The organism is Glycocaulis sp., from assembly GCF_050485565.1.
Classification (GTDB): domain Bacteria; phylum Pseudomonadota; class Alphaproteobacteria; order Caulobacterales; family Maricaulaceae; genus Glycocaulis.
This window is the reverse complement of sequence record NZ_JBJHBQ010000002.1, coordinates 223142-278653: the sequence shown is the minus strand read 5'-3', so window position 1 is coordinate 278653 and position 55512 is coordinate 223142. Positions and strand designations below refer to the sequence as shown.

Below are 55512 nucleotides of genomic sequence, written 5' to 3'. Positions count from 1 at the left end.
AGGCGGCGTTGCAGAACAAAAAACTGGATCCCCCGTCGGGGCGGGGGACCCCGGTGGAGCGGACAGAGCTTCAACTGGCGGGCTTGTTGATACGGCAAGCCAAACACACCGGGTTCCCGGGCTTGCCTGTCCCCGTGAAAACGGGGAACCCGGGATCCATTTTCCAACGTTTCATGGCTTCCCATGTCCCTGGTGAGAAGGCTAACCCCGCTCGATCAGGCACGCATCGCCGTAGGAGAAGAAGCGGTAGCCCTGCTCAATCGCGTGCGAATAGGCGCTGCGCATAACCTCCAGCCCCGCCAGCGCGCTGACCAGCATGAAGAGCGTGGATCTGGGCAGGTGGAAATTGGTCAGCAGCGCATCCGTCACGCGGAAACGATAGCCCGGCGTGATGAAGATGGCCGTTTCGGCGCTGCCCGCCCTCACCCGGCCTTCATTGTCGGCTGCACTTTCCAGCGTACGCAGCGCCGTGGTGCCCACCGGGATAATGCGCCGGCCCTGATCTCGCGCCGCGTTGATGGCCGTCGCGGCCTCCTCGCTGATCTCATACCATTCGGCATGCATAAGATGCTCGGACACGTTTTCGGTCTTCACCGGCAGGAAGGTACCTGCGCCGACATGAAGGGTCAGCTGGGTGGTTGTCACGCCCCTCGCCTCCAGCGCCGCGAACAGCCGGTCGGTGAAGTGTAATCCGGCGGTCGGCGCAGCGACCGAGCCCTTACGGGTGGGGTCTGAGAATAGTGTCTGATAGTCCTCCCGGTCAGCAGCATCGGCATCGCGCTTGGAGGCAATGTAGGGCGGCAGAGGCGGGTTACCGGCACCCTCAAGCGCTGCATCAAGGTCCGGCCCTGACGCATTGAATTGCAGGGTGATATCGCCGCCGTCGGCCTTGGCGGTGAGGATACCAGACAGGCTCTGCCCAAAGTGAATCTCGTCACCCTCGCGCACGCGTTTGGCGGGCCGGGCGAAGGCGCGCCATGTGTCGTCGCTCACGCGCGTATGCAGGTTCAGCTCGATGCGAGCCGGCCCGCCGCCGCCAACCGCACGCGCCGGACGCTCTCCGGTCAGGGCTGCCGGGATGACGCTGGTATTGTTCAGCACCAGAAGATCGCCGGGCTGCAACAGCGCTGGCAGGTCCAGCATGGTGTGATCGGCCAGCGCCCCGCCCTGTCCCACATGTAACAGGCGCGACGCATCCCTCGGCCGCGCGGGCCTTAGCGCAATGCGGTCCTCTGGCAGGTGGAAATCAAAATCGGAGAGCTTCATGGGGTGGCCGTGTCTTTTCCTCCCCCGTTTACGGGGGAGGTGTCAGCGCAGCTGACGGAGGGGGGTGTATTTGTGCAATCCCCCCCTCGCCCCTTTCAGGGGCACTCCCCCCGTAAACGGGGGGAGAAACCGCCATTACTACTGAACCGTCGCCTTGATGATCTTGCCCGGATTGCGGGGCGGTTCGCCCTTGGGCAGGGCGTCGACAAACTCCATGCCCTCGATCACCTCGCCCCAGACCGTGTAGCTGTTGTCCAGATACGGCACGGCGTCCAGGCAGATGAAGAACTGGCTGTCGGCGGAATTGGGATCATTGGTGCGCGCCATCGACATGGTGCCGCGCACATGCGGCTCTGAATTGAACTCGGCCGGGATCTTGGTGCCAGACCCGCCCGTTCCGGTGCCATTCGGGCAACCGCCCTGGGCGACAAAGCCGTCAATCACGCGGTGGAAGGTTACGCCATCATAAAAGCCGCTCTGCGCCAGTTCGGTAATGCGCGCGACATGCTTGGGGGCGAGATCGGGGCGAAAGCGGATTTTCACATCACCCCCGCTATCGAGGGTGAAGATAAGGGTATCGGCCAAGGGATTTACTCCGTGATGCGGACAGGTCGGCTAGGGTTAAAGCGCGGACGCGCGCCAATTACCAGTCTGGATGATCGTAAGGGATGTAACCCTTCCACGCCCAGGGCAACCCGGTCTCGCCCAGTAGCGCATTGGCCAGATAGAGGAAGGTTGAATCCGCGCGCGCGCTATTGGACAGGATGAGCAGGCAGCGCGCCGCCTCGATCAGGCACAGCGCGTAATTATTGGTGCCGTCCTCATTGCCTTCCTTGAAGATGGCGCGGCCATACGGCGTGTCATAAATCCCCCAGCCGAGACCATAGGAGAGGCCAATATCGGCGTTCTCATCGGTGTCTTGGGGCAAATGGGAGGGAAACTGGCGGCTTGAGGTGATGGCGATTTGCGGCGCGGTCAGTTCGGCAAATGCCGCATCGCTGAGGCCCTCGCGCCGGGTCAGCCCGGCCAGAAAGGCGGCATAGTCATCCAGCGTGGTATCCATGGAACCCGCGACGACAACCCGGGTGCGCGGACGATACGCCACATACTCCCCATCACGCGTATAGCCATGGGCGAGATTGTCAGCGAAATCCTCGCGCCAGCTCATGGCCGTGCGCGTCATGCCAAACCGGTCAAATACCCGCGCCTGCATCTCCTCGCCGATATCCAGCCCCAGCCCCTCCTCCAGCGCGAGCTGAAGGATTTGCAGCCCCTCGCCGGAATAGACATAGCGCTCGCCCGGCTCGAAGAAGAAGACCAGACGCTGGTCATCCAGGAACCAGCGCCAGTTGGGCAGGCCGGACGTGTGCGACAGCAATATGCGCGGCGTCAGCAGCCGCCAGCGCTCATCGCCTTCAAGATCGCCATAGCGTTCGTATTCGGGCAAGGGCCGGGGCAGGATGCCGGAAATCGGCGCATCCAGATCGATCAGCCCCTCATCGGCAAGCTGGACTACCATATAGCCAAAGGCCGCCTTGGTCAGCGACGCGCCATGCATCACCGTGTCGGTCTGCAGCGGCAATTCATTGGCCACATCGCGCCAGCCAAAGGCTTCGGCAAACACGACATTCCCGTCAGCAATCAGGGCCAGCGCCAGTCCTTCGGCCCCGGCTGCACCTCTGTGATGCTCGATCGCGTCGCGAATATCCTGCGCGCTCAGCACCGCCCCGTCCGGGCGGGTAAAGGCGGAATCGCTGCGCGCATCCGCGCAGCCGGAGAGGGTGGCGGCGGCGAGCATCAGGCCCGCAAGCTTGGCGAAGCGCACGGGGATTTACTCCGTTATACGGACAGGAATTTCGATGTCGCAGACATCGGGCAGGCGGTCATTATTCGCGGCCTGCAGGGCTTGCAGATAGAGCGCAAAATCAGGTGTGTTGGTGTCAAACACCTCGATTGACAGCCGGTCGCCTGCCGGCAGTTCGCTGGCCATGCGCATGGACATGATGAAGTCAGGGCGGAAACCCATCGTTTCGCCCATCGTGCCGACGCGGATGGCGTCCACCGCGTCCTGACCGGCCCGGACACGTCCCCAGACCGTATAGACTGCTTCGAGATGCGCCGGATGGCCGGTGGTGATGTAGAACTGGCTGCGTGCGGAATTGGGATCATTGGTGCGCGCCATCGCCGCCGCGCCGCGGCAGTGCAGCAGCCAGGATTCCACCTGGCCATCGGCGCGGATAGCCGCCTGGGCAAACGGGATGGTCGAGGCGGGGATGCCGTTCCAGAAGCCGGCCCGCGCGCGGGTGCTGGACTCGCGCGGATTGATCGCCCGGTCCTGCAACTCGCTGATAGTTATATTGGTATCAAGGCCGCGGCTAATCATGAATTCTGCCTGCAGCGTGGGCCTGTCGGCCGCCAGCGCCGGATTGTCAGACGCGCCGCCGCCCTGCGCCATGAAATCACGGATCACACGGTGCCAGACCTTGCCATCGTAAAATCCCTCGCCCACCAGATCGCGGATGCGGGCCACGTGATTGGGCGCAAATTCCGGCGTCAGCTCCACCCAGATATCGCCGTGCCGCGTGGAGATGACCAGCAGCCTGTCGGGATCAACGCTGCGCCATGCGGCCTCTGGCGCATCGGCGATGATCTGGCGGGCTGCATCGGGGCCGGACGGAATGCCGTCGCGCGCATACCGGCTGCCATCAGCCTCCTGCGTGGCGGCCGTGTCAGCGGTGCGGGTATCAGTGGACGCATCCGCGCAGGCAGCCGCAGCGAGGGCAAAGGCGCTGACGCTCGCCGTCAGCAGGGCAGAAGCATATCGGATCATTTGGCAAATCTCTCCAGCACACGGGTCTTGATGGCAGGCGGCACGAAGGCGGTGATGTCCCCGCCCAGACGGGCAATTTCCTTGACGAGCCGCGAGGCAATCGCCTGATGGCGCGGATCGGCCATAAGAAACACCGTCTCGATGTCAGGATTGAGGCGCTGGTTCATGCCGACCATCTGGAACTCGTATTCAAAGTCGGAGACGGCGCGAAGGCCCCGGATGATCGAGCCGGCGCCCACCTCTTCGGCAAAATGCATCAGCAGGCCGGAGAACGGGCGCACCTCAATCACGGTTTCGCCGGTATATTCGCGCGTCAGGTCCAGCGCCATTTCCACCCGCTCATCAAGCGAGAAGAGCGGGCGCTTGTCCTCATTGCGGGCAATGCCGATAACCAGCTTGTCGTAGAGCTTCACCGCGCGGCGCACGATATCGATATGCCCGTTCGTCAGCGGATCGAACGTGCCAGGATACAGGGCGACGCGCTCTTTCATCAGCTTTCTCCAGAGGGCCCGGCTTCCGGCGCTGTATCAGCTTCGCCGCCGTCAGCCTCTTCCTCGCCCTCGGCTTCCTCATTCTTGGCGATGCGCGCAACGGACACCACCTTTTCGTCATTGGCAAGACGGATCAGGCGCACGCCCTTGGTGGCGCGGCTGGCAATACGCACCGTGTCGACGGGGAAGCGGATGAGCTGGCCGCCATCGGTGACGGCCATCACGGTATCGCCTTCCTCGATCAGGAAACAGGCCGCCAGCGGTTCGGGGAAGCGCTTGTCCTTGGTCCACACGCCCTGCCCGCCCCGGCTCTGCGGATAGTATTCATAGGAGATGACGCGCTTGCCCATGCCGGACTCCACGACATTGAGGAGTATCTCCTCATGGGCGCGAAGCTCCATATAGCGCACCTCGGACAGGGTGATTTCCTCGCCCTCTTCCTCGTCGCCAGTGTCGATATCGGCTTCAGCCGCATCCAGCTCCTCATCGCCCTCATTGCGCATTTCGGCGCGGCGGCGTTTGAGATAGGCACGCACTTCGGCCCGGCTAATCTCGACATGATTGAGGATCGCCATGGAGATGGCCGTATCGCCCGTCTCCATGCGTATGCCGCGCACACCGGTGGAATTACGGCTGGCAAACACGCGCACATCGGTGACGGGGAAGCGGATCGCCTTACCCTTGGCGGTCGCGAGCAGCACGTCCTGCCCCTCATGGCACAGGCGCACATCGAGGATCTGGCCGTCAGCCTCCTCCAGCTTCATGGCGATCTTGCCGTTGCGGTTCACCTGCACGAAGTCCGACAGCTTGTTACGCCGCACGCCGCCCGATGTGGTGGCAAACATCACATCAAACCGGCTCCATTCGGCTTCGTCCTCCGGCAGCGCCATGATGGAGGTGACGCGCGCGCCCTCGCCAAGCGTCGGCAGGAGGTTGGTCAGATACTTGCCCTTGGTGTTAGGCGCGCCCTGCGGCAGGCGCCAAGTCTTGGTCTTGTAGACCATCCCGTCGGAGGTGAAGAAGAGGAGCGGCGCATGGGTGGAGGCGACAAACAGCGTGGAGACGAAATCCTCGTCCTTCATCGCCATGCCGGCCCGGCCCCGCCCGCCCCGGTTCTGCGCCCGGTAGAGCGAGAGCGGGGTGCGCTTCACATAGCCGCCATGAGTGAGGGTGACGACCATCTCCTCGCGGGGGATCAGGTCTTCATCCTCGATCTCGAAATCGCCCTCGACCAGCGCGGAGCGGCGCGGCACGCCAAAGCGCTCCTTGGCATCGAGGAGCTCCGCCTTGACGATCTCGCGGATACGCACCGGGCTTTTGAGGATATCCAGCAGGTCAGCAATCTCGACCGCCAGCTTCTCCGCCTCGCCGGAAATTTCGTCGCGGCCCAGCGCCGTCAGGCGGTTCAGGCGCAGTTCCAGAATGGCGCGCGCCTGCTCATCGGTCAGATGGATGGTCTGGTTGTCCAGAATGATCGAGCGCGGATCGGCCACCAGCGCCACCAGCGGGGCGATGTCAGCCGCCGGCCAGGCGCGCTCTTTAAGCTGCTCGCGGGCCGTTGCCGGATCGGGCGCTGCGCGGATCAGGCGGATCACCTCATCAATATTGGCCACCGCAATGCCCAGCCCGATCAGGATATGGGCGCGGTCGCGCGCCTTTTTCAGATCGAACTTGGCCCGCCGGGCCGTCACTTCCTTGCGGAAGGCGATGAAGGTTTCGAGGTAGGTTTTCAGCCCTGCCAGCTGCGGCTTGCCGCCAATCAGCGCCAGCATGTTGACCCCGAACGAGGTCTGCAGCGGGCTCCAGCGGTAAAGCTGGTTCAGGATCACTTCGGCATTGGCATCGCGTTTCAGCTCGACCACCACGCGCATGCCCGAACGGTCGGATTCGTCGCGCAGGTCTGAAATGCCCTCAATGCGCTTTTCACGCACCAGCTCGGCGATCTTCTCGATCATCGAAGCCTTGTTCACCTGATAGGGAATCTCGTGGATCAGGATGGCCTGACGGTCTTTACGGATTTCCTCGATCGACGTCTTGCCGCGCACCAGAACCGAGCCGCGCCCGGTCAAGAGGCCATTGCGCGCGCCGGTACGCCCGATGATCTCGCCGCCAGTGGGAAAGTCCGGTGCCGGTACGAACTCGATCAGATCGAGATCGGTCAGCTCCGGGTCTTCCAGGAGGGCCACGGTGGCGTCCACCACCTCACCCAGATTGTGCGGCGGGATATTGGTGGCCATGCCGACGGCGATACCGCCCGCGCCGTTGACCAGCAGGTTGGGGAAGCGCGCAGGCAGGACGATCGGCTCTTTTTCCGACGCGTCGTAGTTTTCCCGGTAATCGACCGTTTCCTTGTCGATATCGGCCAGCAGCGCCTCGGCGGGCTTGTCCATGCGCACTTCGGTGTAACGCATGGCGGCAGGCGGATCGCCATCGACAGAGCCGAAATTGCCCTGACCATCGAGGAGCTTCAGCCCCATCGAGAAGTCCTGCGCCATGCGCGCCAGCGCGTCATAGACGGCCTGGTCGCCGTGCGGGTGGTATTTACCGATCACGTCACCGACGACGCGGGCTGATTTGCGGTATTGCTTGTCGTGGGTATAGCCCTGCTCGTGCATCGACCAGAGAATGCGCCGGTGAACGGGCTTCAGCCCGTCGCGCGCATCGGGGATGGCGCGGCTCACGATCACGCTCATCGCGTAATCGAGATAGGAGCGGCGCATCTCGTCCTCGATGGAGACCATGGGTCCGCCATCGGGCCGGGGCGGCTGGCCGCCCGCTGCGCCGCCATTCATGCCGTTCCCGCCAGCGCCGGATTCGTCAATATCGATATCGTCCGGGCCGGGCTCGTTCGGTGTGTCGCTCAAGCGTATCTGTCCTGTAGTCAGGCGGGCACGGAAGGTGCCCCGCAAGGAATGGGTGCCAACAGCCGGAATCACGTGTCAGCAAAGCTGGAAAAGGGTTTACCAAGCCCCAGCCACAGGGGCAAACGATGAGGTGTTGTTGAGGGGGGTATACCTGTCATCACCTGCTTCATGCGGGTGACCCATGCCTCTTTAGCTTCGCAACGCATCCGCGTTGCGATATTCCGCGAAAAGTCGCGGGCGTGCGTCCGCGCTTTTCAGGCCGCTTTGCGGCCTGTAAGCCCCCGCCCCGACGGGGGACCCATGGACTGTCTCGAGAGCTGGACAGATGGATCCCGGGTTCCCCGTTTTCACGGGGACAGGCAAGCCCGGGAAGCCGGTTGAGAGACTGTGCGCCTAAAGGGCAACGTGCACCCGGAATGACGATAGCGTGACCGGTGCCGGGTCCTTCTGGCCCCTTCCCATCCCCGATGCTAGCCTGCTGAAAACGCAAAGGGAGGCTGACGCCATGAAACTCACACGCAGGGCTGCAACGCTTGGACTGGCCGCCGGAACGGGCCTGATGGCATCGGGCGCGGGCTTCGCGCGCCGCGATGACGACACCCGCTGGAGCAGCGCGCCGGACCTGCCCTTCCCAGTGCAGGAGATTTATCCCGCTTTGCTGGACGGCACGCTCTATGTGATAGGCGGCTTTGCCACCGGCATTTCGGAGCGTCCGCTGGACATTTCAGACCGAGTGCTGGCGCTTACCCCCGGCGTCGATGACAGCTGGCGCGATCTGCCGCGCCTGCCTGCGCCCAATCACCACCCGCAATGCGTCGGCCTTGACGGCACGCTTTACGCCATGGGCGGCTTCACCACGGAGAATGACGGTGTGTGGTCAATGATCAGCCGCGTCTACACGCTGCGTCCGGGCGTTGATGAGGAATGGCAGCGCGGACCGGACCTGCCGGGGCCGTGGGCGGAGAATGTGGCCGTGGCGCTGAACGGACGCATCCATGTCATCACCGGGCGGCGGCCCTCCGGCTCGCAGAATTCCACCTGGGCCCACCAGTCTGACGTCAACGCCCATCTCGTGCTGGATCCGGAAACCGGCGAATGGACCACGCTTCCCGCTGCCCCGACCGCGCGCAATTCTGCCGCCGCCGCCGTGATGAACGGGCTGATCCACGTGGTTGGCGGACGCACCACGACAGGCGGCAATACGCCTGCCCATGAGGTGTATGATCCGGCCAGCAATAGCTGGACTTCTGCCGCGCCCCTGCCCCAGCCCTCACGCGGCCCGCGCGGCTCTGGCGGGCTGGCCGCCGCCAGCGTCGGTGACACGCTCTACGTGTTTGGCGGGGAATGGTTTGAGGATGATGGCGGCGTCTATGAAGAGGTGTGGGCCTGGCGCGCGGACACTGACAGCTGGGAAGCGGTCACCCGCATGCCCACCCCGCGCCACGGGCTCGGCGCGCACGCGCTGGACGGCGCGATCTACACCATTGGCGGTGCCGCCCAGCGCGGCGCGGTCGATACCAGCGCCGCAGTGGAGGTGTTCAGGCCCTAGGACGCCGCTGGCGGGGGTTCGGAGGATGCGGGCGCCGGGGCCGGCGCGCTGGCACGTTGCGAGAAGGAATCGCGCAGCTGGCGCGCATTCTCGATATTCTTCTGCCGCGCCCGGCTGCCGATCAGGAAGCAATCGATCAGAATCCAGAAGCCAAAACCGCCCAGCGTGATGAGCTTCAGCACGCCCGCCACGATGTCGCCGACCAGAAAGCGGTCAATCCCCAGCCCGCCCAGCCAGATATTGAAACCGAAGAGAAGGACGGGGTTTTTCGCCCCGGACTGAAACGCGGTGATGAAGCTGGGCCGGCTGGCTTCGGGCAAAGACCCGACAATGGTCAGGAGTTCGGCAGTATAGCTCTGATTGTTCATATTATCCCCGCTCAACCGTTGAAGACGACACCATGAAGCGCGTGCGGGCCGCATGTAAACCCGCCTCCGGCGCGTTGCCGGGCCGCTACTAGCGCGTCCAGCCGCTGACCTCACCCAAGGCCGCCTCGACGATTCCAGCGCGCAGGCGCACCTGGCTGGCCGGATCGGGCATGTCGATATTGAGCGCGAACAGCCAGGACTCGCCCTCAAACTCCAGCCAGCCCACATACCAGCCAATGTCCGGCTCGCCGCCAAAGCGCCAGCCGGTCTTGCCGCGCAAGGTCCACCCGTCACCGGAGCCCTGCTCCATCATGGCGATGACGGTGTCCATGGTGCCTGTATCAAACGGCAGGGTGCGGGCCTGCAGACGGGCGAGAAAGCCCACCTGCTCACGCGCGTTGATCGCCAGCGGCCCGTCCAGCCAGAAGCGATCCACAAGGCCCGCCTCGCCGATATCGCCATTGCCATAGTCCAGCGCGGCAATCTGCCTGCTCATGGCCTCATGGCCGAGCTGGCGCGTCCAGTGCTGATAGGCCCAGACGGTCGAGCGCTGGAAGGCATCGGCGAAAGTCTGGTCCTGGTTCCAGACGGCGAAGGCGTGCTGCGTCCCGTCCCAGACAAGCGCGTCATCCACGCCAGAGACAGCGCCCGATTGCAGCAGGATCAGGCTGTTGGGAATCTTGAACGTGGAGGCGGGAATGAAGCGCGCATCGGCCCGGTCCGCGCCGCCCGTCCATTCTCGGCCGTCCGACACACGCTGGATGAGGATCGTACCGGTTACGCCAGCCTCATCCAGCAGATGGTCCAGCTCCTGCGCCTGCGCCGGAGCCAGCAGCATCAACATGGCGGCCAGCAGGCCAAGATGTCTCTTCACGCAAGCCTCCAGCGCCCCCACCCCGGATGGGGTAAATGTTCTAGAACGGGATGTCGTCGTCCAGCGTGTCGGAGGCGAAGCTTTCGCGCGGGCGGTCATTGCCGCCGCTGGAGGAACGATCATCGGAGCGGCCATAATTGCCGCCGCCGCCCTCGCCCTTGCTGTCCAGCATGGTCAGCTCGCCACGGTATTTCTGCAGAACGATTTCGGTGGAGTAACGGTCCTGCCCGTTCTGGTCCTGCCATTTGCGGGTCTGCAGCGAGCCTTCAATGTAAACCTTGGCCCCCTTCTTGAGATAATTCTCCGCCACCTTGGCGAGGTTCTCGTTGAAGATGACGACGTTGTGCCATTCGGTTTTCTCGCGGCGTTCGCCCGACTGACGGTCGCGCCAGGTCTCCGACGTCGCGACGGGAAATTTCGCCATCCGGTCGCCGGACGGCATCGCCTTCACTTCCGGGTCCGCGCCCAGATTGCCGATAATGATGACCTTGTTGACACTGCCTGCCATATCCGAACCCCGTGCTTGCGCTTTTCTTTAAAATGTTCACATATTGTTCCGCCCGTCAACGGGCGAGTCGCCAAGTGAATTTTCGAGCGCATATCACTCCATCACTGCCGGGGTGTCCATGCGCCCGGTGAACGCAATCGCACCGCGAGGTGTAATGGCGACGCACGCGAGGTAGCGCGGGGCTGCCTTGCGGCCTATTTAACCTCCGGCCAGTGCGCCCGCTGGCCCTTTGCAGATTTATGGATTTTCCGCCCTCATGGCCGACCCTTTGAAACACATTTCGGTGCGCGGCGCGCGCGAGCATAATCTCAAGGACGTGTCGGTCGATCTGCCGCGCGACGAGCTGATCGTGTTCACCGGCCTGTCCGGGTCGGGCAAGTCCTCGCTGGCGTTCGACACCATCTATGCCGAGGGTCAACGCCGCTATGTGGAGAGCCTTTCCGCTTACGCCCGCCAGTTTCTGGAGCTGATGAGCAAGCCGGATGTGGACTCCATTGAAGGGCTCTCGCCAGCGATCTCCATCGAGCAGAAAACGACCTCGAAAAACCCGCGCTCCACGGTCGGCACGGTCACCGAGATCTATGACTATATGCGCCTGCTCTGGGCGCGGGTCGGCATCCCCTATTCGCCTGCCACGGGCCTGCCCATCACCTCGCAGACCGTCTCCCAGATGGTCGACCGGCTGATGGCTCTGGAGGACGGCACGCGGCTTTACCTGCTGGCGCCTATCGTGCGCGGCCGCAAGGGTGAGTACCGCAAGGAATTTGCCGAGCTGATGAAGCAGGGCTTCCAGCGGGTGAAGGTGGACGGCACCTATTACACGCTCGAAGAAGCCCCTGAGCTCGACAAGAAGTTCAAGCACGATATCGACGTGGTGGTGGACCGGGTGGCAATCCGCGAGGGGCTGGAGCAGCGCCTTGCCGACAGTCTGGAAACCGCCCTGCGCCTGGCCGATGGCCTGGCCATGGCCGAATTTGCTGATGCGCCTGCCGAGGGGAAGGACGCGCCCCAGCGCCTCATCTTCTCCGAAAAATTCGCCTGCCCGGAGACCGGCTTCACGATTGAGGAGATCGAGCCGCGCCTCTTCTCCTTCAACAATCCGTTCGGGGCGTGTCCGGCCTGTGATGGCCTCGGCGTCAGCCTGAAATTTGACGAGGCGATGATCGTCCCGGACCGGGAAAAGAGCCTGTATGAGGGCGCGGTTGCGCCGTGGAGCCGTGGCACCTCCAAGCTCTACCAGCAGACCCTGCAGGCGCTGGCCGACCATTATGGTGCCAACATGCACAAGCCCTGGCGCACCCTGCCGGAGAAATTCCAGCGCACCGTGCTCTACGGCACCGCCGACAAGATCAAGTTCACCTACGAGGATGGCCTGCGCCAATTCTCCACCACCAAGACGTTTGAAGGGGTGATCCCCAACCTCGAACGGCGCTGGCGCGAGACGGACTCGGCCTGGGTGCGCGAGGAGCTGGGCCGCTTCCAGTCCAACCAGCCGTGCGAAACCTGCCACGGCAAGCGGCTGAAGCCCGAAGCGCTGGCGGTGAAAATCGGCGGCTATGACATCTCGCAGGCCGGTGAACACTCCATCCGCGAGGCGCTGGAGTGGTTTTCCAATATCGAAGAGCGCCTGACCGACAAGGAACAGGAGATCGCCCGGCGTATCCTGAAAGAGATACGCGACCGTCTGCGATTCCTGGTCGATGTGGGGCTGGACTATCTCACGCTCAGCCGTGCCTCCGGCACGCTGTCTGGCGGGGAGAGCCAGCGCATCCGCCTCGCCAGCCAGATCGGGTCGGGCCTGACCGGCGTGCTCTACGTGCTGGATGAACCGTCCATCGGCCTGCACCAGCGCGACAATACGCGCCTGCTGGAGAGCCTGCGGGGTCTGCGCGATCTCGGCAATACCGTGATCGTGGTGGAGCATGACGAGGAAGCCATCGAGACGGCCGATTATGTGGTCGATCTCGGCCCCGCTGCCGGTGTGCATGGCGGCGAGGTGGTGGCACAGGGCAAGCCGGAAGATATCCGCGCCAATCCGAAAAGCCTGACCGGGCAATATCTCTCCGGCGCGCGCATGATCGAGGTGCCGGAGAAGCGGCGCAAGATCGATAAGAAACGCGTGCTGAAAGTGACAGGCGCGAGCGGCAATAACCTCAAAGACGTGACGGCAGAGTTTCCGCTGGGCGTGTTCACCTGCGTCACCGGCGTGTCGGGCGGTGGCAAGTCCACCCTGACGCTGGAAACGCTCTACAAGGCGGCGGCGCGCAAGCTCAATGGCGCAAGCGCGGTCCCTGCCCCGCACGAGACGGTGGAGGGGCTGGAATTCCTCGACAAGATTATCGATATCGACCAGTCCCCCATTGGCCGCACGCCGCGCTCCAACCCGGCCACCTATACCGGCGCGTTCACGCCGATCCGCGACTGGTTTGCCGGCCTGCCGGAATCCAAGACGCGCGGCTACAAGCCGGGCCGCTTCTCCTTCAACGTCAAAGGCGGGCGCTGCGAGGCGTGTCAGGGCGATGGCGTGGTGAAGATCGAGATGCACTTCCTGCCCGATGTCTATGTCACCTGCGATGTGTGCCATGGCGCGCGCTTCAACCGCGAGACGCTGGAAGTCACCTTCAAGGGCAAATCCATCGCCCAGGTGCTCGACATGACGGTGGAGGAGGCCGCCGACTTCTTCCAGGCCGTGCCGTCAGTGCGCGACAAGATGGAAACCCTCAAACGCGTCGGCCTTGGCTATGTGAAGGTCGGCCAGCCCGCCACCCAGCTATCGGGCGGCGAGGCGCAGCGGGTGAAGCTCTCCAAGGAGCTCTCCAAGCGCGCCACGGGCCGCACGCTCTACATTCTCGATGAGCCGACCACGGGGCTTCATTTCGAGGACGTGAAAAAGCTGCTCGAAGTGCTCCATGAGCTGGTCGAACAGGGCAATTCGGTGATCGTGATCGAGCATAATCTCGATGTCATCAAGACCGCTGACTGGATCATTGATCTCGGCCCCGAAGGCGGCGATGGCGGCGGCGAGATCGTCGCTGCCGGCACGCCCGAACACGTGGCAGGTGTGGAGGCGAGCTGGACCGGGCGCTATCTCAAGCCCGTGCTGGAGCGCGACATGGCCCGCCAGAAAGCGCTGAAGAAAGCGGGTTAAAGGGCTTTTGAACTCCCGGCCAAGCGTAGCGCAGAGCCGGGACCAGGTGCAGGATAAAGCCCTCGTCCTTCGAGACGGCCTGACGGCCCCTCAGGATGAGGGCTTTAGATGCGCTTTTCCCTCATCCTGAGGGTGAGCGAAGCGAACGTCTCGAAGGACGAGGGAAAAGCCCCTCAAACGGAGGCCCCTACGCCTTCCTCGCCCGCAAGCGCAGGAACACGATCAGGCTGAGGATGAGGAACACGGCCGGCTGGACCAGAAGATGCGGGCCGACCTCCGTGGCTTCCACGCCCGCCATGCCGGTCGCCCGCTCCAGCACCTCGGCGAAGAGATCGCCCGGTGTGCGGTCCGGCTCGCTCACCTGCATCATCGCCAGCGGCATCAGCGTCGCCGCCGCGTTGAACGTGCCGTGGGCGGCAGCCGCGCCCCACACGCCGCGCTCGGCATAGGCGTAGAGCGCGAAGAACAGCCCCGTCGCGGCAATCCCGAACACGGCCATCAGGCCATAGGCGACGCCGGACACCATCACATGCAGATGGAAGGCACCAAAGATCACGCTGGAGCCGATAATGGCCGCCACCGCGCCCCAGCGCGCGGTCAGCGTGCTCATCAGCCAGCCGCGGAAGATGACCTCCTCCGCCCCGCCCTGAATGAGGAAGGTGATAATCGCAAACAGGGCAAACCCGATAAAGGCTCCGCCCGCCAGCACCGCCCAGTCGGCATCATCGGGTCCGGTCATGTCGCGCATCTCCTCCGGCACCGCGCCGGGCGCAATTGCGGTGAGCGCGGCCATCACCCCGCCCAGCAGCACGACAAGGCCCACACCGATGGCAAGACCGCGCAGATAGCGCGCCAGCCAGCGATTAGCGGTGAAGCCCATGGACGCGAAACTGCGCCGTTCAAACGCCTTCGCCCATACGATGATGAGCGCCGCCCACAGAGCGAACTGCATGAGAATGCCGGGCAGCAGCACATCGCCGGAAACCGCCGCCTCGCCCTGTTCGGTTACGGCCTCCAGCCCGCCCGGCGCACCGGCAGCGGCCACCGCCATAAGAATCACCAGGGGGATGGCGGAAATGGCGTAGGTGAGGATCAGGATAAACGGCGTCGCCCAGCCGTAAGAGCGCCGCGATGCGGGTGCCCACGGCGCGTAGAGCGCCTGCCAGCTCGGCGGAATGAGCGCCTGCTCCGTCATGCGTATCAGCCCTCTGACGGCGCGTTGCCAACCGACTCGGCCGGTGCGGCGAGGTCGGTCTCGACCGGACCATCGCCGCCATCATGGCGCACGGCCGCATAGGCGCCGACGCCGTGCCACAATCCTTCAAAAGCGATCTGGAACACCAGCTGCGCGAAGATCATCACACACAGGGCGATAATGGCCGCCGGGCTGGTGAGGATGCTGGTAATCATGGCCCGGACCTGTTCGGGGTCGGGATCCACACCGCTCATCAGATCAGCCCAGAACGGCGACATCGCTCCCATCATGCCGCCCATCACCGCAATCTGCTGGACCATCGTCAGGACCATCGAGCCGCCAATCGCGATAAGGATCAGCACAAAATAGGTCAGCACCAGCCAGCCCACTATGCGCTTCGTGGCGGCAAAGGAGTGGAACAGGCGAAAGCCCTTCTGGCGCACGGTGAGGGCTGGACCAGCGGCAAAACGCACGCAGATAATGATCGCTGCCACTACGAAGCCGACCACCGCGATGAACCAGATCAGCCCGTTGAGCAGCGCCGCCCATAGCGCGCCATCAGCTGCGGCATTGATGCCCATTGTGGTGACAACAATCAGCCCGAAGAACAGCGCACCCGCGACATAGCCCGCGATCACCAACGCCACGAGGCAAAGATTGACCAGCAGCAGGCGGCCCTCGTCTGCGCCCAGGCGGAAGGGTATGCCGCCCGCCACCTCGTTGCGCGTCATCAGGCGCAGCCACGCGGCTTGCGCCATCAGCGCGACAACAAGCGAGGCGATCACGATCACCGGCGAGAGGGCCAGCAGCGTACCCGCGGCGGCGAACACATCGCTCGGATCGGGATCGTCCGTCGTCGCGGCCATTTCGAGAATGGACTGGATGGCAGGCAGGCCAAACACCAGCAGAACCCCGACAATCACCCCATAGGCGATGATCTGCCACAGCGCAATCGTAAACGCGCCGCCCGGATTGCGGCCAACGCATTTGAAAAACCAGAAGGCCGCGCTGGTGAAATCATACTTCGCGTCTGTGGTGGTGGTCATGGTGATTGTCCCTGCCCAGTGCCGATATGGCCGGAACGTATCACGCGCCCGTGAGCGCGCCACCGTCTATCAGGCGTTTATGACGCAAATTTCATGTAGAGGCGGGCATGCAGCCCCATCAGCGGCGTCAGCACGAACGCCACCGAACCGCCCACCAGCACCGCGCGCAACAGCGCTATGACGGCCAGATTGAGCGTGTCGGCGCGTACGCCCTGCGCCGGGTTGTAGCCGGTTGCGCCCTCCACGAGGAAGGCAAACGCGGCCAAGAGCGCGATGCCCGGCAGCACGGCCAGCGTGCCGGTGATGAAGCCGCCAAGCCCGCGCCCCTGCAGGATCGGCCAGGCCGCCAGAAGCTGCACCTTGCCGCGCGCCAGCGTGGCCGGAATACCGGGCAGAAGACGCGAGATGAACCAGAGCGCGAACGCCCCGAACACCGCGATCAGCGCCGCCGCGATCAGCCATTCGGCTGTGTTGAACAGGCTGAATATGTTCACAAAACCTTCGGGCGGCTCGGTCAGGCCGGTGCGCTCCGCGCCCAGTATCGCCAGCGCGCCCAGCATGAAGGCCAGCATGACAAAGGCCGTCCCCAGCACGGTCAGCACAAGTATCACCGTCAGGCCCGCCACCAGCACCAGCCGCGACACGTCGCGCGCACGCGCCTTGATATCTCCTGCTTCCAGATCCAGCGCCGGGCGCGTGACCAGCACGGCGGCAATCACCCAGGCATGAAAGCCCAGAATGAAGAGCAGCGTGACCCCAATCAGGCCCGGCCCGGCCTCTCCAGTGAGCGAGAAGACCAGCGCTTCAAGCGCGGCCACGCCCGCGCACAGGGCGCTGGCCGCCAGCACGGCGCGGGGATGGCGGACGATAAGGGCAAGCCCGTCTTTCAGGGCATCGGCATGGATGAGTGTCATGGCAGCGGGACTTAGCCCGCTCTGCCCGCTCTGCCAAGGATCAGGGTGACGCAGGGGCAGGCCCTGCCCTGCCGGTTTGAGCCTTTTCCCGTGCGGCGCTATATGGGCGCCATGACACAGACCCAACCCATACACATCATTGGCGGCGGCATGGCCGGTTCCGAAGCGGCCTGGCAGGCGGCAGAATCTGGCGCGCGCGTGATCCTGCACGAGATGCGCCCGGTGCGCCGCACTGAAGCCCACCAGACAGACGGGCTTGCTGAGCTGGTCTGCTCCAACTCCTTCCGCTCTGACGACCATGAGACCAACGCAGTCGGCCTCTTACACGAGGAAATGCGCCGGGCGAACTCGCTCATCATGGCAATGGGTGATGCAAATCAGGTGCCTGCGGGCGGCGCGCTGGCCGTCGACCGCGAGGCGTTTTCCCGCGCCGTCACGGCGAAGCTGGAAGCGCACCCGAATATCGAGATACGCCGCGAGGAGATCGCCGGGCTGCCGCCGGAAGACTGGGACAATGTGATCGTGGCAACCGGCCCCCTCACCTCGCCTGCGCTGGCAGAGGCGGTGCACGGGCTGACGGGTGAAGGTGAGCTGGCCTTCTTTGACGCCATCGCGCCGATCATCTTCGCCGACAGCATCGATATGGACGTGGCGTGGAAGCAGTCACGCTATGACAAGGGCGAGACAGAGGAAGACCGCGCCGCCTATATCAACTGCCCGATGGACCGCGAGCAGTATCACGCCTTCGTCGAAGCGCTGCTGGCCGGTGACAAGACGGTGTTCCGCGACTGGGAGAAGGACACGCCCTATTTCGAAGCCTGCCTGCCCATCGAAGTGATGGCCGAGCGCGGGATCGAAACGCTGCGCCACGGACCGATGAAGCCGCGCGGCCTGACCAATGCTCACAAGCCGGGCGAGAAGCCCTACGCTGTCGTCCAGCTGCGCCAGGACAATGCCCACGGCACGCTCTTCAACATGGTCGGCTTCCAGACCAAGCTGAAATACGGCGCGCAGACCGACATTTTCCGCATGATACCGGGGCTGGAGAACGCGCAGTTCGCGAGGCTCGGCGGCATCCACCGCAATACGTTCCTCAACTCGCCAAAGCTGCTGGATCCGGTGATGCGCCTGAAAGCGCGGCCCGCACTTCGCTTTGCAGGCCAGATCACCGGCGTTGAGGGCTATGTGGAAAGCGCGGCCATGGGGCTGCTCGCGGGCCGGTTTGCCGCCGCAGAGCGCCTCGGCATGCCGGTCAGCCCGCCTCCGCCTACAACGGCGCTTGGCGCGCTGCTTATGCACATCACGACCGGCCATGTGCCGGGCCGCAAGGGCGCGTTCCAGCCGATGAATGTCAATTTCGGCCTGTTCCCGGATATGACCGGACCGTCAAAGGGCCCCAATGGTGAGCGTCTGCGCGGCGCCGCCAAGGCCCAGGCCAAGAAGCGGCTGATGACGGCGCGTGCGCTGGCCGATTGCGATGCGTGGATCAGCCAGCCCGAAGCGGCCTGACACGCAACCCGCTCACCCTCGTATCGAGAAGCTGAACTGGGTAACGAAGCCCCGGCACCAGACCGGCTCGCCATCAATGGTTCGCGGCGAATACCGCCACCTTTCGACCATCCTGACCGCCTCTACACCGAAATCGGAGTAAGGCAGGGAGTACAGCACCCGGATATTATCGGTCCCGCCTTCGGGATTGATGTCAAAGCGGACCACCGCAAAACCTTCAGCACCGGCAAGTCCGGCGCGGATTGGATAGCGTGGATGTCCGCCTTCCAGCAATTCCGCCTCTACGCAATTGTCTCCGCATTCCAGGCGCTGGCGCGCAAGGCGGCGCTCACGAGCCTCAGGGGGCAGAAGGTAACCGGCCTGCGACAGCTGCCGGTCCAGATCGATGAGTTCACCGCTCGAGAGCTTATTGCGCAGATACTCGGTCCACAGCTCCATGGCATCGACCGTTTCTCCTTCCATGCCGGCAGATGCGAGGAAGTAATGGGCCGCAGACAGCCAGAATGCGGCGCGGCTGTCAGAGGACATGTGCGGCTGCACGCGCGACCCTGTGCGTGGCCGACTCCGTTCGGCCTGCAGAAACTCCGCCACTCCGGCATGAAAGGCCAGCATGCCCATGGTTGCCGATGGCGGCGCAGCCGCCAGCAAGTCCGACTCCAGCCCCTCACGAGCAATCAGTCCCGCCGGCACATGCCGGCCGGCGCGCGCGCGTTCGGTGACTTCCGTCAGGATAATCTGACTTGCCTCTTCCCCAACACTGCTATCGGTAAGGTCGGCGCGGCCTATCCTGTCGCGTGCATTCGCAATATAGGTGACAGCATCGCGCGTCAGCCGCCCATCTAATGCCGACGACGCCGCCAGACGCCATGTCTGCGCCCGGGTCAGCCAATCCTCATTAAGCCCGTCCAGCAGCTCCGCTGACGCGGCATAGGCACGCGCCGCATCCCTGTGCTGGCCCAGCGCCGCCAGCAACTCGGCATGATTATCGGTGAGCACGGCCAGCGTGAACGGGTCAATCCGGGCGGACTCGCCAGCTGACCTCGCAGCACCGGCCGCTTCAAGTGCCGCTTCCAGATCACCCGCTTCGAGGGCCTGCGTGTACGCGACAAACGGTTGCGTCACCGATTCCGGCAAATCCTGCGGCCAGGCGGCCGACACAAAAATGCCCATTGCGCCGAGCAGAGCGGCACAGATAAACCACAGATTTTTCAAGCGAACCCCCACCTTTTCAAATCAGCGTCCAGTTGAGCTGAAAAGAACTGTCAACGTCAAGACAGAACTGGCCCGCCTGCCGGCAACGGGCGCGAAAAGCCCGCTGGCGCTCAGACCCTGCCCGTGAGCGACGCACCCAGAAGACGCAGCTGGCGCAAGATCAGCGGCGTCTGCGCCGCTGGTGCATACGGGTTGGTCTGCCGTGCGGCCGCCTTCAGAACCGGGCGCGCCAGCCTGACATAGCCAATCGCCGGAAATATCTCTGCTGGCAGGCTCTTGCGTGATGCGTCCAGCACAGCTGCCGCGCCGCGCGCGGCGTCCACAAGCCCGCCGCGAGCCAGAAGAGCCTTATCAGGCTGCAGGCCCCGGCGCAGCACTTCAAGACTGGCTCCGCTGACCGCAAGTTCCTGTCCGGTAATGGGCGGGCGGCCTGCCGCGCACAGGCGCGTAAACTGGCGAAGCAGGCCCGCATACCCCCATAGACGCCCTGCCGCGATCAGGGCTGCGTGGCCCTCTTCGCCCGCCTGCCAGTCCGGCGCGCAAATCCCCGCAGCCAGCCGCATTACCAGCCCCGATGTGCGGTCGACATACGCCTCACGCTCGGCGGCGTCGGGGAAGGCCCCCTCGCCCAGATCGGCGTTGCGCGCCTCGATCATCACCGCCAGATCATCCTGAACAGGCCCGCCGCTTTGCCCGCGCAGGGCCGCCAGCGCCTCATAGACAGGGTGGCGGCGCACCCTTGGCGGACTGGCATAGAGGTCCGACACCGCATCGCGCGCCCAGGCGAGGCGCATCTCGCCGATAACCGGCTCGGTGACGCTGGCCGGGATACGCGCGATCTCCGCATTGAACGCATAAAGCGCCCACAGCCGCGCGCGTACTGTCTCCGGCGCGAACAGGGCGGCCAGATACCGGTCGGGATCGTCGCGGCGGACGGTGTCGATCAAGCTGTCAGCGGACACGCTAGGGGCTTTCATGCAGGAAGCGGGTGGCAATCGCACGCACATTTAGTCTTTTGGCTTGCAAATGTAGACCCGTCCGGGTGAGTTTTTGCGCCCGACAAATTTTCCGGAGATCTCCCCCATGTCCGACCCGCGCTGGCCTCTGTTATCGTCCCTGCTTGGTGCTGCCCTGCTGGCTGCCAGCCTTGCCGCCTGCTCCCAGCCTGCGGTCAGCACAGCAGAAGCGGTAAGCGAAACCGTACCCGCCGCCCGCACGCTCAACGGCGCTGGACTGGCCACCCTGGACGCGACGCTGGAAACCTTTGCCGCCGCGCAGGCGCGTTCCGGCTATGTCGCCCTGATCGCGCGCGACGGCGTGGTGCAACACATCTCCGAAACGGGCTTTGCCGATATCGAGAGCGCGCGGCCGATGACGGCCGACACGATGGTGCGCATCGCCTCCATGACCAAGCCGGTCACCGCCGCTGCCATCATGCAGCTGGCCGAGGATGGCGCGCTGAGCCTGGACCAGCCGCTGGCAGACATCATCCCGGCCTTTGCCGATACGCGCGTGGCCGTCTCTGTCAGCGCGAACGGTGAAGGCGAGATCGAGACAGTTCCCGCCGAACGCGCCATCACCATCGAGGACCTGCTCACCCACACCTCCGGCATTGGCTATGTCTTCGACTACGAGACCGATCTGGGCCGGCTCTATCTCACCCGCAATGTCTATGAAGACCGCGAGATGACGCTTGAGGAGCGGATCGACCATCTGGCCGGCCTGCCCCTCTACTTCCAGCCGGGCGAACGCTGGTACTATAGCTGGTCCAACGACATTCTGGGCCGGGTTGTCGAAGTGGTTTCGGGTCAGGATCTGGAAAGCTACATGCAGGCGCGCATCTTCCAGCCGCTCGGCATGGACAACACCACCTTCTTCCCCGGCGAGGAACGCCGCGAGCAGATCGCGACGCTCTACACCCATGACGAGAACGGCGCGATCCAGCCGGTCCCGGCCAGCCTTGATTTCGCCTTTGGCGCCAATGTTGCCGCTGGCGGCGCGGGTCTGTTCTCGACGGCCAACGACTTCTTCCGCTTTGCCCAGGCGCTGGCCAATGGCGGTGATCTGGACGGGACGCGCATCCTGTCAGCCGACAGCGTGGCGGCCATGAGCCGAGTGCATGTTGGCGCAGACCGCATGCCCGCGAATATGAACGCCGGCAATATGGGTTTTGGCTACTCGCTGGGCGTTATCTATGAGGGCCATGGCTCGGCTGCCAGCGGCTACCCGGCCGATTTTGGCTGGGGCGGGTATTTCGACACCGACTTCTTCGTCAGCCCCTCCACCGGCGTGGTCGCGCTGATCCTCGCCCAGCAGGATCCGTCATCGGCTACCACCCCGCGCGAAGGGGCGCGAGCCATCTTCCGCCAGCACATACAAGCCGTGATCGGCGAATAGACAAAAGCCCCCGGCAACAACCGGGGGCTTTTTTTCTTCTGCTGGATAGTCCGGCTCAGCCGAGCGTCTGATACCCCGCCATCGCCACCAGCATCGGCAGCGAGAGCAGCGTATTGGTGCGCGAGAACAGCATGGCGGTGCGCGCGGCCTTGGGCTTGGCGTCGGCCTCTGCCTCGACAATCCCCAGCGCGATTTTCTGGTTCGGCCAGATCACGAACCAGACATTGAACGCCATCACCAGCGCCAGCCACATGCCGATGCCCAGGAAGACATGGCCCGCCGTCGCCGCGCCGAGCAGACCGAAGGACAGCGTCTCCAGCCAGTAATTATTGACCACGGCCAGGACGAGGCCGGTCAGCACGGTGAAGGCCGCCGCCCAGCGGAACCAGAACAGGGCCTGCGGCGCGATATGCTTGGAGATCGCCGGCTTCTGCTCGTCCGGAATGGACGGCATGGTCGGTATCTGGACGAAGTTGAAATAGTAAAGCAGGCCGATCCACATGATGCCGACTACCACATGGGTCCAGCGCAGCGTGGCCGACCAGAAAATCTGGCTGTCCAGCCCCAGATTGGCAAAGAGCAGCGCGTAAACAAGCAGGAACGCCAGCGCCAGCGCGGCGGAGATGCCGACGGTCAGACGAAGATTGGTAAGAATAGCAGCCATGATGTCAGCCCCCTTGGCTCGAAATTGAGTCGCAAGGAGAGCATACGGCACAATGCCGCATGCTGGCCATCACCGGGGCGAAAGCTAGTCGTCGCGCTCGCCGGAATCGCGCCGGACACCGGTAATGGTGAGCAGCGGGGCCGCCACGAAGATCGACGAATAGGTACCGATCGCCACCCCCCAGATCAGGGCCAGGGCAAAGCCTTCCAGCGCCGGGCCGCCTATCGCCGCCATGGCAATAAGGGCAACAAGCGTGGTGCCTGACGTCAGGATCGTACGCGACAGGGTTGCGTTGATGGCAAGGTCGAGAACCTCCGGCGTCGGCAGGGATTTGTATTTGCGGAACATCTCCCGGATGCGGTCATAAATGACCACGGTGTCGTTCATCGAGTAGCCGACAATGGTGAGAATGGCCGCAATCGTGGGCAGGTTGAACTGGAGCTGGGTAACGGAGAAGAAGCCGATGGTGATGATGACGTCATGGGCCAGCGCCAGCACCGCGCCGACCGAGTACTGCCACTCAAAGCGCAGCCAGATATAGACGAGCATCAGGAAGAGCGAGACGAGCACCGCCGTCGCGCCAGCTATACGCAGCTCGTCCGACACCTGAGGGCTGATGACCTCCATGCGCTCGAAGCTGACATCGGGTACCGCCTCTACCAGAGCCGCGCGAACCAGCTGCTGCACGGCCTGCTGGGCCTGCGCCGCATCCAGCGCATCAAAACCTTCCAGCGCATTGATGACTTCAGGGTCGATCTCGCCGACGCGGATCAGCACGTCTTCCTCGGTGCCAAAGCCCTGAACCTGAACATCGCCGGGTACCGCCGCCGAGACCGCTTCACGTATCAGCGCGATATCGGCCGGGCCTTGCGTGCTGATTTCAATCGCCGTGCCGCCCCGGAAATCGATGCCGAGATTGAGCCCCATGGTGAAGAAGGCCGTCACCGACCCCAGCACCATGAACAGCGAGAGGATGAAGGCGCCCACCCGCATGCGGATGAAGCCGAACTTCGTCTCCACCGGCAGAAAGCGCACAAGGGCAAAACTGGAAAGATTCATGGTTTTCTCTCCCGCCTACATCGGCAGGGCTTTGGGCTTGGCGAAACGCAGCCAGCCCGCCAGAAGAAGCCGCGAGAACACAAAGGCGGTAAAGACCGATGTGAGGATGCCGATGCCCAGCGTCACGGCAAAGCCGCGCACCGGGCCTGCGCCCATCATGTAGAGCACGGCGGCCGCGATGAAAGTCGTCACGTTAGCGTCCAGAATGGCCGACAGCGCGTGCTGATAGCCGTTCTCGATGGCGTTGGTCACCGTCCGGCCTGATCGGTATTCCTCGCGGATGCGTTCATAGATCAGCACATTGGCGTCCACCGCCATGCCGATCGTCAGCACGATACCGGCAATGCCCGGCAGGGTCAGCGTTGCCTGCAGACCGGACAGACCGCCCATGAGCAGGCAGATATTGACGATCAGCGCGAGCGTGGACGCGATGCCGAAGAAACCATAGGCCAGCAGCATGAAAACGATGACGAGACTGAAACCGATAATGATCGCAGTCTGGCCGCGATCAATGGAATCCTGTCCCAGACCGGCACTGACCGAACGCTGCTCGACCGGCGTCAGGCGCGCAGGCAGCGCACCGGCATTGAGCATGTTGGCAAGATCGTTGGCGGACTGAACCGTGAAACCGCCATCAATCATGCCCGACCCGCCCATAATGGGTGAACGGATGCGCGGCGCGGAAATAATCACATCATCCAGCACGATGGCAAAGCGCCGCCCGACATTGGCGGCCGTCGCATCACCAAATGCGCGCGCGCCGGACGTGTTGAAGGTGAAGTTCACCGAAGGCTGGCCCGCCTCGTTGAACCCCTGGCTGGCGCGCACAAGCTGCTCGCCCGTCACCAGGGCGCGGCGTTGAACGGCCAGGAACGGCTCACTGGGCTCCTCGGTCGGCATGATGATGACGCCGGGCGGTGTACGCCCCTGCCCGTCGAAACCGGGGTCTACATTGGCCTCGACCATGTGGAAGGTCATGCGCGCGGTGGTGCCGACAATGTCGATAATGCGCTGCGGGTCGCTTTCGCCGGGCACCTGCACCAGAACCCGGTCATCGCCCTGGCGCACAATTGTCGGCTCGGTCGTGCCGGTGCCGTCAATACGCCGGCGGATAACCTCGACCGACTGGGTCACGGTGCGGCGCTGGATTTCGGCGAAGGCCGCTTCGGTAATGCCGACGCGGATCGTGCGCCCGTCGCGGTCTGCCTCGATTGACAGGGTCTGATCGAGACTTGCCTGCCCGAAGGAATTTGATATCGGCTCGTTGATGCTGCGCAGGCGGCGCAGGGCCGCCTCCATGTCTTCCGGGCGTGACAGGCGCACCACCACGCGGTCCTCAACCACCGCAGGGGCCGCCGTCAGTATGGGCGGCGGGTTGCGCAGCACCGTGCGCACATCATCGGCCAGCCGGATCAGGCGCTCGGAGCGCACCTCGTCCATATCCACCTGGAAGACCAGGTGCGAGCCGCCACGCAAGTCCAGCCCCAGATTGAGCGTGTCGCTGGGCAGAACCGTCCACACGCCTTGCGGACGGTCATCCGGGCCGTAACGCGTGCTCTCCGGCACGAAATTGGGCATCAGGAACAGCACCCCGATCAGGATGGTTCCAAGGATGAGGGCTATCTTCCAGCGGGCAAAATAAAGCATGGCGGATTGCAGATAGGGCGCAGCGGCGCTGAGCGCTAGCTGCGCGCGTCCTCATCGCTGTCATCGGCATCATCGTCGTCACGGCGCGAGCGCGACGGCTCGGTACGTGCACGCACTTCGGAAATCGTGTGGCGCACCACTTTCACGCGCACGCCCTGCGCCAGCTCGACGGTCAGCTCGCCATCGGCCACGCGCGTGACCTTGCCGATCAGACCGCCTGCGGTGACAACCTCATCGCCGCGGCGCAGTGCCTCGACCATTTCGCGGTGTTTCTTGACGCGCTGCTGCTGGGGACGGATCAGCAGGAAATAGAAGACGATGAAAATCAGAATGAACGGGAAGAGCTGGATCAGCAGCGCACCCATTCCGCCGCCGCCACCGGCAGCCGCAAGCGTCACAGAATCGAGAAATGCAGGCATGGTGTTGTATCCTTGGATGCAAGGGGGGATTTGCGCGGGACTATATCCACACGCACCGCAGGCGCAACTCGCATCCGCTTGTTGTGCTCAGTTATCAGCGGCGGGGCAGGTATTGCAGCGGATCGACCGGCGTCACACCGCGCCTGATCTCGAAATGCACCTGCACGCGGTTGGCTGATCCGGTTGAGCCTGCTTCGGCAATCACCGTACCCGCTTCCACCTGCTGCCCCACCGAGACACGCAGGACCGAATTGTGGGCATAGGCCGTTACCCAGTCGCCATGGCGCAGAAGGACAAGCTCGCCATAGCCCTGCAATTCATTGCCCGCATAGACCACTTCGCCAGCCGCCGCCGCGCGCACCGGCTCGCCGACATTGGCCGCTATCTTGATGCCGTCATTGCGCCGGCCGCCCGGCTGGGAGCCGAAATTGGCAACCACCTGACCGCCATGCGGCCAGCGAAATTCCGGCGCGCCCGCAACAGGCTGTGAAGGCTGAGGTGCCGGTTGCTGGGCGGGCTGACTAGTGGGCGGCGGTGTTTGTGCCGGGCGTTGGCTTGGCTGAGGCGCAGGGGTGGCCGCAGCTGTCTGCACCGGACGGGCGGCACCGGTCAGCTGCAATTCCTGTCCGGGATAGATCGTATAGGGCGCAGGAATGCCGTTGATCGAGGCCAGCTCCTGCTGGGTCATGCCATGGCTGACCGCGATGCGGTAAAGATTATCGCCGCGCCGGACCGTATAGGTGCGCGCCCCGCCGGGCATGACCAGCACCTGGCCTTCACGCAAGGTATAGGGGGCGGAAAGATTGTTCTCGGCAGCCAGATCGAGCCAGCGCACGCCGCAACGCTCGGCGATACCGCTGAGCGTGTCGCCGCGCCGGACGGTATGGCGAGGTCCGCAGCTGGGGGCTTGCTGCGCGGCGCTGCGCGAGACGGAGGACGAATCGCGAATAGGCTCAGGACGCGATGCGCACGCGCCAAGCGCTACGCAAAGCACCGCCAGAGCCGTCCATCGAAACGTCTGCGTTATCATCGGCCGCCATTCCTGCCCGCACCGAGAAGGGTACGGACAGGCATCATGGCGCGGGAGCGTTAATCACGCGTTAGCTACACGAGCAAGGGTCAGCGCGACGCGCTGGCATCGCCATCGGCTGGCGAAAGGCGCTCGAATTCACCCAGGCCGCAGCTGCCAACCAGCATGCTGGCCGGACCACTATCGACAACCCTGATGACTTCACCCCGGCAGAACTGCGTGCCGGACGTGGAGTATTGCAGATAGGTGCTCGTCCGGGCCGCGCCGCTGCAGCGGCCTCTCACGACATTCAGATACATGTCCCGATTACGCAATTCGACGAGGAAATGATGATCATCGAGCGGCTGGATCGAACGCAGCTGCGACAGGCTGATGCAAGAGCGGGTGTCTCCGGTGCGCTCAAACTGGGCCAGGCGCTCTGCCGCAGACTCGGTCATGTCCTGTGCCGATACGGCCGAAGCCATACCGAACGCCGCTGCCGCAGCGGTAAGTCCGGTGAAAAAGTGACGAGGTTTCATGCGGATATCTCCCTTGGAAGGCCATCCAGTCCCTGCGCCAAGGATGAAGCGTCCCGCCGGAAGGTCAAGCTGACGTCCAATCACGTTTGCATGTCAGAGGGAGCGCGCCACGCCCTCCACCAGCGGTACAAAGCGCACATCCAGCAGTGCCTCCTCGCTGATTTCACCGTCTTCCGGGCGGTAGCGGTAGAGGGTCTGAACGGGTCCGTTCTCCACCGGGGCCACGCACACACCGCCCTCGCGTAGCTGGGCCAGAATGGCGTCAGGACGCGAGGGTGCAGCCGCCGTGATGATGATGCGGTCAAAGGGTGCCTGTTCGGGCCAGCCCTTCGTGCCATCGCCAATGCGCGTCACGATATTGGTCAGGCGCAAGCCTTCAAAGCGCTTGATGGCTTCGAGGGACAGTGTGCGGTAGCGTTCGATCGTGTATACGCGGCGGCACAGCCTTGCCAGCACGGCGGCCTGATAGCCCGAGCCCGTGCCGACTTCGAGCACCTTGCAGCGGTCGGTGACCTCCAGCGCCTGCGTCATCAGCGCCACGATGAGCGGCTGGGAAATGGTCTGGCCGCAATCAATCGGCAAGGGGCGGTTTTCAAACGCGTGGTCAGCAAAGTTTTCGGGTACGAACAGATCGCGCGGCGTGCGCTCTATCGCCGCCAGCACCGCCTTGTCGCGGATACCGGCATTGCGAAGCGCCATGACCAGCTCGATAACGCGCGTGTCAAAGCCCCCGCTCATCGCCGCCTTCAGCTTTCAGCCGGCGCATCCACCGGACCGGCCAGATGATCGGCCAGCCGGTCTCGCGTCTCGTGATGGGTCAGATCAAGGTGCAGCGGCGTGACGGAAATCCGGCCCTCATAGATGGCGCGCAAATCGGTGCCGACCGCCGGAGTGGAGGGACGCCCCTCAAACCCGATCCAGTAATAGGCCTGACCGCGCAAATCCTCGCGGCGCACGGTCTTGATATTGTGCTGGTCACGCATGCCCTGCACCGTGACCTCTATCTCGTGCACGTCTTCCGGCTCACGGTCCGGGAAATTGACGTTCATCACGACATTTTCCGACCAGCGCTCTTCAAGCAGCTTTTTCAGGATGATGGGGCCGAACGCGCTGGCCGTCTGCCACTTGATCGTGTCGCGCCCGCTAAAGCCATAAGCCTGCGAGAAGGCAATCGAGGGAATGCCCATCTGGCGGCCCTGCATCGCGCCGGCCACCGTGCCGGAAACCGTCACGTCCTCGGCGATGTTCTGGCCCCGATTGACGCCTGACAGCACCAGATCAGGCTCCTTGCCCTCGACGATGTCATTGATCGCCATCAGCACGCAGTCTGCCGGCGTGCCGGTGACCGCATAGCGCTTGTCGGCGACGCGGCGCGCGCGCAAGGGCGAGTTCAGCGACAGCGCCCGGCTCATGCCGGACTGTTCCTCTGCGGGCGCGACCACCCAGACATCGTCAGAGATGGATTCGGCAATCGCACGCAGGACTTTCAGGCCCGGCGCGCGGATGCCGTCATCATTGGTAATCAGGATCCGCGGATTGCTGCCGGTAAAGAGCTTGCTCATGCGCGCAGCACCTCGATACCACCCATATAGGGGCGCAGCGCGGCCGGTATGGTGACCGAGCCGTCTGCATTCTGGTGGTTCTCCAGCACGGCCAGCAGCGCGCGGCCGACGGCCACGCCGGAGCCATTGAGCGTATGGAGATATTCCGGCTTCTTCTCGCCCTCACGCTTGAAGCGGGCCTCCATGCGCCGGGCCTGGAAGTCGCCACAGTTCGAGCACGAGGAAATCTCGCGATAGGTGTTCTGGCTCGGCAGCCAGACCTCAAGATCGTAGGTCTTGCGCGCGCCAAACCCCATATCGCCCGCACACAGCAGCATGACGCGATAGGGCAGCTCCAGAGCGCGCAGCACGGCCTCGGCGCAGCCCGTCATCCGCTCCAGCTCCTCTTCGCTCTCTTCGGGCTTCACGATGGAGACCAGCTCCACCTTGTAGAACTGGTGCATGCGCATCAGCCCGCGCGTATCACGCCCCGCCGCGCCTGCTTCAGAGCGGAAACACGGCGTATGCGCCGTCAGCCGCATCGGGAAGGCGCTCTCGGCATGGATGGCGTCGCGCACGAGGTTGGTCAGCGAGACTTCAGCGGTGGGGATGAGGTACATCGGTCGAACATAATTCGAGATGTCAAACTTTGAACTAAACCTCTCAACCACACTACTCAATATAATGTCTGCTGCCTGCTCAGCGATGCCCTCTATAAAATGGGTTGGATTTACAGCGGCATCCTGATGCTTCAAATATGCTATAGCTTGATTGACGTATTTCGGAATTTCCTCACCCTTTACCTGATCAACGTGCGCTCTGAACTCCGAAATTAATTGCTCCCTGTCAGCAAACGGCAGTTTGAAGAGATCATCTTCAAACTTCGGCAGTTGCCCGGTCCCGAACAGCGCTTCATCGCGCACCAGCAGCGGTACGCTCGTTTCCGAATAGCCATGCTCATTGGTGTGCATGTCCAGCATGAAGGCCGCGAGCGCGCGCTCCAGCCGGGCAAGCTGGCCTTTCAGCACCGCAAAGCGCGCGCCGGACATGGCGGCAGCGGCCTCGAAATCGAGCCCGCCCAGCCCCTCACCGATGGCGACATGGTCTTTGGGTTCAAAGCCAAGCCCTCTCGGCTCGCCCCAGCCGCGCACTTCCTCGTTGTCGTTCTCGTCCGCGCCTTCGGGCACATCCTCGAACGGCATGTTGGGTAGCGAAGCGAGTTCTGTGCGCAGCGCTTCATCAGCGGCTTTCTGGGCGGCGTCCGCCTCGTCCATCTGACCTTTCAGAGCATCCACTTCGGCGCGCAGCTGATTGAACAGCGCGTCATCGCCCTTGGCTTTGGCCTGCCCGATCAGTTTGGACTTCGTATTGCGCTCGGTCTCGATCTCCTGCAGGCGCGCGGTCGCTTCGCGGCGCTTGGTATCCAGCTCCAGCAGGCGGGATGCCTCCGGCCCGCGCCCGCGCTTTTTCATGGCGGCGTCGAAGACGTCCGGGTTTTCGCGAATGAAACGTATGTCGTGCATGGGATTTGGCCCGCCGAAAAGTTAGGCCCGCGTGATAGCCCCGCCCGCCGCACACGTCCACCGGGCTTTGGCGGTGGGGGTGAGGTTTACGCTATTACGGCAATCCGATGCCGATGGTTTCTCCCCCCGTTTACGGGGGGAGTGGCCCGAAGGGCCGAGGGGGGATTGCAAGAAAGTTCCCCCCTCCGTCTGGCAAGCCAGACACCTCCCCCGTAAACGGGGGAGGACAACATTATCAGGCGTTTTCCCGGCGCAAGCCGGGACCCAGAAAAGGACTGGGCACCGGCTTACGCCGGTGAAACGCGTGGTGAGTTGTACTCAAAGCCAACAGGCCGCTTAGCGGCCTGAAAAGCGCGACGCCCGATCAAAAGAAAGAAGGCTACGCGCCCTTCGTGAACACGGCGGCGCATTCCACATGGGCGGTGTGGACGAACTGGTCCACGGGCGTGACAGGCCCCATGCGGTATCCGGCGCGCGTGAGGATGGCGGCATCGCGCGCAAACGTCGCCGGGTTGCAGCTGATCGAAACGATGACCGGTATGCCGGATCCGGCGAGCAGCTCCATCTGCTCTTTCGCCCCAGCGCGCGGCGGATCGACCACGGCAAACGCTGCGCCGGTCAGCTCGCGGATGGAAAGCGGTTCCAGCGCAAGGTCGCGCTGCAGGACGCTCACAGGCTTCAGACCCGGCGTATGGCGCGCAGCATGGTCCAGTGCGGCCAGCGGCGCAGCCTCCCCCTCCACGGCCCTCACAGGTGCCAGAGACGCCATGCGCAGCGCAAAAGCACCCGACCCCGCATAAAGATCGATCACGCCCCTGGCCTCTTTCGGTGCGGCCTTGAGGGCGGTTTTGAGCGCGTCCATGACGATAGCGGCCAGCGCTGCCTCGCCCGCATCGGTCGCCTGCAGGAAGCCGCCGGGCGGAGGGGCCACCTTGGCGCTGCCAAAGCGCACGACGGGCGGCGTGCCTTCCGCGATGAGTTCACTGCCAATGGTCAGGCGCGCCCAGCCCTCGCGCGCCAGCAGCTCCCCGCCCGTCAGCCGGTCATCCAGCGTGACCGGGCCTTTGCGCGCCACATGCACGTCCAGGCCCGGATCGGTTGCGGTGACGGAGATCGTCGCGGTGTCGAACTTTGGTGTGAGAACGGCCATGGCCAGTTCGCGCAAGGCCGGGAAGGCTTTGCGGATACGCGCCTCGGCTATCGGGCAATCATTCGTGTCGGCGATGGCCTGCCCTGCCCGCTCGGTGAACCCCAGCAGCAGGCGCGTACCCATCTTGCGCGCGTGCAGCGCCACCCTGCGCCGGCCCGCACCGCCCGCATCGACGAGCGGTAATAGCTCAGCTGCCACCCCCTCGCGCTCCAGCGCATCGGCGACCAGATCACGCTTCCACGCGCGATAGGCATCACCCTGCCAGTGCTGGAGCGAACAGCCTCCGCATTTTTCTGCGACGGAACAGAAAGGTTCAATGCGTTCATGGGAAGTGGTCAGACGTTCGCGTATCCTCCCGCGTTCGCCGCGCGCCACGATATCAGCGGTCTCTTTGGGCAGAAGGCCGGGTACGAATACCGATCCGCCAGTTTCCGGATCAGGGCAGATGGAATCACCGCGCGCACCTATGGCACGGGCGGTCACGCGCAGCGTGCGTTCAGGCACGGCCCTGCCGGGCGAAGATGAACGGGAACGGCGCTTCATGGCGGTGCGTTTGCCCCTGTAAGGGCTGTATCGTCAAGCGTCATGCGGTAATTCGCGCGCCGGACAAACCTGAAGCAATCGTTCATGTCCGGCTCAGCTAGCTATTGTTACCGTCTGGTTAATTGCCCGATTATGGCCTCTTGAAACCAAGGAGGAAGCCCGATGGCGACCGGAAAACTGACTGTCTCGGTAGCAGCGATTGCACTGATGACCGCTTTCGCTGCGCCCGGCGAGCTGCCATTTGTTCCATCGGCGGAAGCTGCCGTCGCTCTGGATCTTTCAACCGAAGCCCAGCAACGCGACGGCCGCCGGGGCGGTCAGGAGAGCCGCGGCGGACGCCGCGGTGGTGGTCAGGAAAGCCGTGGCCAGCGTGGCGGCAGCGAGAGCCGTGGCCAGCGTGGTGGCGGTGGCCGCGAGAGCAACTGGCAGGGCCGCCAGCAATCGCGCCAATCCGCGCCTCAGCAACGGCCGCAGTCCACGCCCAGCCGTCCGTCCCGGCCTGCCCCCAGCCGTCCAATAGTCTCCGAATCTGAACTGCGCCAGTCTGCACCCCGCGGACGCAATATGGCCACTGGCCAGCCTGCACCCAGCCGGACCTCGAGCACTACACAGCCTGCGCCCCGGCGTGACGCGCAGGCCAGCCGTCCGGCTAGTCGACCGGCCACACAGTCGGCTCCGCAGCGAAGCTCTGCACCCCAGCGCCCGGCTGCCCGGCAGCAGGCGCAACGCCAGCAATGGCAGGGCCGGCGCGGTGATAGCGACCGCCGCGCCCAGTTCGAGCAGCGCCGCCAGCAGGCACAGCGCGGCCAGAGCCAGCAAAGCCGCCCGCAAGGCCGCCCCGACCGCCGCGACTGGCAGGACCGCAGACAGGCCCAACGCCAAAGCCGGCCGCAAGGCCAGTGGCAAAACCGTCCGCAGGGCAGTGCACGGCCGCAAGGGCGCCCGCAAGGCCAGTGGCAAAACCGTCCGCAACAATCGCGGCCCAACTACCGCCACCAGCACTATAACGTGCGCTATTCCCGCTCGAATGCGGTGCGCGCGCCCGTGGTCTACCACAACCATTACTATGTGAACCGGTATGGCCGCCGGAATGTGCGCTGGACGCCGCCCGTGCGCATCGTCCACCACCATGTCCATCATTATTCCGGCTGGACCTATCACCCGCGCTGGCATTCCAGCTATGCCCGCCACAATTTCTACTACACGGACGGGCTGTGCCGCCCGAGCGGTGGCAATGTTGCCGCTGGCGCGCTGGTCGGTGCCCTTCTGGGCGCTGCCATCTCCGACGGTGATGCCGGCGCGCTTCTGGCCGGCGGCCTGATCGGTGGCACGCTAGGGGCAGCCCTGAGCAATTGCGACCGTGGCCAGTATCACTACGCCACGCACTACGCCTTCTCCACGGGCAACCCGTATTACTGGCACAACCCGTATTCAGGTGTGCGCGGTGTCGTCTACGCCCGCGACTTCCACACTTGGAGCAATCAGCGCTGCCGCTGGGGCGATGCGGAAATCTTCCTGCCCAATGGCGAGGTCGCCTATGACCGCGTGCGCATGTGTCAGGACCAGCACGGCTACTGGCAGGTCGCACGGGTTCAGTAACCTTCGCGATCCGGGACGACGCAAAACCGCCCTCCGGAAACTTCCGGGGGGCGGTTTTCGTTCATGTTGCGCTCATCGCCGGTCTGGCAGGGTAGGCCCATATTCAAGGACCAGGCACGAAAGGAGCCCCTTGCGATGAAACATGTTCTGAAGAGTTCGGCCATTGTTGCCGCAGCGCTTGCGGCCCCGCTGGCTCTCGCTCCCGCCGCGCAGGCACAGCAGACCTATGCTGAATGTATCTCCCAGCAGCGCAATCAGCAGGTGACAGGCGCCGTGGTCGGCGGCCTTCTGGGCGCAGTGCTTGGCGCGCAGATCCATAATTCCAACGAATCGGCACGGCGCGACCGCCACTACCAGAACCAGGCCCACAATCATCGTGGCTGGCGCGGTCACCGCGGGCGCGGCTATGTCGAGCCCTATCAGCGCCGGTCCAATGATGGTGCCGTGATCGCCGGTGCGGGCCTTGGCGCGCTGGCAGGCGGCGCGATGGGCAGTGTCGGCAGCCGCTGTGACCATCTGCCCGGCGGTCCGCGCCCGCAAGTGGGTTACCAGCAGCAATACGGTTACAGCCAGCAGGGCTACGACCCGTATTACGACAATTACGGCTATCACGATAACACCCAACTGGCCGGCGGTCCGGGCTATGACCCCTATGCCTACCAGCCCCACGGCACCCAGCCGCACTACCCGGCCCAGCAGGTGAACCAGAATTGCCGCCAGGTGCAGATCACCGGCCGGTATGAATGGGTCTGTCAGGGCCCGGACGGGGTGTGGCGTCCGTCTAACTAAGTTGTCCGCAACGCATCCGCGTTGCGATGTTCCGCGAATACCCGCCTGCGCGGGCACAGGCAGTCGCGTTCGGCCTTGCGGCCCCTAAGCCGGGCCAGACTGGCTCCCCGGCGCGCAGCGCCGCAAGCGCGACTGCGCGCCCGAGCCCATGCGAGGAGCGACGGGGCGGAGGCCCCGGAGCATCACTAAAAAAGGGCGGCTCCGATGAGCCGCCCTTTTTCTATTCCTTGGTTTTCACCCTGGCCTTCTCGGCCCTTTCCTTCTGCTTCTCCGGCGATGGCAGGGCCGGATCAGCGCTACGCCCGGCAAGGCGCGCCTCCAGAGAGGCTTCTGCGCGCGGCAGCACGCCCTTGAGCCCGTCATTGCCCTCCTTCATCACGAAGTCCGCGCCGGACACATAGGTCGCCCGGCCGAGCAAATGCCCGGCCACCGGCAGGGTCGCCAGCAGGAAGATAATGATCACGAAGGCGGTCAGACCCAGATTTTCGTCCGTGTAGGAGGTGGCAACGCCCGCGACGAGCAGGCCCGCACCCAGCGTACCGGCCTTGGTGGAGGCGTGAAGGCGCAGGAAGGGATCAGGCAGGCGGAACACGCCAATCGCGGCCACGATCAGGAAGAACATGCCGCCCAGCATCAGGACGGCGCCGATAATCTCGCGGATCATTGATCGGTCTCCTTGCGCTCAAGGAACACGGCCAGCGCCACCGTGGCGATAAAGCCGGTAACGGCAAGGCCAAGTCCGATATCGAGAAATTCCTTGCGCCCGGTGACAAGCGTGGTCAGGGCAGTGATGCCGATGGCCAGCACCGTCATCATGTCCAGCGCCACGAAGCGGTCTGCAAGCCCCGGCCCGATGACAAGGCGGATGCCGGTCAGCAGAAGGCCGAGCACCAGGCCAACGAGCAGATAGGTCGAGAGAAGATCAGGTATCATGGCTATGCCCTACGCCTCCGACCGGATGAGAATGCTTTCAAACGTGGTCTTGATGCCGTTGATCGTCGCCTGCTCGTCCGCGCAGTCCAGCGCATGGACGTAGAGCGTCTTGCGGTCCTCGGAGACATGCAGGGACGTCGTACCGGGGGTCAGCGAGACCAGATTGGCCAGCGTCGCGATATGGATGTCCGTCTTCAGATCAAGCGGCACCGCAATGATGGCCGGGTTCAGCCTGATGGACGGATTGATGACCGCCCAGGCCACAGCAAACGACGACTTGAACAGCTCGATGAGGAAGATGACGCCGAGCTGCGCCCATATCCCCAGTTTTGCGATCAGACGAAGCGGGTTCATTGGCCTGTCCCCATCACGGCTTCGATATAGGCGGCCGGATCAGCAAGACCCGCACCGGCGGCCTGCGTCAGCTCCATCAGCGGATCGGCATAAAGGCCGATGACCAGGCTGACCAGCACCAGCGCGGTCGCCGGAACCACCATAACCATGGGCAGACGCGCGGTCGCGCGCATACCCTCAGGCGCGGCCTTCCAGAACGCTTCCATCCAGATTTTCGCCACACACATCAGGCTGATGAGACCGGTGCCGAGCGCAATGCCCCCAAGAATGGGCCTGGCCGCGTCAAACGCGGCGTCCGCCACCAGCACCTTGGCCCAGAAGCCGGAGAAGGGCGGCAGGCCGGCCAGTGACAGGCCCGCACCGAGGAAGATCACCGCCAGCGCGGGATGAGTGCGGATGAGCCCGCCGATTTTCGTCAGGTCTGACGATCCGGCCGCGACGGCAATCACGCCCGCCAGCAGGAAGACCGCGCCTTTCAAGATGATATCGTGAATGAGATAGAAGCTCGCCGCGCCAAGGCCCTCGGGCGTCGAAAGCGCCAGACCCATCATCAGATAGCCCATGCCCGACACGATCAGGAAGGCGAACATGCGGCGCAGATCGGTCTGGATCAGCGCGGCCACTGCGCCCGTTACCATCGTGATCGCCGCCACCCAGACGACGATCTCGCCGATCATCCCCGTCGTGCCTTCAAACAGCAGCATGAAGACACGCATGGCGGCATAGATGCCAACCTTGGTCAGCAGCGCGCCAAAGAGCGCCGACACAACCGGCGGAGCGGTATGGTAGGCAATCGGCAGCCAGAAGAAGAGCGGGAAGGCCGCTGCCTTTACGCCAAACGCCAGCAGGAAGAGGACGAGCGCGAAGGTAAGGCCCGCCGACGGCTCCATCTCCGGCACGATGCGCGCCAAATCGGCAAAGTTCAGCGTGCCGGCTGCGCCATAGAGGAAGGCCACGCCGGTCAGGAACAGGATCGTGCCAAACAGGTTCAGCGCCGCATATTTCACCGCCGCGTCCAGATTGACCCCGGCGCGGTGCACGACCAGCAGGCCGATGGCGCAGACCAGCAGCACCTCGAACCAGACATAGAGATTGAAAATGTCGCCGGTGAGGAAGGAGCCGTTCACGCCCACCATCAGGCCGCAGAAAAGCGGGAAGAAGCCGCCATGCAGCGCGTTCTGGTCCACACCCCGGAAGGCGTAGACAGAGGCGGCAAAGGCAACGAGACCCGCCGCCGCTATCGCCAGCGCAGACAGCGGATCTGCGACAATCGCAATCCCGAACGGCGCAGGCCAGTTGCCCGGCTGGGAGGACAATACGCCGCCATCACGCACTGCCAGCAGCAGCGCGATACCCGCAGCCGCCATGAGGCCCATGCCGATGACCGTGACCCAGCGCTGCCAGTCCGGGCGCAGCCAGAAGACCGCGCAAAAGCCCGCCATGGTCAGCGGCAGGACTATGGGCAGGGAGACAAGAAGATCAGTGCTCATTTGCCCGCCGAGCTCCCCTCACCGGCCTCACCCTTGAACGGATCGCCCAGATCGCGCGCGGCATTCATCTCGTCAGCGTTCACCGTGCCAAGTGCGCGCGTTGCCTCGTAGGCGACGATGGCCGCCAGCGCCAGCAGCGCAAAGCCGATCACGATAGCGGTCAGGACAAGTGCCTGCGGCAGCGGGTTGGCCGCGCCTTCGCCCAGCGCATAGCTGCCCGCCTGGATGATGGCCGGGTCGGTTGCGCCCAGCCGTCCGGCCAGGAACAGGATCAGGTTCACGCCCGTTGCGATCAGCGCCGTGCCCAGCACGATGCGGATCACATTGCGGTCGAGCATCAGATAGATGCCGGACGCCATGACGGCGGCTACGGCAATAGCGTAGAGAAGCGTCATTCGCTCGCCTCCTCGGCGCCGGTTTCATACATGCGGAAAAGGATGGAGAGCACCCCGCCGACCACGACGAAATAGACGCCGATATCAAACAGCAGGGTGGTGCCGAGTTTCAGCTGGAGGAAGCCGATCTCGCCCTCCCACCACAAATGGTAGAGGAAGCCGCCGAAATCCCCGATCAGGGGCGGCAAGCCGGACAGGATCGCGCAGAACAGGCCCACGCCCATCAGCACGACCGGGTGCAGGATCAGCCAGCGCTCTGCCTTGGCGGCACCGAAAGCCAGCGTGACGACCGTGTAGGCCGCCGCCGCCGCCAGACCGCCGATAAAGCCGCCGCCCGGCTCGTCATGGCCGCGCAGGAGGATGAAGATCGAGAAGATCAGCATGGCGACGAAGAACATCCGCGCCAGCGCATTGAGAATGACGGATTGCACGGCCTAGCCCTCCTTCTTCACGCGGCGGCGCAAAAGTGCCCAGACGCACATCGTGGCAAAGGCCACCACGGCAATCTCGCCCAGCGTATCGAGCGCCCGGAAATCGACGAGGATCACGTTGACGACATTGCGCCCCTGAGCCTCGACATAGCTTGCCTCGCCGAAGAATTCCGACAGGCGCCGGTCAAACGGCAGCACGCTCATCGCCAGTACGCCAAGCCCGCAAGCCACGCCGAACCCGGCCGAAATCGCCAGCGCCATAGGCCGTTTCAGCAGCGATTTCTGCGGCGCAGGCCGCAGCGACAGGCGCAGCAGCACGGCCAGCAGGATGACAATGGAGAGCGTTTCCACGGTGAACTGGGTGAAGGCCACGTCCGGCGCGCCGTTCATCAGGAACACCACCGCCATCGTGTAGCCGACAATACCGACGCCCAGGATCGAGATCAGGACCGAGCGCGCGAACGCGGCAACAGCGCAGCCGATCACGGTGAGAACCAGCACTATCGCCATATAGGGGCGTATCGGCTCGGCAGCGGCCGCCGCGATCATGTCGCCGCTGAAACCGGCAAGCGACAATAGAAGCGCCAGCGTGGAGACGCCGAGCGTAATGGCGATATAGGTGCGAAGTGACAGGGTCTGCAGCGCGCGCGCCGTAACCTGCCCTGCCCGGTCCAGCCAGCCCATGACAGCGCTATAGCCAAGATCTGCAAACACCACATTGGCCTTCACATTGTCAGGATCACGGTAGAGCCGCGTCCAGAACCAGACCAGCGCCGCACCAGCGGCCAGAAGGCCGAGCGTGATGAGGAATTTCAGCCCCAGCGTCGGCGCGGCGTGAACTTCGAGCACGATCGTGCCGCCATAAAGCGCGCTCATCGCCGGAACGAGGATGCTGTTCCAGGCCAGCGTCGGCATGACGCCAATGGCCAGCCCCAGCAGGCCGAGCGTCAGCGGTGGCAGGGCCATGCCGTAATACTCTTTGTGATAGAGCTTCACCTCGCCATAGGGCGGTTTCAGGAAGAAGGGCTTGAGCGCCGCCAGACCGGCCACCGCCGTCATCACGGCAGAGCTGGCCAGCGCCACGAAGGTCAGCCACATGCCCCAGTTCCCGCCCTCGAAGGCGGCGGTCAGGAACAGATCCTTGGCCTTGTAGCCAAGGAAGAACGGCACACCCGCCATCGAAATCGCCGCCAGAACGCTGGCAATCGCGGTAATCGGCAGCTTGAAGCGCAGCCCGCCGAGACGCGCCAGCTCGTACTGGTGGGTGGAATGGATCACCTGACCGGCGGTGAAGAAGAGCGCGGCCTTGTAGAGCGCGTGCGCGATCAGGAAGCCGACCATCGCCTTCACGCCCGCCTCGCCCGGCACACCGACCAGCAGGACCAGCGTGGCCAGCGAGCACACGGTCGACCAGGCCAGCACCGCCTTGAAGCCGGTGGAGCGCATCACCGCATAGGCCGAGATCAGCATCGTAATGCCGCCAAACACCATCAGCGGGCCGTAGAAGATCAGGTATTCGCCAAACCCGGTGTCAAAACGCGCCAGCAGATAGACACCGAGCTTCACCATGGTGGCCGAGTGCAGATAGGCGCTCGCCGGGGTCGGCGCGGCCATGGCGTTGGGCAGCCAGAAATGGAAGGGGAACTGGGCAGACTTGGTAAAACAGCCGATCAGCACCAGAACGATAATCGCCGGGAAGGCGGGCGAGGCAGCAATCTGCGGCGCCTGCGCGGTGATCTCCGTCAGCGAGAACGTGCCGGCCGTCAGGCCCAGAATGATGATGCCGCCCAGCAGCGCCAGCCCGCCGCCCGCCGTGACCACGAGCGATTGCAGCGCGGCTTTGCGGGCCTTGGCGTCCTCGTGCTTGAAGCCGATCAGGAAGTAGGACACCAGGCTCGTCATCTCCCAGAAGATGAAAAGCATGATGAGATCATCGGCCAGCACCGTGCCGAGCATCGCCGTCATGAACAGCAGGATGAAGCCGAGGAAGCGGCCCCGGTCCTTTGCATCATCGCTGAAATAGCTGCCCGCATAGATCACCACCAGCGTGCCGATGCCGGTAATCAGAAGCGAGAACAGGAGGGAGAACCCGTCCAGCCGGAAGCCCAGCGACACGCCGTAAGCGGGCACCCATTCGATCGTCTGCAATATGGCGGTGCCGACCGGAAGGTCAGGCAGCTGCATCAGCAGCGACACGAACAGGAAAGCCGGCACCAATGCCAGCAACGGCCCGGCAAGACGCCCGGTAAAGCGGGTGACGGGAGCAGCGATGAGCGCGCTCACGCCCGCGATGATTACGAACCAGACAGGCGACATCGGGCCTCCGGTAATTGGGGGTAAACAGTCGAGACAGGAGCGGTGTGTTAAGCAAATACTGCAATGCAGCGTCAATGATAATTGTAAGAACCACGCGGCTTGTGGGGCTTTATGCGCGGCGTGCCCATACCAGAATCTCGCGGTTTCCATCGCTGCCGGCAATCGGGCTGGGGATCGCCGCGCGCACCGGCCAGCCTTCGCGTTCCAGCCAGTCCTCAAAGGCGTTAAGCGCCGTTTGGACCGCTGCCTCGTCACTGACAATTCCGCCCTTGCCGATATGGGCCCGGCCGACCTCGAACTGCGGCTTGAAAAGGGCGATCAAATCCGCGTCAGCCAGTGCCAGTGACAAGGGCACACCCAGCAGCTTGGCAAGCTCGATGAAGCTGGCATCGCATACTATAAGCGAGGGTGATTCTGGTATCAGGTCGGGTGACAGATCGCGCGCATCCGTGCCTTCAAGGCTGGTCAGGCGGGGATGGGCGCGCAAGGACGGGTGCAGCTGATCGCGGCCCACATCGACCGCATAAACATGAGCCGCGCCGCGCTGCAGCAGAAGCTCGCTGAAACCGCCGGTGGAACTGCCCACATCCAGACAGATGCGCTCCTGCGGGCTGACCGCGAACGCATCGAGCGCCGCCACCAGCTTGAGCGCGGCCCGGCTGACGAAAGGGTGTTCGGCCTCGGCCTCGATCTGCGCGCCCGGAGGGATCGTCTGCGAGGGCTTGGTCAGCACCTCGCCATTCACCCGCACCCGCCCTGCCCTGATCGCTGCCTGCGCACGCGCACGGGTGTCGAAATGACCAAGCGCGACCAGCTGGAGATCTGCCCGCATGCGACCCTACTCCAGTCCCGGCGCGCGGCGCGGATGGCGGATACTCAAGATGGCCAGTGTGCCGGCATCAATATCGGGCAGATAATATATGCTGTAGCCGAACCGGCGCGTAACAAGCCGCCGTACTCCGGAAATGCTCTGTTGCCGCCCGGCAGACGGGAAACGCGCAGCCAGAGCGCAGCCTTCAAGAAGGGAGTCTCTTACGCGTCCGGCAGCATCCGGATTCTCACGCAACAGATAATCAGCAATCATCTCCAGATCGGCGAGCGCGCGCCGCGAGAAGCGAACCTTCATTCGCCAAACCGGCTTAAGGTCCTTGCGACTTCAGCGCGGGATGCAAATTTGCCGGCGCGTGCCTGCTCCAGCCCTTCGAGCACGGCGTCGAGATGGTCTGGATCAACCGGCTCCGGCTCCTTGTCATCACCGGCAAGGGCCAGCATCAGGCGGGCAATCTCGTCCTGAACGTCGTCAGGAAGCGTTCCGGCCACTTTCACTGCGTGATCGAGGAGCTTTGTCATAGGGTGAGCATACCGCGCATTGCGGCGCACTGGAAGCCTCACCTCGGCTGCGCTGGCACTGAACAATTCTACAATACAAAACTAAAGAGACTGATGAAAAGTACATTCATTTCAACACAAAGTATTCTCTATCGCCAATTCTTCTTGCCTTTGCCGCGCATTCACGCTATAAACTTTCATCGAATTTTGGCCGACGATCAGGTTACGCGCTTTCGGGCGCCCCCTTCCCTCTACCTCTCTTCGATACCGCTGGCGCGCCTGTGCGACAGGCCGCTTTGTTATATCTTGTTACAAGGAATACTCCCATGGCTACGGGAACTGTAAAATGGTTCAACACCACCAAAGGCTACGGCTTCATCCAACCGGATGATGGCAGCAAGGACGTGTTCGTCCACGCCACGGCTGTTGAAGCTGCAGGCATGCCCGCCCTCAACGAAGGCCAGCGCATTTCCTACGAGGAAGCGCGCGACGCCAAGAGCGGCAAATTCTCTGCGACCAACCTGCAATCGGCCTGATTGACAGTTTGAGATCACACCGGCTGGGGCGCATGCCTTTGCCGATGCTGACAGGGAAAACCCCTTCTGCCGACGGGCAGGAGGGGTTTTTCTTTTTTGTGAATTGCACCGGACAGGGACGCCGCCGCCTGTAGTAGACCCGGTGTCATCCTCCGGCCGAGCGCCAGCGAGGTCCGGGGGACCCATGCCTCTTTTGGTTCCGCAACGCATCCGCGTTGCGATGTTCCGCGAACCCCCGCCTGCGCGGGGGCAAGCAGTCGCGGGCGCGCGGTCGCGCTTTTCAGGCCGCTACGCGGCCTGTATAGGCCCCGCTAGCTCGCCCCTCTCAGGCATGGGTGGCCCGGATAAACCGGGCCATGACAACGATTGAGCCTATCGAATTTAACGCGGCCCCATTTTTCGTCATTCCGGGCGAGCGATGAGCGAGACCCGGAACCCAGACTTTTTATAAACACCGGGTTCCAGATAGCCCTTCGGGCTTCTGGAATGACGAAGTAAGGGATGCGTTGCGGAACTAGAAAGAGGTCCCGTCCTTCCGGGTATAGCCGCCCCGTCCGGGCAGGAAGACCATGTCGATATCGGAATACGCCCCGTGATCTTCCGCGATGCGGCTGCCGACGACCAGAAACTCCACCATTCCGTCACTGTCGTTCTTCAGATGGTGACCGTCCTTCACGCCGGCAGGAAAGCCCGCGCAATCGCCGGGCGACAGGCGCTCCTCGCCCGCATCGGTGACAAGGGTGGGATGGCCGGAAACGACGTAGACGAACTCGTCCTCCTTCGCATGCCAGTGGCGCTGGGAGGACCACACCCCCGGCTCCAGCCGCACCAGATTGACGCCGAACTGCGTCAGCCCGAACGCATCACCCAGCGCGCGCCAGGCGCGGCGCTTTACCGGCTCATCATGCGGCGGCGGATAGCGTGTACCGGAAACTTCGGAGATGGAGCGGTAAGGCTTGGCGAAGGGCATGGGGCGAATCCTTGATCAATGGAACCGCCCCCTCCTATCACGCCAGCGCTTTGGCCGCCTCTTCGGACCGCCCCAGAGCATCGAGCACAGTAGCGGTGATGTGGCGGGCATTCAGGCGCGCCTCGTCATACTGCTTCACCGGGCTGTCATGCTCCTGGAACATGTCCGGCAGGGTCATGGTGCGGATTTTCAGCCCGGTATCGAGCACGCCCTTTTCGGCCAGCATGTGCAGCACGAACGCGCCAAACCCGCCGCGCGCGCCTTCCTCGATGGTGATGAGGACTTCGTGTTCGCGCGCGAGGCGCAAGATCAGATCCTCATCGAGCGGCTTGGCAAAGCGGGCATCGGCCACCGTGGCCGACAGGCCATGGGCGGCGAGCTCGTCCGCGGCCTTGAGGGACTCTTCCAGGCGCGTGCCCAGCGACAGGATCGCCACCGCGCTGCCCTCGCGCACGATACGGCCCTTGCCGATCTCCAGCGCTTGCGGGTTGGCGGGAATTTCCACGCCCGTGCCTTCGCCGCGCGGATAGCGGAAGGCGCTGGGGCCGTCATCAATCAGCGTGGCCGTTTTCACCATGCGCGCCAGCTCCGCCTCGTCGGCAGCGGCCATGATGACCATGCCCGGCAACATGCCGAGATAGCCAAGATCAAAACTGCCCGCATGGGTGGAGCCGTCTGCGCCGACCAGCCCTGCCCGGTCGATGGCAAAGCGCACCGGCAGTTTCTGGATGGCCACATCGTGGACCACGCTGTCATAGGCGCGCTGCAGGAAGGTGGAGTAGAGCGCCGCAAACGGCTTCATGCCCGCCGCCGCCAGCCCGGCCGCGAACGTGACGGCATGCTGCTCGGCAATGCCGACATCAAAGCAGCGGTCCGGAAAGCGCGCGGCGAACTTGTCCAGCCCCGTCCCGCTCGGCATGGCGGCGGTAATGGCGACGATTGACGGGTCGGCCTCGGCTTCGCGGATCAACGCCTCGGCAAAGACGCCGGTATAGCTGGGCGCTGCGGGCTTGGACTTGGCCTGCTCGCCGGTGATGACGTTGAATTTCGACACGCCGTGATACTTGTCGGCAGCGGCCTCTGCCGGCGCATAGCCATGGCCTTTATGCGTGACGGCGTGGATCAGCACCGGTCCGTCCTGCCCGTCGCGCACATTCTTCAGAACCGCAACGAGCTGCGCCACGTCATGGCCATCGATAGGCCCGACATAGCGAAAGCCCATCTCCTCGAACATCGTGCCGCCCACGGCCATGCCACGCATATATTCCTCGGCCCGGCGCGCGGCTTCTTCCACGCCGATCACCTTGGCAAGGCCCTTGCCGATCTTCCTCAGCGAACGATAGCCCTTGGAGGAGACAAGGCGCGCGAAATAATGGCTCATCGCACCGACCGGCGGAGCGATGGACATGTCGTTATCGTTCAGGATGACGATGAGATTCTTGTCGAGCGCCCCGGCATTGTTCATCGCCTCATAGGCCATGCCCGCCGACATGGAGCCATCGCCGATCACGGCGACGACATGGCGGTTTTCACCCTTGAGATCGCTGGCAACCGAAAAGCCGAGTGCGGCGGAAATGGAGGTGGAGGCGTGAGCGGCCCCGAACGGGTCGTATTCGCTCTCGGTACGCTTGGTGAAGCCGGACAGCCCCCCGCCCTGGCGCAGCGTGCGGATACGGTCGCGCCGCCCGGTGAGAATTTTATGGGGATAGCACTGATGGCCGACATCCCAGATCAGGATGTCTTTGGGCGTATCGAATACAGCGTGTAGCGCGACGGTAAGCTCGACCACGCCCAGCCCCGCGCCCAGATGCCCGCCCGTTACCGACACCGCATCAATCGTCTCCGCGCGCAGCTCATCGGCAATCGCGCACAGCTGCGCATTGTCGAGGCCTTTAAGGTCCTTCGGGGAGGCGATGCGGTCCAGATTGGGCGTCTCAGGCATAATGGCTCCAGCGTCAGTCCGGCCCTCTTGCCGGTTCCGGTGGCTCAGTTTGCGGCGATCAGGACCGCCGTTCGAGAACGAAGTCGACGCAACTCTTGAGGATATTGGCAGAACTGCCGAAGAGTGCGAGGTATTCCTTGGCCTGAGCGGCGAGATGACGCGCCCGTTCGCGCGCGCCGTCCACCCCCAGAATCGTGACAAATGTGGTTTTTCCCTGACGGGCATCCTTGTTGACCGCCTTGCCCGCAATGCTGGGCAGCCCTTCAGCGTCCAGAAGATCGTCCACGATCTGGTAGATCAGCCCCAGATCATGGGCGTAGCCTTCCAGCGCGTGGCGCGCATCATTACTGGCTTCGGCCAGCGCCGCGCCTGCCTCCACCGAAAAACTGATCAGCGCGCCGGTCTTCATCCGGTGCAGGCGCGTCAGCACGCCGATATCGTCGCCTACACGCGTCGGCGAGAGCATGTCGATCATCTGCCCGCCGGCCATGCCGCGCGCGCCGGAGGCCTTTGCCAGCCCCTCCACCAGCGCCAGACGGACGCTCGGATGGGGATGGGTGTCAGCGCCGGCCATGATCTCGAAAGCGGCCGATTGCAGCGCGTCACCGGCAAGGATCGCTGTCGCCTCATCATAGGCGATATGCACGGTCGGACGTCCGCGCCGGACATCGTCATTATCCATGGCAGGCAGATCATCGTGGATCAGCGAATAGGCGTGAATGCACTCGATTGCGCAGCCCGCACGCAAGAGCCCGCGCTCATCCGCGCCCAGCATGCGCCCTGCCGCCAGCGTGAGGAAAGGCCGGATACGCTTGCCCGGCCCCAGAGCGGCATAGCGCATGGCCGAGGCCAGGCGCGCCTCAGGCCCGTCAGCGCGCGCCAGCAGCGCGTCCAGCGCCACCGTCACGCGGTCGGCAGATTCTTCAAGCTGGGCCTGAAAACTGGCCATGGTGGTCAGGTGAACTCCGGGCGCGAGGGGTCAGTGCGATGCCGGTCTAGCTGACGCCAGCGCCGTTGGCCACATCGGCGTGCTCTGGCACCTCCAGCAAGACCACATTTCCCGCGCTGTCCGTCACGCCCAGCACCAGCACTTCGGAGCGCACAGGGCCGATCTGGCGCGGCGGAAAATTCACCACCGCCAGCACGCGCCTGCCCACCAGCTGGTCAATCGCGTAAAGCCCGGTTATCTGCGCGGAAGAGCGCTTCTCGCCTACCCCTTCACCAAAATCGATCCAGAGCTTGTAGGCGGGCTTTCGCGCCTCCGGGAACGGTTCGGCGCGCGTGATCGTGCCAAGGCGGATATCGGCGGCGAAGAAATCGTCCGGGCTGATTTCACTGGCAGGCGGGTCGGCGGCCCCGCGCATCAGCCGTCAAGGCCCGCAGGCTCGGTCCCCGGCTTGCCGTCCGCGCCCAGCACGATCTTGTCGACTTTCAGCTGCGCATCTTTCAGGCGCGCCTCGCAATGGGCGCGCAGCGCCGCGCCGCGCTCATACATGGCGATGGATTTCTCCAGCTCCACATCCCCGCGCTCAAGCTGCTGGACAATGTCCTCCAGCTCCTTCAGCGCGGCTTCAAAGCTCAGCTTGGCGATATCGGTGGTGCCTGAGTCGGTCATGGCGCGAGAGTGACAAGCAGCGCGGCGCGCGTCCAGTGGCGAGATGAGCATCAGCCTTGAGGCAAGGCCAGCCCGTCCACCCCGACCGAGCGCAAGGTGCGGTCAGCGCCGGTTTTCAGCCGGACATAGTCGGCGGGCGTCAGGCCGGTCAGGGCCCGGAACTCCCGTATGGCATGTGGCTGGTCAGCAAAGGGGATGGGAATGTCACCGGCCGTGTCGGCCTCCCACGGCGAGGGGTGCAGCTGGCGGATCATCCGGTCCACCCGCAAGGCCCGCTGATAGCGCTTGGGCGCAACCCCGCTGAGCGCCTCGAACACGCGGCGGAACTGACGCTCGGAGAGCCCGACCGCATCCGCCGCCTTGCGCACCGCGCCGCCAGCTTCCTCGGCGAGTATCCCGGTAACGCCGGGCCAGTCGAAGGGCACGGGCGCAGCACCGGCAAACACTGCCTCCAGCGCCGGGATGATGCGCGCCATCCACTCCATGAACGGCTCGCCCTCACGCGGATCAATCGCGGCGGCAAGCGCAGGTGCCGAAATATCAAGCCCCTCCACCCTGTTCAGCCAGCCCCTGGCAGGGCCGCGCGTGACGGCGCGAAACCCGGCTGGCGTCAGTCCGAACGCAAAGCAGGTGACGTGGGCGGCAGCATATCCGTAGCCCCAGTCATGGCGCGGACCCCAGAGCGCGATGCGCGGCAGGCGCTGCCACGCATCGCCTTCGCCGCGTTCGCGTATCCAGTACGGGTCGGCGAGCATGATCTGGACGGAGGTGCGCACATCGGGCAGCAGGCGCACCGCCCGGCCATCCACCCGCTCATCACGATGGACAAAGCCCGACACGACGGGCGCAAGCCCTGCGGGCGGCGGGTAGATATCCAGCTGACCGGGCTGCGCCGTCATGGCCGATTTCTTCAAGTGCGCGGGTGCAACCGGGTTAGACTGGCGGGACATAATTTGCGGGGAACCCATTGTGACCGTTCTGACCAGACTTTCTGATACACGCACCCGCGCCGTCCTGCTATCGGCCGCCATTATTGCGGGCCTTGCCTTCACCGCCCTGAGCGGCGGGTTCCTGCGCCCTCACCTGACGGCGGACTGGATCCTCTCAACGCCCTATATGCGCTCGGCACTGATCTCTCTTGCGGACGCAGGTGTCCTGTTCGCGCTCGTCTGGCTGGCGGCATGGACGCATCCGGGGCGCATCGCCGCCGTAACCGGCCTTGGCGCGTCGCCGGTACGGCCTCTGGTGTGGGCGGGCGCATCATTTCTGCCCGCGATCATTGTCTGCGCGCTGCTTGTGCCGCTTTCGGACGCGTCCGGCCCGGCAGACTATGGCTGGCTGGTCATTGGCGGACCGGTGATCGAAGAGATTGTCTATCGCGGCCTTGCCGTCGGCGTGCTGGTGCGACTGGCAGGCTGGCACTGGCTGCCAGCCGTCATCCTGCCCGGCATCGTCTTCGGACTGGTCCATGCGGGGTCCGGCACCGATCCGATGGAAATCGCTGGTATCGTGGCCATCACCGGGCTTGGCGGATTGCTGTTCGGCTGGCTGTTCGTGCGCTGGGGCTTCAATCTGTGGCCAGCCATTCTGCTCCATGTCGGGCTGAACGGTCTGTGGACGGCCTTTGCGCTCGGCGAGAACGCCATTGGCGACCTGTTTGCCAATGGCGTGCGGTTCGGCACGGTGATTCTGGCTATAGCGCTGACCTTCGTGCTGGCACCGAAGCCCAGACGGGAAGACTAGCTGCGCCCTTTGATCTCATATTTGCGCCAGGACCAGTAATCATCCCCGCCATCGCGCACGCAGACATATCCATGGCGTTTGAGCACCGGGCGCAGCATGCGGTTGAACCAGCCATGGGCAAACAGAGCCACATCGCCGTGCTGGGCCGCCTCGATGAGGATGGCGGCGGCTTCCTCGGCGCGGGTTTCGGCCTGCGCGCGGGTTTCCTTGCCACGCGCCATGCCAAGCCACCAGGTGCAGCGGGCATAGACGCCCCAGGTACGCGCCTTGAACCGGCCCGGAATGGGCGGGGGCGGCAGCGGCGCTTCGATAAAGACCGAATTCTGCGTGATCTCGCGCGTGCCAACGCAAGCCTGCGCGGTTTCAATCGCCCGGATCAGGGTGGAGGCATAGACCGAATGGGCCTGCCCGGCGGCCTCGCACAATGCCTTGGGCGCGCTTTGCCCGTTTTTCAGGCCCGCCAGATCGTAATCCGCCCACCATTTTTCATAGCCACGCCAGTCCAGCACCATGCGGCGGTCCGCATCGGGTTCACCGTGGCGGGCAATGATGATCGAGCCGGGCAGGCGTGTGACAACGGGCTGGGTCATAGCTTTTCGGGGGATCGAAGCGGACAATATCTGTCAGGCGCTGGTCCCCGTCAGGCCGCCTGCAGCGCGCCAACAAAAGCCGCAACCGACTGTTCAAGCGCGGGGCAGTCGTATCCGCCCTCAAGCACACAGACAAGCCGGGAGTGCGCGCTTTCCTGCGCAAGCCGCGCCAGAGCCGTGCCTGCACGGGCGAAATCGCCATCGCTCAGCGCCAGCCCCGCAAGCGGATCATCCTTGTGCGCATCAAATCCGGCAGAGACCAGCAGTAATTCGGGCCTGAAGGCCCGCACCGCCTCGATCAGCTCGTCCAGCGCTGGATGCCAGGTCTCGCCGGTGGCACCCGCGGGCAGCGGACGATTGGCGATATTGCCGTGCCGGCCCGTCTCATGGGCCGCGCCGGTGCCGGGATAGATCCAGCCCTGATGGACGGAGGCAAAGAACAGGCGCGGCTCGCGCCCGGCGGTCGCCTGCGTGCCATTGCCGTGATGCACATCGATATCGATGACGGCCACGCGCTCAAGCCCCCTCACCTCCAGCGCGTGCAGCGCGCCAACGGCAATCTGGTTGAACAGGCAGAAACCCATGGCCCGGTCGGGCTCGGCATGATGGCCGGGCGGGCGGCAGCCGACGAACACCGCCTCGGCCTCGCCGTGCAGCACCGCGTCGACGCCCTCAATCACCGCGCCGCACGCATGCAGCGCCGCATCAAGCGAGCCGGGGCTCATCCAGGTGTCGGCATCCAGCGAAGCATGACCCTCTGCCGGGCTGGCCGCGAAAACCTGATCGATATGGGCCTCGTCATGCACGCGGGCCAGCGCCTCGCGCGTCGCGGGCGATGCTTCGCGCGGTGACAAGGGCGCAAGGGCGCGGGAAACGGCCTCAAGCCGCGCCACGCGTTCGGGATGTCCGTCCGGCGTTACATGTTCAAAGCCGGTGGCAGAAGTGATGGCAATCGTGCGCATGGCAGATGTCTGCCATCACCTCACGCCTTTAACAAGCGCATGGCCACCCGGCCTTAAAGATGCGCGCCGCTGCCGTTTGCCGCCTTCGGGGCGGCGGCGTGGGCCGACACCATTGAAGGCAGCATGTAGAAGTCCGGCTCGAACTCGGCATAGTTGCAGGTGATTTCCTCACCAGCCGCTATGTCGCGGATCGCATAGCCGAAGACCGAGTCCCGGAAATCGGTATTGGGCTGAAGCGAGTGGTTCATATGCCGGCCATTATCCGCGTCCAGCACCAGCATCCCGGCCTCTTTGGGGTGCGGGTAGGTATAGCGCTCAATGAAGTGGCGGATGCTTTCGGGAAGATTGGGCAGTTCAGCCTCGCCAATCAGCCGGTCAAAACCCGGCTCAAAGCGGTAGATGAGCTGTCCCTTGCGGATCGGTTCAGCCGCAAAAACCCCAACGCCTTCAATGGCACTGGGACCGACAAAGGTGTCGACAAGTAACATGGTGCAAGAACGCCAGAACGCGCCCGTGCGTCGACGCGGGCGGGTAAAGGGGCAAGGGGCGAGTCAATGCCCCGTGCAGAGTGCGACGCTCCAGCGCCTATGATGCGCGAATTGGGAAAAAATCAAGCGGGATTTTCGAGTCAGACCTGCCTACAGCGCGGCGCGGATTTTCACTGCGAGCGCTTCCAGCTCCGCCGGGGCGGCCATTTGCGCCTTGCCGTGACCGGCGATCTCCTCGCCTTCCCGGCGCGGAATGATGTGAAAATGAATGTGGAATACGGTCTGACCGGCGGGCGCACCGTTGAACTGGGCCACGAACACGCCATCCGGCTCCAGAGCGCGCCGTACGGCGGCGGCAACGGTCTTGACCGCCAGAATGGACTTTTCCGCCGCTTCTTCGGACAGCTCGAACAGATTGCGCGCTGGCTCCTTCGGGATCACCAGCACATGGCCGGGCGCCTGTGGGAAAACATCCATGATGGTCAGCGTGTGCTCATCCTCGCGCACTTTGATGGCTGGTGCCTCCCCGCGCAGGATTTTCGCGAAAATGTTCTGGTCGTCATAACGGCCATCAAGGCTCATGGGATGTCTCCGGTGGCGGGGGCTAATAACGAGCCTAACAAGTCCGGCCAAGCGCTTCCACCCCTCAACCCTTCCGGTAAGGCCCCTCCCCGTGCAGCGCCGAAATCTCCGCCAGCACCGCCTGCCTCTCGCGGCTCAGATAGCGGCCGATGGCGGTGGCGAGGCCCTGATGGGTGAGGAAATGGGCCGAACCAACCGCTTGCGGGCGATAGCCGCGCGCCAGCTTGTGATGGCCTTGCGCCCCCGCCTCCACGCGTTTCAGGCCGTGCGCAATCGCGTAATCGATGGCCTGATGGTAGCAGAGTTCGAAATGCAGGCGGTCATGGCCCTCCAGACAGCCCCAATAGCGCCCGTAAAGCGCCTGCGACCCGATGAAGTTCAGCGCGGAGGCAATCCACTGCCCGTCCCGGCACGCCATCACCATCAGAACATGCTGCGCCATGCGCTCATGGATCAGCTGGAAAAATTCGCGATTGAGATAGGGCGTGCCCCATTTGCGCGCGCCGGTGTCCTGATAGCAGGCAAAGAACACATCCCAGTGTTCTTGTGTCAGCTCTGCGCCGGTAAGCGGGACGATCTCCAGCCCGGCCTGCGCCGCCTCGCGCTCTTTCCTCAGTGCTTTGCGCTTGCGTGAGGCGAGATCGCCCAGAAAATCGTCGTAGCTGCCATAGCCGCGATTATCCCAGATGAACTGGATGTCGAGGCGTTCGCTGAGCCCCGATGCGGCCAGCGCCTCGCGCTCTGAGACATCAGGAAACAGTACATGCCATCCGGAAGCATTCCATTGCCCCGCGACAGACTGTGCGGCGGCGGCCAGCGCGCGGCGCACGCCTTCGTCTGCGGCCAGCACGCGCCGTCCGGTGACGGGCGTGAACGGCACCGCGGTGACCAGCTTTGGATAGTATTCTCCCCCTGCCCGGTGCAGCGCGTCGGCCCAGGCATGGTCGAACACATACTCGCCATAGGAATGGGTCTTCACGTAGAGCGGCAGCACGCCAACGATCCCGCCCGCGCCGTCTTCAGCGATCAGATGGCGCGGTATCCAGCCCGTCTCCTCGCTGACGCAGCCTGACGCTTCCAGCGCTTCAAGAAAGTCCCAGCTCAGGAACGGATCAAACGCCTGACCGTCAGGGTTGGCGATGGCGTCCCACGCCTGCGGTGCGATCTCCGCCAGCCCCTCGATCATGCGCACGCTGATTTCAGACATTCATGCGTCCCGGTAATGGCTGGGGGCTTGCGGTCGGCAAGCGAACGGGCTTCTCTCCCGCGCTCATATAGAACGGCAACGCAACAAGTTGGAGGAGACATCTGTCATGGGCGCAAGGCTGTCAGGAAAAGTCGCATTTGTAACGGGTGGTTCGCGCGGGATCGGCGCAGCCATCTGTCAGGCGTTTGCCGATGAGGGCGCAACCGTGGTGCTGACCTATGGCGGATCGAAGGACAAGGCCGAGGCGGTGGCCGCCGCCATCAATGCCAAGGGCGGCAAGGCAGAGGCCGTCGGCTGCGATGCGCGCAAACAGGGCGAAACTGCCCGCGTGATGAGCGCGGCGGCGGAGAAACACGGCCGGCTCGACATTCTGGTCAATAATGCCGGCATCGCGCGCGAAGTGACCCTGCGCAAGATGAGCGATGAGGACTGGAACGATGTGATGGCGGTCAATGTCACCGCGCCGTTCGAAGCCATCCGCCTTGCTGCCAACATCATGGAGCCGGGCGGCTCGATCATCACGGTCGGGTCCATTCTGGGCGACCGCGCGCCCTCACCCGGTCTTGGCTCCTACTGTGCGTCGAAGGCCGCCGTGCAATTGCTGACCAAGGCTGCTGCGCGCGAGCTGGGCCGCAAGGGGCTGCGCGCCAATGTCATCCAGCCCGGCCCCATCGATACCGACATGAACCCGGCAGACGGCGAGACCGCTGATCTGCAGCGCATGATGGTGCCGCTGGGCCGCTATGGTAAAGCCGATGAAATCGCGAGTGTCGCGGTGTTCCTCGCCAGCGATGAAGCCAGCTTTGTCACCGGCACCACGATTGATGTCGCAGGCGGCCTGACCGCCTGAACCCAGCCGGAGCATTCCCAGCGCCATGATCTTCCTGCACCCGGCCTTACTGCCAAAAGGACCGCTCATGGCGCTGGATCCCGGCACACGCACGATAGGCGTGGCCGCGTGCAATTCGGACCGCACGCTGGTCAGCGCGGTTGAGACCATCGAGCGGACCAAATTCTCCGAGGATGCTGCGCGCATCTTCAAGCTTTATGACGAGCGCGCCTGCAAGGGGCTGATTATCGGCCTGCCCCTGCATATGGATGGCGGGGACGGGCGGCGCGCACAGTCTGCCCGCTCGCTCGCCACCAATCTCTTGCGGCTGCGCGATCTGCCTATCGCCTATCAGGATGAGCGCCTGTCCACCTTCGAGGCGGGTGAAACCCTCTCTGAGGCGGGCATACCCATTCATCGCCACAAGGAGATGATCGACGCGGAAGCCGCCGCCGTGATCCTTGAAGACGCGCTTCTGCGCATCGCGGAAGGCGTGCCGGAGGAATGAGCCCCGTCGTCACTCGACCTCCAATTCTTCATACAATTTGGTTCTAGCGCGATCCCAAAGCTCTCGATTCGAGATCGGGATCAGCTCAAGAGCTCGATAGAGTCGAACGATGCCTTCATTCCTCTGGCCCAGCGTCAACAAGCACTCGGCCTCGTAAACCATTAAGCGGTTTCTGGTCTCCCGATATTCATTCATCGAATTTTCGTAGCCGACGAGCCTGCCAACCGCAGTGAATGACCTTCGTTGGTCATAGGACGCGTCGTAAAAAGGCCTCAGCCCACCCTGGATCAAATTACTTATTTGATTTGATTTTCTTTGTGCATCGACAAGAAGAGGAAGCGCCTCGGCACAATCGCCAGAATCGAATGCCTCCTGCGCCTGAGAAACAGCGTCTGTTACCTCTGAGACAGTCCAGTAGCGATCTCCGAACCGTCCTTCGATAGCGCTGAAATCAAACTCCGACGCTAACTGTTCGGCGTCGCCGACAACGCTATCGGCCTCTACTGACTGGATGTCCGTTTCAGACTCAGCCACTGTCGCCAAAGCTTGATCGTCCGACGCGTGTTGGTCAGCACACCCAGCCAAAATAGTCAGTGCAGAAACTACGACAACAAACCGCATAATGGTTCTCCCCGCTCTAACAAACCTAGAATAGAAACCATAATTGATGTCCAACCAGATAGTCATCGCCCTTTTTCCGGTGTTCGGCGTTATCGCGCTGGGCTGGGTGTTGCGCCGCTCAGGCCTTGTGGCCGCGCCGCTCTGGGGCGGGATCAACAAGCTCTCCTATCAGGCGCTGATGCCAGCCTTCCTGTTCATCACGATCAGCCGGGCCGATTATGCATCCGTGCCTGCGGGCAGCTTCATGCTGGCGGCGGCGGGCGGGTTTCTGGCCATGGGCATCATCATGCTCGCCTTCCGCCTCCTGCCCATGCCGGGGCCGGTCTATACCAGCCTCTTTCAGGGCGGGGTGCGCTGGAATGGCTTCGTGCTGCTGGCGCTGGCACCGGCTGCCTTTGGCGAGGAAGGCGCGGCGCTGGCCGCTCTTGCCTTCGCCCCGACCGTGCCGCTGGTCAATGTGATGTGCGTCGCGGTGATGACCGTGTGGGGCAAGAGCGATCATCCGCCGAACCTGAAACGCGTCGGCCTGCGCATCATCACCAACCCGATCATTATCGGCTGTCTGGCTGGCCTCGCCGCCAATGTGGCCGGTGTGTTCCAGAGCGGCCCGGTCGCCGACACGCTGGACCTGGCAGGCCGCGCCTCCCTGCCGCTTATCCTTTTGACCATCGGGGCGGGGCTGGACTTTACCTCGCTGCGCGCCCGTCCGGGCATTATTTCGCTCTCGGTGACGGCCAAGCTCCTGATCGCGCCAGCGGTGTTCTACGCGCTGGGCATTCTGCTGGGCGTCGAAGGCGTGGCACTCGCCGTGCTGGTGGGGATTGGCGCAACGCCCGGCGCAGCCGCCGCCTATGTGCTGGCGCGTGAAATGGGCGGGGACGCAGAGATGATGGCAGGCCACGTCACCGCCACCACCCTGCTCGCCGCCATCACCATGCCCATCTGGATAGCGATTGCCGCACTATGACCCTGCACATACTCGCCGTCTTCTTTCCTGCCTTCGTGCTGGTCGCTCTGG

At 63.9% G+C, this 55512-nt stretch carries 58 protein-coding genes (1 of these 58 running past the window's edge); 12 read left to right on the top strand and 46 right to left on the bottom strand.

What is annotated here, in order from left to right; translation table 11 throughout:
• Window positions 1-201: 201 nt before the first annotated feature.
• The 6 genes from queA to gyrA all read right to left on the bottom strand — a co-directional run bounded on the left by queA (window position 202) and on the right by gyrA (window position 7451).
• Window positions 202-1266, bottom strand: coding sequence for a tRNA preQ1(34) S-adenosylmethionine ribosyltransferase-isomerase QueA (queA, locus tag ACQ5ID_RS03510; protein WP_429911091.1), 1065 nt, complete (start codon window positions 1264-1266; stop codon window positions 202-204).
• A gap of 138 nt (window positions 1267-1404) precedes the next feature.
• Window positions 1405-1851: a peptidylprolyl isomerase gene (locus tag ACQ5ID_RS03505; RefSeq protein WP_429911090.1), complete on the bottom strand. Its 447-nt coding sequence runs from the start codon at window positions 1849-1851 to the stop codon at window positions 1405-1407.
• Window positions 1852-1909: 58 nt separating this feature from the next.
• A complete protein-coding gene (locus ACQ5ID_RS03500; RefSeq protein WP_429911089.1) occupies window positions 1910-3091 on the bottom strand; it encodes a serine hydrolase domain-containing protein in 1182 nt (393 codons plus the stop codon).
• Between the two features lie 6 nt (window positions 3092-3097).
• A complete protein-coding gene (locus ACQ5ID_RS03495) occupies window positions 3098-4096 on the bottom strand; it encodes a peptidylprolyl isomerase (RefSeq protein ID WP_429911088.1) in 999 nt (332 codons plus the stop codon).
• Complete coding sequence (coaD, locus tag ACQ5ID_RS03490; protein ID WP_429911087.1) at window positions 4093-4587, bottom strand: pantetheine-phosphate adenylyltransferase; 495 nt, start codon at window positions 4585-4587, stop codon at window positions 4093-4095. Before coaD ends, ACQ5ID_RS03495 begins: the two co-directional genes overlap by 4 nt.
• Window positions 4587-7451: a DNA gyrase subunit A gene (gyrA, locus tag ACQ5ID_RS03485; RefSeq protein ID WP_429911086.1), complete on the bottom strand. Its 2865-nt coding sequence runs from the start codon at window positions 7449-7451 to the stop codon at window positions 4587-4589. The genes coaD and gyrA overlap by 1 nt, the downstream gene beginning before the upstream one ends.
• Before the next feature lie 505 nt (window positions 7452-7956).
• Between gyrA and ACQ5ID_RS03480 the strand changes: the two genes are divergently transcribed.
• Complete coding sequence (locus ACQ5ID_RS03480) at window positions 7957-9000, top strand: Kelch repeat-containing protein (RefSeq protein WP_429911085.1); 1044 nt, start codon at window positions 7957-7959, stop codon at window positions 8998-9000.
• On the opposite strand, the gene ACQ5ID_RS03475 is transcribed toward ACQ5ID_RS03480, so the two are convergent.
• From ACQ5ID_RS03475 to ssb, 3 genes are all read right to left on the bottom strand, one after another.
• Window positions 8997-9368, bottom strand: coding sequence for a TM2 domain-containing protein (locus ACQ5ID_RS03475; RefSeq protein WP_429911084.1), 372 nt, complete (start codon window positions 9366-9368; stop codon window positions 8997-8999). The two genes, ACQ5ID_RS03480 and ACQ5ID_RS03475, sit on opposite strands and share 4 nt — an antisense overlap.
• Before the next feature lie 88 nt (window positions 9369-9456).
• Complete coding sequence (locus tag ACQ5ID_RS03470) at window positions 9457-10242, bottom strand: penicillin-binding transpeptidase domain-containing protein (RefSeq protein WP_429911083.1); 786 nt, start codon at window positions 10240-10242, stop codon at window positions 9457-9459.
• Window positions 10243-10282: 40 nt separating this feature from the next.
• The gene (gene ssb, locus ACQ5ID_RS03465; RefSeq protein ID WP_429911082.1) at window positions 10283-10750 is read right to left on the bottom strand and encodes a single-stranded DNA-binding protein; all 468 of its coding nucleotides are present in this window, start codon (window positions 10748-10750) and stop codon (window positions 10283-10285) included.
• A gap of 256 nt (window positions 10751-11006) precedes the next feature.
• On the opposite strand from ssb, the gene uvrA reads away from it, so the two are divergent.
• On the top strand, window positions 11007-13898 hold the full coding sequence (gene uvrA / locus ACQ5ID_RS03460) for an excinuclease ABC subunit UvrA (RefSeq protein WP_429911081.1): 2892 nt from the start codon (window positions 11007-11009) through the stop codon (window positions 13896-13898).
• A gap of 187 nt (window positions 13899-14085) precedes the next feature.
• On the opposite strand, the gene ACQ5ID_RS03455 is transcribed toward uvrA, so the two are convergent.
• The 3 genes from ACQ5ID_RS03455 to ACQ5ID_RS03445 form a co-directional block, all read right to left on the bottom strand.
• Window positions 14086-15093: a CPBP family intramembrane glutamic endopeptidase gene (locus ACQ5ID_RS03455; protein ID WP_429911080.1), complete on the bottom strand. Its 1008-nt coding sequence runs from the start codon at window positions 15091-15093 to the stop codon at window positions 14086-14088.
• Between the two features lie 5 nt (window positions 15094-15098).
• Window positions 15099-16139: a hypothetical protein gene (locus tag ACQ5ID_RS03450; RefSeq protein WP_429911079.1), complete on the bottom strand. Its 1041-nt coding sequence runs from the start codon at window positions 16137-16139 to the stop codon at window positions 15099-15101.
• A gap of 77 nt (window positions 16140-16216) precedes the next feature.
• Window positions 16217-17053 (bottom strand): hypothetical protein, encoded by an 837-nt coding sequence (locus tag ACQ5ID_RS03445; protein WP_429911078.1) that lies wholly within the window; start codon window positions 17051-17053, stop codon window positions 16217-16219.
• A 111-nt stretch (window positions 17054-17164) separates the two neighbouring features.
• Here ACQ5ID_RS03445 and trmFO point away from each other — a divergent pair, with 111 nt between their 5' ends.
• Window positions 17165-18562, top strand: a complete 1398-nt coding sequence (trmFO, locus tag ACQ5ID_RS03440; RefSeq protein ID WP_429911077.1) for a methylenetetrahydrofolate--tRNA-(uracil(54)-C(5))-methyltransferase (FADH(2)-oxidizing) TrmFO — start codon at window positions 17165-17167, stop codon at window positions 18560-18562.
• A gap of 12 nt (window positions 18563-18574) precedes the next feature.
• Here trmFO and ACQ5ID_RS03435 read toward each other — a convergent pair whose 3' ends face one another.
• Together ACQ5ID_RS03435 and ACQ5ID_RS03430 are read right to left on the bottom strand one after the other, a co-directional pair.
• Window positions 18575-19774: an energy transducer TonB gene (locus tag ACQ5ID_RS03435; protein ID WP_429911076.1), complete on the bottom strand. Its 1200-nt coding sequence runs from the start codon at window positions 19772-19774 to the stop codon at window positions 18575-18577.
• 110 nt (window positions 19775-19884) lie between these two features.
• Complete coding sequence (locus tag ACQ5ID_RS03430; RefSeq protein ID WP_429911075.1) at window positions 19885-20736, bottom strand: squalene/phytoene synthase family protein; 852 nt, start codon at window positions 20734-20736, stop codon at window positions 19885-19887.
• Window positions 20737-20857: 121 nt separating this feature from the next.
• Here ACQ5ID_RS03430 and ACQ5ID_RS03425 point away from each other — a divergent pair, with 121 nt between their 5' ends.
• Window positions 20858-22171, top strand: coding sequence for a serine hydrolase domain-containing protein (locus ACQ5ID_RS03425; protein WP_429911074.1), 1314 nt, complete (start codon window positions 20858-20860; stop codon window positions 22169-22171).
• A 55-nt stretch (window positions 22172-22226) separates the two neighbouring features.
• Here ACQ5ID_RS03425 and ACQ5ID_RS03420 read toward each other — a convergent pair whose 3' ends face one another.
• The 10 genes from ACQ5ID_RS03420 to ACQ5ID_RS03375 all read right to left on the bottom strand — a co-directional run bounded on the left by ACQ5ID_RS03420 (window position 22227) and on the right by ACQ5ID_RS03375 (window position 32265).
• A complete protein-coding gene (locus tag ACQ5ID_RS03420; protein ID WP_429911073.1) occupies window positions 22227-22835 on the bottom strand; it encodes a urate hydroxylase PuuD in 609 nt (202 codons plus the stop codon).
• 84 nt (window positions 22836-22919) lie between these two features.
• Window positions 22920-23894: a protein translocase subunit SecF gene (secF, locus tag ACQ5ID_RS03415; protein WP_429911072.1), complete on the bottom strand. Its 975-nt coding sequence runs from the start codon at window positions 23892-23894 to the stop codon at window positions 22920-22922.
• A gap of 15 nt (window positions 23895-23909) precedes the next feature.
• A complete protein-coding gene (secD, locus tag ACQ5ID_RS03410) occupies window positions 23910-25541 on the bottom strand; it encodes a protein translocase subunit SecD (protein ID WP_429911071.1) in 1632 nt (543 codons plus the stop codon).
• A gap of 35 nt (window positions 25542-25576) precedes the next feature.
• The gene (gene yajC, locus ACQ5ID_RS03405) at window positions 25577-25960 is read right to left on the bottom strand and encodes a preprotein translocase subunit YajC (RefSeq protein ID WP_429911070.1); all 384 of its coding nucleotides are present in this window, start codon (window positions 25958-25960) and stop codon (window positions 25577-25579) included.
• 94 nt (window positions 25961-26054) lie between these two features.
• Window positions 26055-26990 (bottom strand): LysM peptidoglycan-binding domain-containing protein, encoded by a 936-nt coding sequence (locus ACQ5ID_RS03400; protein ID WP_429911069.1) that lies wholly within the window; start codon window positions 26988-26990, stop codon window positions 26055-26057.
• A gap of 89 nt (window positions 26991-27079) precedes the next feature.
• Complete coding sequence (locus ACQ5ID_RS03395) at window positions 27080-27508, bottom strand: DUF6491 family protein (protein ID WP_429911068.1); 429 nt, start codon at window positions 27506-27508, stop codon at window positions 27080-27082.
• 93 nt (window positions 27509-27601) lie between these two features.
• Complete coding sequence (locus ACQ5ID_RS03390; RefSeq protein WP_429911067.1) at window positions 27602-28246, bottom strand: protein-L-isoaspartate(D-aspartate) O-methyltransferase; 645 nt, start codon at window positions 28244-28246, stop codon at window positions 27602-27604.
• 8 nt (window positions 28247-28254) lie between these two features.
• Window positions 28255-29070 carry a 5'/3'-nucleotidase SurE gene (surE, locus tag ACQ5ID_RS03385; protein WP_429911066.1) on the bottom strand — a complete coding sequence of 272 codons (816 nt, stop codon included), beginning with the start codon at window positions 29068-29070 and terminating at the stop codon, window positions 28255-28257.
• Window positions 29067-30572 carry a serine--tRNA ligase gene (gene serS, locus ACQ5ID_RS03380; protein ID WP_429911065.1) on the bottom strand — a complete coding sequence of 502 codons (1506 nt, stop codon included), beginning with the start codon at window positions 30570-30572 and terminating at the stop codon, window positions 29067-29069. Before serS ends, surE begins: the two co-directional genes overlap by 4 nt.
• Window positions 30573-30951: 379 nt before the next feature.
• Complete coding sequence (locus ACQ5ID_RS03375) at window positions 30952-32265, bottom strand: class I SAM-dependent RNA methyltransferase (protein WP_429911064.1); 1314 nt, start codon at window positions 32263-32265, stop codon at window positions 30952-30954.
• A gap of 162 nt (window positions 32266-32427) precedes the next feature.
• On the opposite strand from ACQ5ID_RS03375, the gene ACQ5ID_RS03370 reads away from it, so the two are divergent.
• Window positions 32428-33864: a hypothetical protein gene (locus tag ACQ5ID_RS03370; protein ID WP_429911063.1), complete on the top strand. Its 1437-nt coding sequence runs from the start codon at window positions 32428-32430 to the stop codon at window positions 33862-33864.
• Window positions 33865-33999: 135 nt separating this feature from the next.
• Window positions 34000-34653 carry a hypothetical protein gene (locus tag ACQ5ID_RS03365; protein ID WP_429911062.1) on the top strand — a complete coding sequence of 218 codons (654 nt, stop codon included), beginning with the start codon at window positions 34000-34002 and terminating at the stop codon, window positions 34651-34653.
• Window positions 34654-34873: 220 nt separating this feature from the next.
• Here the strand turns inward: ACQ5ID_RS03365 and mnhG are convergent, their stop codons facing one another.
• From mnhG to ACQ5ID_RS03315, 10 genes are all read right to left on the bottom strand, one after another.
• Entirely contained in the window at window positions 34874-35317 is a 444-nt protein-coding gene (mnhG, locus tag ACQ5ID_RS03360) for a monovalent cation/H(+) antiporter subunit G (protein ID WP_429911061.1), read from the bottom strand.
• Window positions 35314-35586, bottom strand: a complete 273-nt coding sequence (locus ACQ5ID_RS03355) for a monovalent cation/H+ antiporter complex subunit F (protein ID WP_371394680.1) — start codon at window positions 35584-35586, stop codon at window positions 35314-35316. Before ACQ5ID_RS03355 ends, mnhG begins: the two co-directional genes overlap by 4 nt.
• 9 nt (window positions 35587-35595) lie before the next feature.
• A complete protein-coding gene (locus ACQ5ID_RS03350) occupies window positions 35596-35940 on the bottom strand; it encodes a Na+/H+ antiporter subunit E (protein ID WP_429911060.1) in 345 nt (114 codons plus the stop codon).
• Complete coding sequence (locus ACQ5ID_RS03345; RefSeq protein WP_429911059.1) at window positions 35937-37430, bottom strand: proton-conducting transporter membrane subunit; 1494 nt, start codon at window positions 37428-37430, stop codon at window positions 35937-35939. Before ACQ5ID_RS03345 ends, ACQ5ID_RS03350 begins: the two co-directional genes overlap by 4 nt.
• The gene (locus ACQ5ID_RS03340) at window positions 37427-37825 is read right to left on the bottom strand and encodes an NADH-quinone oxidoreductase subunit K (protein WP_429911058.1); all 399 of its coding nucleotides are present in this window, start codon (window positions 37823-37825) and stop codon (window positions 37427-37429) included. The genes ACQ5ID_RS03345 and ACQ5ID_RS03340 overlap by 4 nt, the downstream gene beginning before the upstream one ends.
• The gene (locus ACQ5ID_RS03335; protein ID WP_429911057.1) at window positions 37822-38256 is read right to left on the bottom strand and encodes an MnhB domain-containing protein; all 435 of its coding nucleotides are present in this window, start codon (window positions 38254-38256) and stop codon (window positions 37822-37824) included. The genes ACQ5ID_RS03340 and ACQ5ID_RS03335 overlap by 4 nt, the downstream gene beginning before the upstream one ends.
• Window positions 38257-38259: 3 nt before the next feature.
• On the bottom strand, window positions 38260-40572 hold the full coding sequence (gene mbhE, locus ACQ5ID_RS03330; RefSeq protein ID WP_429911056.1) for a hydrogen gas-evolving membrane-bound hydrogenase subunit E: 2313 nt from the start codon (window positions 40570-40572) through the stop codon (window positions 38260-38262).
• Window positions 40573-40681: 109 nt separating this feature from the next.
• Window positions 40682-41404: a TlyA family RNA methyltransferase gene (locus ACQ5ID_RS03325; protein WP_429911055.1), complete on the bottom strand. Its 723-nt coding sequence runs from the start codon at window positions 41402-41404 to the stop codon at window positions 40682-40684.
• 6 nt (window positions 41405-41410) lie between these two features.
• The gene (locus ACQ5ID_RS03320) at window positions 41411-41698 is read right to left on the bottom strand and encodes a type II toxin-antitoxin system RelE/ParE family toxin (protein WP_429911054.1); all 288 of its coding nucleotides are present in this window, start codon (window positions 41696-41698) and stop codon (window positions 41411-41413) included.
• Window positions 41695-41922, bottom strand: coding sequence for a hypothetical protein (locus tag ACQ5ID_RS03315; RefSeq protein ID WP_429911053.1), 228 nt, complete (start codon window positions 41920-41922; stop codon window positions 41695-41697). The genes ACQ5ID_RS03320 and ACQ5ID_RS03315 overlap by 4 nt, the downstream gene beginning before the upstream one ends.
• Before the next feature lie 305 nt (window positions 41923-42227).
• Between ACQ5ID_RS03315 and ACQ5ID_RS03310 the strand changes: the two genes are divergently transcribed.
• Window positions 42228-42437 (top strand): cold-shock protein, encoded by a 210-nt coding sequence (locus tag ACQ5ID_RS03310; protein WP_429911052.1) that lies wholly within the window; start codon window positions 42228-42230, stop codon window positions 42435-42437.
• A 514-nt stretch (window positions 42438-42951) separates the two neighbouring features.
• On the opposite strand, the gene ACQ5ID_RS03305 is transcribed toward ACQ5ID_RS03310, so the two are convergent.
• The 6 genes from ACQ5ID_RS03305 to ACQ5ID_RS03280 are packed head-to-tail and all read right to left on the bottom strand — an operon-like array spanning window position 42952 to window position 47863.
• Complete coding sequence (locus ACQ5ID_RS03305; protein ID WP_429911051.1) at window positions 42952-43407, bottom strand: cupin domain-containing protein; 456 nt, start codon at window positions 43405-43407, stop codon at window positions 42952-42954.
• Window positions 43408-43444: 37 nt separating this feature from the next.
• On the bottom strand, window positions 43445-45349 hold the full coding sequence (gene dxs / locus ACQ5ID_RS03300; protein WP_429911050.1) for a 1-deoxy-D-xylulose-5-phosphate synthase: 1905 nt from the start codon (window positions 45347-45349) through the stop codon (window positions 43445-43447).
• 58 nt (window positions 45350-45407) lie between these two features.
• Window positions 45408-46298, bottom strand: a complete 891-nt coding sequence (locus ACQ5ID_RS03295; protein WP_429911049.1) for a polyprenyl synthetase family protein — start codon at window positions 46296-46298, stop codon at window positions 45408-45410.
• 46 nt (window positions 46299-46344) lie between these two features.
• Window positions 46345-46713 carry a tRNA-binding protein gene (locus ACQ5ID_RS03290; protein WP_429911048.1) on the bottom strand — a complete coding sequence of 123 codons (369 nt, stop codon included), beginning with the start codon at window positions 46711-46713 and terminating at the stop codon, window positions 46345-46347.
• A complete protein-coding gene (locus ACQ5ID_RS03285; protein WP_429911047.1) occupies window positions 46713-46964 on the bottom strand; it encodes an exodeoxyribonuclease VII small subunit in 252 nt (83 codons plus the stop codon). The genes ACQ5ID_RS03290 and ACQ5ID_RS03285 overlap by 1 nt, the downstream gene beginning before the upstream one ends.
• A 50-nt stretch (window positions 46965-47014) precedes the next feature.
• On the bottom strand, window positions 47015-47863 hold the full coding sequence (locus tag ACQ5ID_RS03280; RefSeq protein WP_429911046.1) for a helix-turn-helix domain-containing protein: 849 nt from the start codon (window positions 47861-47863) through the stop codon (window positions 47015-47017).
• Between the two features lie 70 nt (window positions 47864-47933).
• On the opposite strand from ACQ5ID_RS03280, the gene ACQ5ID_RS03275 reads away from it, so the two are divergent.
• Window positions 47934-48707, top strand: a complete 774-nt coding sequence (locus ACQ5ID_RS03275; protein WP_429911045.1) for a CPBP family glutamic-type intramembrane protease — start codon at window positions 47934-47936, stop codon at window positions 48705-48707.
• Here ACQ5ID_RS03275 and ACQ5ID_RS03270 read toward each other — a convergent pair.
• The 5 genes from ACQ5ID_RS03270 to ACQ5ID_RS03250 form a co-directional block, all read right to left on the bottom strand.
• Window positions 48704-49297, bottom strand: a complete 594-nt coding sequence (locus ACQ5ID_RS03270) for a histidine phosphatase family protein (protein ID WP_429911044.1) — start codon at window positions 49295-49297, stop codon at window positions 48704-48706. The two genes, ACQ5ID_RS03275 and ACQ5ID_RS03270, sit on opposite strands and share 4 nt — an antisense overlap.
• A gap of 50 nt (window positions 49298-49347) precedes the next feature.
• Entirely contained in the window at window positions 49348-50259 is a 912-nt protein-coding gene (locus ACQ5ID_RS03265) for a histone deacetylase family protein (protein ID WP_429911043.1), read from the bottom strand.
• Window positions 50260-50312: 53 nt separating this feature from the next.
• Complete coding sequence (locus ACQ5ID_RS03260; protein ID WP_429911042.1) at window positions 50313-50747, bottom strand: SET domain-containing protein; 435 nt, start codon at window positions 50745-50747, stop codon at window positions 50313-50315.
• 150 nt (window positions 50748-50897) lie between these two features.
• Window positions 50898-51329, bottom strand: a complete 432-nt coding sequence (locus ACQ5ID_RS03255) for an HIT family protein (RefSeq protein ID WP_429911041.1) — start codon at window positions 51327-51329, stop codon at window positions 50898-50900.
• 64 nt (window positions 51330-51393) lie between these two features.
• A complete protein-coding gene (locus ACQ5ID_RS03250) occupies window positions 51394-52536 on the bottom strand; it encodes a GNAT family N-acetyltransferase (RefSeq protein WP_429911040.1) in 1143 nt (380 codons plus the stop codon).
• 106 nt (window positions 52537-52642) lie between these two features.
• On the opposite strand from ACQ5ID_RS03250, the gene ACQ5ID_RS03245 reads away from it, so the two are divergent.
• Window positions 52643-53386 carry an SDR family NAD(P)-dependent oxidoreductase gene (locus tag ACQ5ID_RS03245; protein ID WP_371394701.1) on the top strand — a complete coding sequence of 248 codons (744 nt, stop codon included), beginning with the start codon at window positions 52643-52645 and terminating at the stop codon, window positions 53384-53386.
• Window positions 53387-53453: 67 nt separating this feature from the next.
• Window positions 53454-53873: a Holliday junction resolvase RuvX gene (gene ruvX, locus ACQ5ID_RS03240; protein ID WP_429911039.1), complete on the top strand. Its 420-nt coding sequence runs from the start codon at window positions 53454-53456 to the stop codon at window positions 53871-53873.
• Between the two features lie 9 nt (window positions 53874-53882).
• Here ruvX and ACQ5ID_RS03235 read toward each other — a convergent pair whose 3' ends face one another.
• Complete coding sequence (locus ACQ5ID_RS03235; RefSeq protein WP_429911038.1) at window positions 53883-54494, bottom strand: hypothetical protein; 612 nt, start codon at window positions 54492-54494, stop codon at window positions 53883-53885.
• A gap of 46 nt (window positions 54495-54540) precedes the next feature.
• Between ACQ5ID_RS03235 and ACQ5ID_RS03230 the strand changes: the two genes are divergently transcribed.
• Window positions 54541-55461 carry an AEC family transporter gene (locus ACQ5ID_RS03230; RefSeq protein WP_429911037.1) on the top strand — a complete coding sequence of 307 codons (921 nt, stop codon included), beginning with the start codon at window positions 54541-54543 and terminating at the stop codon, window positions 55459-55461.
• Window positions 55458-55512: the beginning of an AEC family transporter gene (locus tag ACQ5ID_RS03225; RefSeq protein WP_429911036.1), read on the top strand. 884 nt of this gene lie beyond the right edge of the window; the window shows 55 of its 939 coding nt (coding positions 1-55); it begins with the start codon at window positions 55458-55460; its stop codon lies off the right edge, out of view. The genes ACQ5ID_RS03230 and ACQ5ID_RS03225 overlap by 4 nt, the downstream gene beginning before the upstream one ends.

Bases quoted from the DNA above. Each gene is read 5' to 3' on its own strand.
- queA (WP_429911091.1), bottom strand. From the start codon at position 1,266: ATGAAGCTCTCCGATTTTGATTTCCACCTGCCAGAGGACCGCATTGCG.
- ACQ5ID_RS03495 (WP_429911088.1), bottom strand. From the start codon at position 4,096: ATGATCCGATATGCTTCTGCCCTGCTGACGGCGAGCGTCAGCGCCTTT.
- coaD (WP_429911087.1), bottom strand. From the start codon at position 4,587: ATGAAAGAGCGCGTCGCCCTGTATCCTGGCACGTTCGATCCGCTGACG.
- ACQ5ID_RS03480 (WP_429911085.1), top strand. From the start codon at position 7,957: ATGAAACTCACACGCAGGGCTGCAACGCTTGGACTGGCCGCCGGAACG.
- ACQ5ID_RS03475 (WP_429911084.1), bottom strand. From the start codon at position 9,368: ATGAACAATCAGAGCTATACTGCCGAACTCCTGACCATTGTCGGGTCT.
- ssb (WP_429911082.1), bottom strand. From the start codon at position 10,750: ATGGCAGGCAGTGTCAACAAGGTCATCATTATCGGCAATCTGGGCGCG.
- uvrA (WP_429911081.1), top strand. From the start codon at position 11,007: ATGGCCGACCCTTTGAAACACATTTCGGTGCGCGGCGCGCGCGAGCAT.
- ACQ5ID_RS03455 (WP_429911080.1), bottom strand. From the start codon at position 15,093: ATGACGGAGCAGGCGCTCATTCCGCCGAGCTGGCAGGCGCTCTACGCG.
- ACQ5ID_RS03450 (WP_429911079.1), bottom strand. From the start codon at position 16,139: ATGACCACCACCACAGACGCGAAGTATGATTTCACCAGCGCGGCCTTC.
- ACQ5ID_RS03445 (WP_429911078.1), bottom strand. From the start codon at position 17,053: ATGACACTCATCCATGCCGATGCCCTGAAAGACGGGCTTGCCCTTATC.
- trmFO (WP_429911077.1), top strand. From the start codon at position 17,165: ATGACACAGACCCAACCCATACACATCATTGGCGGCGGCATGGCCGGT.
- ACQ5ID_RS03425 (WP_429911074.1), top strand. From the start codon at position 20,858: ATGTCCGACCCGCGCTGGCCTCTGTTATCGTCCCTGCTTGGTGCTGCC.
- ACQ5ID_RS03420 (WP_429911073.1), bottom strand. From the start codon at position 22,835: ATGGCTGCTATTCTTACCAATCTTCGTCTGACCGTCGGCATCTCCGCC.
- secF (WP_429911072.1), bottom strand. From the start codon at position 23,894: ATGAATCTTTCCAGTTTTGCCCTTGTGCGCTTTCTGCCGGTGGAGACG.
- secD (WP_429911071.1), bottom strand. From the start codon at position 25,541: ATGCTTTATTTTGCCCGCTGGAAGATAGCCCTCATCCTTGGAACCATC.
- yajC (WP_429911070.1), bottom strand. From the start codon at position 25,960: ATGCCTGCATTTCTCGATTCTGTGACGCTTGCGGCTGCCGGTGGCGGC.
- ACQ5ID_RS03400 (WP_429911069.1), bottom strand. From the start codon at position 26,990: ATGATAACGCAGACGTTTCGATGGACGGCTCTGGCGGTGCTTTGCGTA.
- ACQ5ID_RS03395 (WP_429911068.1), bottom strand. From the start codon at position 27,508: ATGAAACCTCGTCACTTTTTCACCGGACTTACCGCTGCGGCAGCGGCG.
- ACQ5ID_RS03390 (WP_429911067.1), bottom strand. From the start codon at position 28,246: ATGAGCGGGGGCTTTGACACGCGCGTTATCGAGCTGGTCATGGCGCTT.
- surE (WP_429911066.1), bottom strand. From the start codon at position 29,070: ATGAGCAAGCTCTTTACCGGCAGCAATCCGCGGATCCTGATTACCAAT.
- serS (WP_429911065.1), bottom strand. From the start codon at position 30,572: ATGCACGACATACGTTTCATTCGCGAAAACCCGGACGTCTTCGACGCC.
- ACQ5ID_RS03375 (WP_429911064.1), bottom strand. From the start codon at position 32,265: ATGAAGCGCCGTTCCCGTTCATCTTCGCCCGGCAGGGCCGTGCCTGAA.
- ACQ5ID_RS03370 (WP_429911063.1), top strand. From the start codon at position 32,428: ATGGCGACCGGAAAACTGACTGTCTCGGTAGCAGCGATTGCACTGATG.
- ACQ5ID_RS03365 (WP_429911062.1), top strand. From the start codon at position 34,000: ATGAAACATGTTCTGAAGAGTTCGGCCATTGTTGCCGCAGCGCTTGCG.
- mnhG (WP_429911061.1), bottom strand. From the start codon at position 35,317: ATGATCCGCGAGATTATCGGCGCCGTCCTGATGCTGGGCGGCATGTTC.
- ACQ5ID_RS03355 (WP_371394680.1), bottom strand. From the start codon at position 35,586: ATGATACCTGATCTTCTCTCGACCTATCTGCTCGTTGGCCTGGTGCTC.
- ACQ5ID_RS03350 (WP_429911060.1), bottom strand. From the start codon at position 35,940: ATGAACCCGCTTCGTCTGATCGCAAAACTGGGGATATGGGCGCAGCTC.
- ACQ5ID_RS03345 (WP_429911059.1), bottom strand. From the start codon at position 37,430: ATGAGCACTGATCTTCTTGTCTCCCTGCCCATAGTCCTGCCGCTGACC.
- ACQ5ID_RS03340 (WP_429911058.1), bottom strand. From the start codon at position 37,825: ATGACGCTTCTCTACGCTATTGCCGTAGCCGCCGTCATGGCGTCCGGC.
- mbhE (WP_429911056.1), bottom strand. From the start codon at position 40,572: ATGTCGCCTGTCTGGTTCGTAATCATCGCGGGCGTGAGCGCGCTCATC.
- ACQ5ID_RS03325 (WP_429911055.1), bottom strand. From the start codon at position 41,404: ATGCGGGCAGATCTCCAGCTGGTCGCGCTTGGTCATTTCGACACCCGT.
- ACQ5ID_RS03320 (WP_429911054.1), bottom strand. From the start codon at position 41,698: ATGAAGGTTCGCTTCTCGCGGCGCGCGCTCGCCGATCTGGAGATGATT.
- ACQ5ID_RS03315 (WP_429911053.1), bottom strand. From the start codon at position 41,922: ATGACAAAGCTCCTCGATCACGCAGTGAAAGTGGCCGGAACGCTTCCT.
- ACQ5ID_RS03310 (WP_429911052.1), top strand. From the start codon at position 42,228: ATGGCTACGGGAACTGTAAAATGGTTCAACACCACCAAAGGCTACGGC.
- ACQ5ID_RS03305 (WP_429911051.1), bottom strand. From the start codon at position 43,407: ATGCCCTTCGCCAAGCCTTACCGCTCCATCTCCGAAGTTTCCGGTACA.
- dxs (WP_429911050.1), bottom strand. From the start codon at position 45,349: ATGCCTGAGACGCCCAATCTGGACCGCATCGCCTCCCCGAAGGACCTT.
- ACQ5ID_RS03295 (WP_429911049.1), bottom strand. From the start codon at position 46,298: ATGGCCAGTTTTCAGGCCCAGCTTGAAGAATCTGCCGACCGCGTGACG.
- ACQ5ID_RS03290 (WP_429911048.1), bottom strand. From the start codon at position 46,713: ATGCGCGGGGCCGCCGACCCGCCTGCCAGTGAAATCAGCCCGGACGAT.
- ACQ5ID_RS03285 (WP_429911047.1), bottom strand. From the start codon at position 46,964: ATGACCGACTCAGGCACCACCGATATCGCCAAGCTGAGCTTTGAAGCC.
- ACQ5ID_RS03280 (WP_429911046.1), bottom strand. From the start codon at position 47,863: ATGACGGCGCAGCCCGGTCAGCTGGATATCTACCCGCCGCCCGCAGGG.
- ACQ5ID_RS03270 (WP_429911044.1), bottom strand. From the start codon at position 49,297: ATGACCCAGCCCGTTGTCACACGCCTGCCCGGCTCGATCATCATTGCC.
- ACQ5ID_RS03265 (WP_429911043.1), bottom strand. From the start codon at position 50,259: ATGCGCACGATTGCCATCACTTCTGCCACCGGCTTTGAACATGTAACG.
- ACQ5ID_RS03260 (WP_429911042.1), bottom strand. From the start codon at position 50,747: ATGTTACTTGTCGACACCTTTGTCGGTCCCAGTGCCATTGAAGGCGTT.
- ACQ5ID_RS03255 (WP_429911041.1), bottom strand. From the start codon at position 51,329: ATGAGCCTTGATGGCCGTTATGACGACCAGAACATTTTCGCGAAAATC.
- ACQ5ID_RS03250 (WP_429911040.1), bottom strand. From the start codon at position 52,536: ATGTCTGAAATCAGCGTGCGCATGATCGAGGGGCTGGCGGAGATCGCA.
- ACQ5ID_RS03245 (WP_371394701.1), top strand. From the start codon at position 52,643: ATGGGCGCAAGGCTGTCAGGAAAAGTCGCATTTGTAACGGGTGGTTCG.
- ruvX (WP_429911039.1), top strand. From the start codon at position 53,454: ATGGCGCTGGATCCCGGCACACGCACGATAGGCGTGGCCGCGTGCAAT.
- ACQ5ID_RS03235 (WP_429911038.1), bottom strand. From the start codon at position 54,494: ATGCGGTTTGTTGTCGTAGTTTCTGCACTGACTATTTTGGCTGGGTGT.
- ACQ5ID_RS03230 (WP_429911037.1), top strand. From the start codon at position 54,541: ATGTCCAACCAGATAGTCATCGCCCTTTTTCCGGTGTTCGGCGTTATC.